The organism is Halomonas sp. OfavH-34-E, assembly GCF_024124525.1.
GTDB lineage: Bacteria > Pseudomonadota > Gammaproteobacteria > Pseudomonadales > Halomonadaceae > Halomonas > Halomonas litopenaei.
In genome coordinates, this window is the sequence record NZ_JAMXRY010000011.1 from 1 (window position 1) to 57,671 (window position 57,671).

The 57,671-nt window shown below is 63.7% G+C and carries 46 protein-coding genes (1 of these 46 running past the window's edge); 14 read left to right on the forward strand and 32 right to left on the reverse strand.

Annotated features, from left to right (window positions below; genetic code table 11):
* Together NH448_RS06750 and NH448_RS06755 are read left to right on the forward strand one after the other, a co-directional pair.
* On the forward strand, positions 1 to 3,800 hold a 3,800-nt coding region (locus NH448_RS06750), incomplete at its 5' end, for a type I secretion C-terminal target domain-containing protein (protein ID WP_253028617.1).
* An 885-nt stretch (positions 3,801 to 4,685) separates the two neighbouring features.
* Positions 4,686 to 6,242 (forward strand): hypothetical protein, encoded by a 1,557-nt coding sequence (locus NH448_RS06755; RefSeq protein ID WP_253028618.1) that lies wholly within the window; start codon positions 4,686 to 4,688, stop codon positions 6,240 to 6,242.
* Positions 6,243 to 6,299: 57 nt separating this feature from the next.
* Here NH448_RS06755 and NH448_RS06760 read toward each other — a convergent pair whose 3' ends face one another.
* The 5 genes from NH448_RS06760 to leuC form a co-directional block, all read right to left on the reverse strand.
* Positions 6,300 to 6,941, reverse strand: a complete 642-nt coding sequence (locus NH448_RS06760) for a uracil-DNA glycosylase (protein ID WP_045992647.1) — start codon at positions 6,939 to 6,941, stop codon at positions 6,300 to 6,302.
* A gap of 206 nt (positions 6,942 to 7,147) precedes the next feature.
* Entirely contained in the window at positions 7,148 to 8,260 is a 1,113-nt protein-coding gene (asd, locus tag NH448_RS06765) for an aspartate-semialdehyde dehydrogenase (protein ID WP_253028619.1), read from the reverse strand.
* Positions 8,261 to 8,387: 127 nt separating this feature from the next.
* Positions 8,388 to 9,458, reverse strand: coding sequence for a 3-isopropylmalate dehydrogenase (gene leuB / locus NH448_RS06770; RefSeq protein ID WP_045992649.1), 1,071 nt, complete (start codon positions 9,456 to 9,458; stop codon positions 8,388 to 8,390).
* A 94-nt stretch (positions 9,459 to 9,552) separates the two neighbouring features.
* Entirely contained in the window at positions 9,553 to 10,206 is a 654-nt protein-coding gene (gene leuD, locus NH448_RS06775; RefSeq protein ID WP_253028620.1) for a 3-isopropylmalate dehydratase small subunit, read from the reverse strand.
* A gap of 3 nt (positions 10,207 to 10,209) precedes the next feature.
* On the reverse strand, positions 10,210 to 11,655 hold the full coding sequence (gene leuC, locus NH448_RS06780; RefSeq protein WP_045992651.1) for a 3-isopropylmalate dehydratase large subunit: 1,446 nt from the start codon (positions 11,653 to 11,655) through the stop codon (positions 10,210 to 10,212).
* A 265-nt stretch (positions 11,656 to 11,920) separates the two neighbouring features.
* Here leuC and NH448_RS06785 point away from each other — a divergent pair, with 265 nt between their 5' ends.
* Together NH448_RS06785 and NH448_RS06790 are read left to right on the forward strand one after the other, a co-directional pair.
* The gene (locus tag NH448_RS06785) at positions 11,921 to 12,826 is read left to right on the forward strand and encodes a LysR family transcriptional regulator (RefSeq protein ID WP_253028621.1); all 906 of its coding nucleotides are present in this window, start codon (positions 11,921 to 11,923) and stop codon (positions 12,824 to 12,826) included.
* Positions 12,827 to 12,859: 33 nt separating this feature from the next.
* A complete protein-coding gene (locus tag NH448_RS06790) occupies positions 12,860 to 14,176 on the forward strand; it encodes a hypothetical protein (RefSeq protein ID WP_253028631.1) in 1,317 nt (438 codons plus the stop codon).
* A 56-nt stretch (positions 14,177 to 14,232) separates the two neighbouring features.
* On the opposite strand, the gene NH448_RS06795 is transcribed toward NH448_RS06790, so the two are convergent.
* The gene (locus tag NH448_RS06795) at positions 14,233 to 14,745 is read right to left on the reverse strand and encodes a zinc ribbon-containing protein (protein ID WP_045992653.1); all 513 of its coding nucleotides are present in this window, start codon (positions 14,743 to 14,745) and stop codon (positions 14,233 to 14,235) included.
* A 231-nt stretch (positions 14,746 to 14,976) separates the two neighbouring features.
* On the opposite strand from NH448_RS06795, the gene leuS reads away from it, so the two are divergent.
* From leuS to NH448_RS06830, 7 genes are all read left to right on the forward strand, one after another.
* Complete coding sequence (gene leuS, locus NH448_RS06800; RefSeq protein ID WP_253028622.1) at positions 14,977 to 17,553, forward strand: leucine--tRNA ligase; 2,577 nt, start codon at positions 14,977 to 14,979, stop codon at positions 17,551 to 17,553.
* A gap of 109 nt (positions 17,554 to 17,662) precedes the next feature.
* Positions 17,663 to 18,154: an LPS assembly lipoprotein LptE gene (gene lptE / locus NH448_RS06805; protein ID WP_124803682.1), complete on the forward strand. Its 492-nt coding sequence runs from the start codon at positions 17,663 to 17,665 to the stop codon at positions 18,152 to 18,154.
* 7 nt (positions 18,155 to 18,161) lie between these two features.
* The gene (gene holA, locus NH448_RS06810; protein WP_045992656.1) at positions 18,162 to 19,223 is read left to right on the forward strand and encodes a DNA polymerase III subunit delta; all 1,062 of its coding nucleotides are present in this window, start codon (positions 18,162 to 18,164) and stop codon (positions 19,221 to 19,223) included.
* Between the two features lie 201 nt (positions 19,224 to 19,424).
* Positions 19,425 to 20,501: a GGDEF domain-containing protein gene (locus NH448_RS06815; protein ID WP_052704339.1), complete on the forward strand. Its 1,077-nt coding sequence runs from the start codon at positions 19,425 to 19,427 to the stop codon at positions 20,499 to 20,501.
* 148 nt (positions 20,502 to 20,649) lie between these two features.
* Positions 20,650 to 21,039: a PA2779 family protein gene (locus NH448_RS06820; protein WP_045992681.1), complete on the forward strand. Its 390-nt coding sequence runs from the start codon at positions 20,650 to 20,652 to the stop codon at positions 21,037 to 21,039.
* 13 nt (positions 21,040 to 21,052) lie between these two features.
* Positions 21,053 to 21,997 (forward strand): PA2778 family cysteine peptidase, encoded by a 945-nt coding sequence (locus NH448_RS06825; protein WP_045992657.1) that lies wholly within the window; start codon positions 21,053 to 21,055, stop codon positions 21,995 to 21,997.
* Entirely contained in the window at positions 21,994 to 22,416 is a 423-nt protein-coding gene (locus NH448_RS06830) for a DUF488 family protein (RefSeq protein WP_045992658.1), read from the forward strand. Before NH448_RS06825 ends, NH448_RS06830 begins: the two co-directional genes overlap by 4 nt.
* Before the next feature lie 93 nt (positions 22,417 to 22,509).
* Here the strand turns inward: NH448_RS06830 and sthA are convergent, their stop codons facing one another.
* The 9 genes from sthA to NH448_RS06875 form a co-directional block, all read right to left on the reverse strand.
* On the reverse strand, positions 22,510 to 23,901 hold the full coding sequence (gene sthA, locus NH448_RS06835; protein WP_253028623.1) for a Si-specific NAD(P)(+) transhydrogenase: 1,392 nt from the start codon (positions 23,899 to 23,901) through the stop codon (positions 22,510 to 22,512).
* A 113-nt stretch (positions 23,902 to 24,014) separates the two neighbouring features.
* Positions 24,015 to 24,272 (reverse strand): (Na+)-NQR maturation NqrM, encoded by a 258-nt coding sequence (nqrM, locus tag NH448_RS06840; protein WP_045992660.1) that lies wholly within the window; start codon positions 24,270 to 24,272, stop codon positions 24,015 to 24,017.
* Between the two features lie 341 nt (positions 24,273 to 24,613).
* Positions 24,614 to 25,846: an NADH:ubiquinone reductase (Na(+)-transporting) subunit F gene (nqrF, locus tag NH448_RS06845; protein WP_045992661.1), complete on the reverse strand. Its 1,233-nt coding sequence runs from the start codon at positions 25,844 to 25,846 to the stop codon at positions 24,614 to 24,616.
* Positions 25,847 to 25,909: 63 nt separating this feature from the next.
* Positions 25,910 to 26,527 carry an NADH:ubiquinone reductase (Na(+)-transporting) subunit E gene (gene nqrE, locus NH448_RS06850; RefSeq protein WP_045992662.1) on the reverse strand — a complete coding sequence of 206 codons (618 nt, stop codon included), beginning with the start codon at positions 26,525 to 26,527 and terminating at the stop codon, positions 25,910 to 25,912.
* Position 26,528: 1 nt separating this feature from the next.
* Positions 26,529 to 27,197 carry an NADH:ubiquinone reductase (Na(+)-transporting) subunit D gene (locus tag NH448_RS06855; RefSeq protein ID WP_045992663.1) on the reverse strand — a complete coding sequence of 223 codons (669 nt, stop codon included), beginning with the start codon at positions 27,195 to 27,197 and terminating at the stop codon, positions 26,529 to 26,531.
* Between the two features lie 2 nt (positions 27,198 to 27,199).
* Positions 27,200 to 28,018, reverse strand: coding sequence for a Na(+)-translocating NADH-quinone reductase subunit C (locus NH448_RS06860; RefSeq protein ID WP_045992664.1), 819 nt, complete (start codon positions 28,016 to 28,018; stop codon positions 27,200 to 27,202).
* Positions 28,018 to 29,244, reverse strand: a complete 1,227-nt coding sequence (locus NH448_RS06865) for an NADH:ubiquinone reductase (Na(+)-transporting) subunit B (RefSeq protein ID WP_045992665.1) — start codon at positions 29,242 to 29,244, stop codon at positions 28,018 to 28,020. The genes NH448_RS06860 and NH448_RS06865 overlap by 1 nt, the downstream gene beginning before the upstream one ends.
* Positions 29,244 to 30,593: a Na(+)-translocating NADH-quinone reductase subunit A gene (locus tag NH448_RS06870; RefSeq protein ID WP_108132831.1), complete on the reverse strand. Its 1,350-nt coding sequence runs from the start codon at positions 30,591 to 30,593 to the stop codon at positions 29,244 to 29,246. The genes NH448_RS06865 and NH448_RS06870 overlap by 1 nt, the downstream gene beginning before the upstream one ends.
* Before the next feature lie 294 nt (positions 30,594 to 30,887).
* The gene (locus NH448_RS06875; RefSeq protein ID WP_045992667.1) at positions 30,888 to 32,345 is read right to left on the reverse strand and encodes a glyceraldehyde-3-phosphate dehydrogenase; all 1,458 of its coding nucleotides are present in this window, start codon (positions 32,343 to 32,345) and stop codon (positions 30,888 to 30,890) included.
* Positions 32,346 to 32,528: 183 nt separating this feature from the next.
* Between NH448_RS06875 and mfd the strand changes: the two genes are divergently transcribed.
* Both mfd and NH448_RS06885 read left to right on the forward strand, forming a co-directional pair.
* Positions 32,529 to 35,978 carry a transcription-repair coupling factor gene (mfd, locus tag NH448_RS06880; protein ID WP_253028624.1) on the forward strand — a complete coding sequence of 1,150 codons (3,450 nt, stop codon included), beginning with the start codon at positions 32,529 to 32,531 and terminating at the stop codon, positions 35,976 to 35,978.
* Between the two features lie 117 nt (positions 35,979 to 36,095).
* Positions 36,096 to 37,151: a L,D-transpeptidase family protein gene (locus NH448_RS06885; RefSeq protein WP_108132833.1), complete on the forward strand. Its 1,056-nt coding sequence runs from the start codon at positions 36,096 to 36,098 to the stop codon at positions 37,149 to 37,151.
* A gap of 475 nt (positions 37,152 to 37,626) precedes the next feature.
* Here NH448_RS06885 and NH448_RS06890 read toward each other — a convergent pair whose 3' ends face one another.
* The 17 genes from NH448_RS06890 to NH448_RS06970 all read right to left on the reverse strand — a co-directional run bounded on the left by NH448_RS06890 (position 37,627) and on the right by NH448_RS06970 (position 57,072).
* Positions 37,627 to 37,890: an Lpp/OprI family alanine-zipper lipoprotein gene (locus NH448_RS06890; protein WP_045992670.1), complete on the reverse strand. Its 264-nt coding sequence runs from the start codon at positions 37,888 to 37,890 to the stop codon at positions 37,627 to 37,629.
* Between the two features lie 198 nt (positions 37,891 to 38,088).
* Complete coding sequence (locus NH448_RS06895; RefSeq protein WP_253028625.1) at positions 38,089 to 38,655, reverse strand: L,D-transpeptidase; 567 nt, start codon at positions 38,653 to 38,655, stop codon at positions 38,089 to 38,091.
* A gap of 216 nt (positions 38,656 to 38,871) precedes the next feature.
* The gene (locus tag NH448_RS06900) at positions 38,872 to 39,339 is read right to left on the reverse strand and encodes a DUF6586 family protein (protein ID WP_045992672.1); all 468 of its coding nucleotides are present in this window, start codon (positions 39,337 to 39,339) and stop codon (positions 38,872 to 38,874) included.
* Positions 39,336 to 41,969 carry a type I DNA topoisomerase gene (topA, locus tag NH448_RS06905; RefSeq protein ID WP_253028626.1) on the reverse strand — a complete coding sequence of 878 codons (2,634 nt, stop codon included), beginning with the start codon at positions 41,967 to 41,969 and terminating at the stop codon, positions 39,336 to 39,338. The genes NH448_RS06900 and topA overlap by 4 nt, the downstream gene beginning before the upstream one ends.
* A 332-nt stretch (positions 41,970 to 42,301) precedes the next feature.
* Positions 42,302 to 45,007, reverse strand: a complete 2,706-nt coding sequence (locus NH448_RS06910) for a DUF3141 domain-containing protein (RefSeq protein ID WP_253028632.1) — start codon at positions 45,005 to 45,007, stop codon at positions 42,302 to 42,304.
* Between the two features lie 224 nt (positions 45,008 to 45,231).
* The gene (lipA, locus tag NH448_RS06915; RefSeq protein WP_045992674.1) at positions 45,232 to 46,233 is read right to left on the reverse strand and encodes a lipoyl synthase; all 1,002 of its coding nucleotides are present in this window, start codon (positions 46,231 to 46,233) and stop codon (positions 45,232 to 45,234) included.
* A 67-nt stretch (positions 46,234 to 46,300) separates the two neighbouring features.
* Positions 46,301 to 46,972, reverse strand: a complete 672-nt coding sequence (gene lipB / locus NH448_RS06920; protein WP_045992675.1) for a lipoyl(octanoyl) transferase LipB — start codon at positions 46,970 to 46,972, stop codon at positions 46,301 to 46,303.
* On the reverse strand, positions 46,972 to 47,280 hold the full coding sequence (locus tag NH448_RS06925; protein ID WP_045992676.1) for a DUF493 domain-containing protein: 309 nt from the start codon (positions 47,278 to 47,280) through the stop codon (positions 46,972 to 46,974). The genes lipB and NH448_RS06925 overlap by 1 nt, the downstream gene beginning before the upstream one ends.
* A gap of 143 nt (positions 47,281 to 47,423) precedes the next feature.
* On the reverse strand, positions 47,424 to 48,644 hold the full coding sequence (locus NH448_RS06930) for a D-alanyl-D-alanine carboxypeptidase family protein (RefSeq protein ID WP_083970391.1): 1,221 nt from the start codon (positions 48,642 to 48,644) through the stop codon (positions 47,424 to 47,426).
* Positions 48,645 to 48,784: 140 nt separating this feature from the next.
* A complete protein-coding gene (locus NH448_RS06935; protein WP_213227286.1) occupies positions 48,785 to 49,813 on the reverse strand; it encodes a septal ring lytic transglycosylase RlpA family protein in 1,029 nt (342 codons plus the stop codon).
* Entirely contained in the window at positions 49,810 to 50,862 is a 1,053-nt protein-coding gene (mltB, locus tag NH448_RS06940; RefSeq protein ID WP_045992678.1) for a lytic murein transglycosylase B, read from the reverse strand. Before mltB ends, NH448_RS06935 begins: the two co-directional genes overlap by 4 nt.
* A gap of 273 nt (positions 50,863 to 51,135) precedes the next feature.
* Positions 51,136 to 52,293 carry a rod shape-determining protein RodA gene (rodA, locus tag NH448_RS06945; protein WP_213227184.1) on the reverse strand — a complete coding sequence of 386 codons (1,158 nt, stop codon included), beginning with the start codon at positions 52,291 to 52,293 and terminating at the stop codon, positions 51,136 to 51,138.
* Positions 52,293 to 54,179, reverse strand: a complete 1,887-nt coding sequence (gene mrdA, locus NH448_RS06950; protein ID WP_108448861.1) for a penicillin-binding protein 2 — start codon at positions 54,177 to 54,179, stop codon at positions 52,293 to 52,295. The genes rodA and mrdA overlap by 1 nt, the downstream gene beginning before the upstream one ends.
* A gap of 33 nt (positions 54,180 to 54,212) precedes the next feature.
* Positions 54,213 to 54,680 (reverse strand): 23S rRNA (pseudouridine(1915)-N(3))-methyltransferase RlmH, encoded by a 468-nt coding sequence (rlmH, locus tag NH448_RS06955; protein ID WP_108132839.1) that lies wholly within the window; start codon positions 54,678 to 54,680, stop codon positions 54,213 to 54,215.
* Positions 54,677 to 55,039, reverse strand: a complete 363-nt coding sequence (gene rsfS, locus NH448_RS06960) for a ribosome silencing factor (protein WP_108132840.1) — start codon at positions 55,037 to 55,039, stop codon at positions 54,677 to 54,679. The genes rlmH and rsfS overlap by 4 nt, the downstream gene beginning before the upstream one ends.
* A gap of 117 nt (positions 55,040 to 55,156) precedes the next feature.
* The gene (nadD, locus tag NH448_RS06965) at positions 55,157 to 55,786 is read right to left on the reverse strand and encodes a nicotinate-nucleotide adenylyltransferase (RefSeq protein WP_045994184.1); all 630 of its coding nucleotides are present in this window, start codon (positions 55,784 to 55,786) and stop codon (positions 55,157 to 55,159) included.
* Positions 55,787 to 55,833: 47 nt separating this feature from the next.
* A complete protein-coding gene (locus NH448_RS06970; protein WP_083970559.1) occupies positions 55,834 to 57,072 on the reverse strand; it encodes a glutamate-5-semialdehyde dehydrogenase in 1,239 nt (412 codons plus the stop codon).
* Between the two features lie 175 nt (positions 57,073 to 57,247).
* Here NH448_RS06970 and NH448_RS06975 point away from each other — a divergent pair, with 175 nt between their 5' ends.
* Positions 57,248 to 57,671, forward strand: partial view of a hypothetical protein gene (locus NH448_RS06975; protein WP_045994178.1) — the 5' portion only. The gene runs 440 nt beyond the window's last position; the window shows 424 of its 864 coding nt (coding positions 1-424); its start codon is at positions 57,248 to 57,250; its stop codon lies beyond the right edge, outside the window.

Here is a 57,671-nt window from a genome sequence, read left to right on the forward strand (position 1 = left end):
ATGTGCTCGGTAACGACCAGTTCGGCGCCGATGGTCAAGGCGCGCTAACCGGTGCCACCGTTCAGGGTGGCGCGACCGTCGGTACCGTCGCAGTCAACCCGGACGGCAGCCTGACCTTCACGCCCAATCCCGGCTTCGTCGGCAACGCTACCATCGACTATACCGCCACCGACGGCGACGGCAGCACGGTCGGCGGTAGCCTCGATGTCGCAGTCGCCGATGGCGGCACTGGTCCCACCACCCCCGATAGCGATGGTGACCCAACCACCACCAACCCCACTGCTGTCGTTGACGAAGATGGCCTGCCTGGCGGCATCGCCGGTGGCGTCGGTGACGTGGCAGGAGAGAACACCGTCGCCAGTGGCACCTTAGGATACAGCTTTGGCACCGATGGTCCTGCAGCCAACGGTGCCTTCACCTGGCGCCTTGCCGGCCTGCCATCCGATCTCGAGACCGCGGATGGTCGTGCGGTAACGTTCACGCTTGGCAACGCTGGCAGCACCATTGTCGGTTTGGCCAGCGATGGTAGTGGCGGCACCGAGCAGGTAATCACCATCACCCTGACCGACCAGGCCTCGGGCACCTATCAGGTGACACTGCACCAGCCGCTCGAGCACTCCCCGGGCAATGGCGAGAACGATCTCGGTTTCTTCGCTGGTTACACCATTACCGATGCCGATGGCAGCCAGGCAAATGGCTTCCTTTCGGTGGTGGTCGATGACGATACGCCCCATGCATCCGATGCCCAGGATGGGCTGCTGGCCTCAGGCACAGTCAACTTTGGCGATATTGCGGGAGCCGATGGCATCAAGTCCGTGCAATTTGGTGCCGGACTGAACGGGGCGGAGGTCAAGAGTGCCAGTGGCGGGATGCTGCTCACGTCTAATGGCGAGAGCCTGACCTACCAATTGAGCGGTGATGGCAAGACGCTGCAGGCCAAGACCGCTGGAGGTGACGTGGCGTTCGAGGTGAGTTTGGCGGCGGATGGTTCTACCTACGAGGTAGAGGTCCTCGATGATGAAATCCGAGCATTTGACGGTACCAGCACGCAAATCAGTGACGGCAGCAAACACATTGTGTTTGAGTTCGGAGACAATGGTTCCGGATCCGGGCATCGCTTCGTCGGCTTTGAGGGAACCGAGGGAGCAGCCGATGTTGTGGCATCCGCCTGGACTTACAATGGGCCTCATGCGTCCTGGCTGCGAACTGACGGGGATACACAGCTGGCTGCGGGCCACGATGACCTGACGGGCTTCAACGAGTCGGTTCGACTCGATTTCGTTGACAACCTCCGTTTTACCAACACCGAAGCAAGCTGGGATAACCATCGCGGAATTACCTATATCCGCCAGTTTATCAATACAGAAGCAACTTTTGCCGATATCGAGATCAGGGCCATTTCTTCAGCTTCTGATGGCACCGACACGAGCGGACATCCGGTTGCCGTCAGCGGTCAGGTGCTGGACCTTTCAAGGAGCGATGTTCGCTTCCTGGATAGTGCCGGCAATGACATCACCTCGTCGGTGACGATTGAGGAAAATGCCGATGGCACCCTCAACGTGAGAAGCATTCCCGTCGGTGCTCAGCTGGTGCTTACGACCAGCGAGGCTTTTGAAGCGATCGAGTATCGCGGTTTGGATGGCACCCGGCCATTTTCTGTAGGGGACTTTGTCTACGCCGAAGCGGAGAATGCACCGACACTGGCATTGCCACTGGCCGTAACGGATAACGACGGCGATACAGCCGACGGTACTCTGGCGCTGGCTTTGCCGGATGGTGACCAGCTACTCGTCGGCGGCAGCGGCGATGACAGCACCACCGGTGGCAATGGTGACGACGTCATTCTCGGTGATGCCGGCGGCACCCATACCGTGCTCGAACCTGCGCAGAACCACAATGTGTCCTTTATTCTGGACGTGTCACCAAGCATGGGGCAGTTTCTGGAAAACGGACAATCACGCTTCAAGGTGGCCATCGAAGCGCTACGAGCCCAGCTTACCGAACTGGCTTCTTTCGAAGGATCGATCAATGCCCAGATCGTGACGTTCGCTGGTAAGGTGGCTAACTCGATCGAGTTCAATGATCTGTCAGTAGCGGATCTGGACGACATCAATGCCTACCTGGATAGCAGAGGGGTTATTTCTGGAACCAACTATGAGCAAGCCTTTGTTGTCGCCAACGATTGGATGACGTCTGTCAGTCAGGAGGGCTTCAACAACGTTGCCTACTTCATGTCCGATGGAGACCCCGTATCTCATAACGCGAACGGAAACATTGGCGTCACTGATACAGGGGAAGGAAACGTCACCACCCTAGGTGATATTGTCAACTCTCTCGAAGGATACGATCCGCTGGCCGCTATCAGTCGGGTAGAGGCGATCGGGGTAGGCGACGACGCCAACCTTGAGGTATTGAAGGTTCTTGACAACACCTCAAGTGGTGGGTTGAAGATGGTGCCCACTCCCCTGGATGCCGGTACATCGGTAGGCGATGCGGAATTTCTTGCCACCTTTAATACGGGAGACACGGGAAGACTCGCATCCATCGATAGTTGGGCGCTGCAGACGGCTGATGGTGGAGTGACCATCGACAGTAGCTCGATCGGCACCTATCTACGCATTCGGGACAATGGCACGGGTGATGGCAGCACGATCGTCACCAGTGACGCTTTCGTCGTGAATGAACCTGCCGGTGTCAACCAGTTCTATAGCGTGTCATTTAACTTCGTGACCGACACCGCAAACGACCTGGAACAGGAAGGAAATATAAACGACAACTTCTCCTGGGAGCTGCAGACGCAAAATGATGAGGGAGGCTGGGATGCCGTTGCCACGGGGTTAAGATTTCGCTCGGGCAATATCAACAATAGTACTACTCAGATTGTGGCCAACGGGCTGGAAGGAGGAACCTATAGGCTACAGTTCGAGGTGGAGAACGCTAGAGGGGAGTTCTTCACGTTGTACGTTCAGGATATCTCGCTCGATCTTCAAAGCTACACAGACGACCAGCTTGTGCCAGCCGGTGAGGTGTCCATGATTGGCACCCCCGAGGAGTTTGCAACGGCGCTGGACGGTGGCTCGTCCTTCGATCAGCCGGCGGATCTCGGCGATGACGTTCTGGCCGGCGGTGCCGGCGACGACGTAATTTTTGGCGACGAGATCAACCCAGCGGGTGTCGGAGGAGAGAGCGGAAGTGGCTTTGCCGGACTGGTCGACTACCTGACCACGCAGAATGGCACCGAGCCCACCAGGGATGAGACGGCCGTCTTTATCCGGGACAATGTCGATGCCTTGGCCAGCGGATCGCGCAGCGATGGTGGTGACGATCAGCTATCCGGTGGGGCGGGCGACGACATTCTGATCGGCGGCGGCGGAAACGATCTACTACTCGGTGGTAGTGATAGCGATCTGCTGATCGGTGGTGGCGATAACGATCAGTTGACCGGTGGTTCCGGAGCCGATGTCTTTGCCTGGGGGCTGGATGATGCCGGTAGCTCGGCCACGCCGGCACGGGATACCGTGACCGACTTCACCGTCGGCGAGTTTGGCGTCGATGCCGATGCCGATCGGCTCGATCTTGCCGACCTTCTCCAGGGTGCCGACGAGAACAACCTCGCAGACTACCTGCAGGCCAACCAGGACGGAGACGACACCGTGCTGTCCATCAGCAGCGAGGGTAACCTCGCCGCCGGAGGCGGCAACGCTGACCAGGTGGTCGTTCTGATCGGCGTTCAGATGGGAGCAGATGGGGACACCTTCCTGCAGAACCTGCTCGACGATGGCCAGTTGAAGGTCGACTAGGCGCTGTCCGAAAAGTCGACGAGCGAAGGTTAGACAAGGCAAAAATCGGTGAGAAAGCGCAGTTTACGGGGTGTAAATGAGCATTTTGATCCGATTTTTAACGCCGTATTACCGAGCGCAGGCACTTTTCAGACAAGCCCTAGGGCAACGGAGGGAAAACGGGATGGGCGGCCCGCCGCCCACCCATTGACAACAACCTGATGACAAGCATTAGAAAGAACTGAAAATAGCGTCGACAAGTATGACCAGACCCACAATGGCTGGCCATCTCGTTCAGCCGGCGCTCAAAGCCTGAGTCCTGTTGTGTACAGGGTTCAGGCTTTTCGTTTCCGCATGAGGCGTTCGTGGTTGTCGCCATGGGTACACTGGAGGCAAGCCTGCTGCGACGGTTCCATCGTGGCGAACGGATTCAGGTGAATAACCTCGGTCTTCAGGATTCAGACGTAGCTCTCCAATTCGCACCCCCAGAGCAGAAGCAACCTCCGCTTCTTCGACACGGCCGCAATCGATTTCTCCTCGGGTCTGGGCATGACCGCGTTGAATGTAGCCAGCAGCCTCCTCCTTTCGATCTTCAAGACAAGGCGCGATGTACGAGATCGATGCTTTTTCCTCTAGTACATTGTCACACCCGTCACTATCGATCCCTCTTATGACAATGACATAAAAACCTCTCATTCTTGACATTTTTGCTTCTGACGTCTGCCTATACCACTGATTGTATTACTACCAAAGCATCCCTCCCCTAACCAATAGCCACCCCTTCCCATTAGGATAGATGCAGACGACTGGGTGCGGGGATTCTTACTTCAGCATACTCTTCCTATTCGCCAGAGCGTCGGATTCCCTGCAAACACCCTTCATCACTTACCGGCAAGGATTTTTACCATGAAGTCTGGCTTGGATAGTTTCGTTGCCGCGACCATCCTGTCGCCCCCGTTAGAGGAAGGCGACGATATCAGCACGGTCGCCAGTGTGGATGAGGATGGGCTTCCCGGCGGCAATCTCGAAGGCCCGAGCGACCTTGGCGGGTCTGCGACGGTGGTCACCGGCACCATCCCCTACAGCTTTGGCAGCCTGGGAGCGGCAGATTTCGCGCCCTTCTCGTGGTCGTCCAGCGGCCTGCCGAGCCTGTCGTCCCAGGGCGAAGCGCTACACTATGTTGTTTCACCCAGCGGCAAGACCCTGGCAGCCAGGACCCTGGACGGCCAGACCGTCTTGCACCTGACCGTTACCGATATCGATATCGATACCGGGGCCTATCGCCTTGCCCTGCGCGCACCACTGGATCATCCCATCACAGGTAACGAGGATGACCTGGCCTTTTCGGTCAAGTACACCATTCGCGATAGCCAGAACAATCAGGCATCTGCCAGGGTAGGCATCGTGGTTGACGATGACTCCCCGACAAATACCATCGATTCACCCGTCGCCGTGGACGCTGGCGACAACGTGACCGGCTTCTGGCGCCAGCGCGGCGGCGCCGATGGCGTCGATTCCACCAAGGTGACCCTGGCCGGTAGCACCACCGAGTTCGACCTGGATCAACGCATCTTTACTCCACAGGGAAGCCTGACGGTCAACTCGGACGGCAGTTTCACCCTGAACGCCAGCCCCAACATCACCTCAGACACAGAGCTGGTCTTTCAGATTGTCACCACCGATGGTGATGGCGATAGCGTGGCAAGCGAGGGTCGCATCAGCGTCAATGCAGCACTACTGTCTGACGATCGCCCAACGACGCCCTTGAGTGATGGTGACCTTGCAACCTCATCGCCACTTGCCTTGCTCGATGAGGATGGCCTGCCGGGGGGCGAGCCCGGTGGAATCGGCGACATACCCGGCGAAGCAACCGTCGCCATGGGCAACCTCGGCTACGACTTTGGAGACGACGGCGCCGGCGACGTTGTCTGGGAAACCCACAACCTTCCTGATATCCGGTCCGGTGGCACAAGGATCGACTGGCAGCCAGGCGCTGAGGGCAAGCAGCTGACCGGACTCGACGCCGATGGCAGGACAGCACTTCACGTCGAGCTGCTGGACGTGGAGGACGGTACCTACCGCGTCACCCTGGCTCGCCCGCTGGACCATGGTGGGGTCAATATCGAGGACAATCTGGATCTAAGCTTTGGCTACCGGATCACCGACAGCGACGGCGACAGTGCCCTGGGTGAGCTGCTCGTGCGCATCAACGACGACTCGCCGGTGAAGGGACGATCAAACCAGGACACTCCCGCAGCCGAGCCACTCGATATCGCCGAGCTTCTCGATGACGGCGAGAGCGCTGGCAAACTCACTGACCCCGCCATCACTCCCATCTTGGCCGATGATCCGAGTCCCTCGCCGATAACGGCGCAGACCTCTCTCGATAGCGAAATGGCGCCAACGATCAAAGACGATCTGCGCACTCTGCTGGAGGATACGACGATCCCTGCCGATATCTAAGGCGTGCACCAGAAGTGCCTTGGCTCATCGACCTTTCGAATTGTGCCTGACACACAGTCAGACCGTGCCCTGCAAGCAGGTCAATCGAGCGGTCCGCTTCGGGAGCGCTTTCTGGCGAGCAGGGTCGGCAGTATCCAGCCGGCTCATCAGCAGCCTGAGGCCTCGCTCGAATTCGGCCTTGCCGCCGTAGGAAGGGTGACGCAGGGCGACGACCTCGCGCTCGGGAAAGGCAGCCTGAGCGGCCAGGGTGCCCTTTCGCCCTACCCCAGCCACCATCGTCGGCGTCGAGTGGGCAGCGACCAGCTGATCCAGCCGCCTGAGCCAGTCGATGCCTTCGCGCAACTCTGCTGCGCGTGGCGCGCGGTTGCTGCGCGGTCGCGCTATTTGATGGGGGTGGAAGGGAAAGGCGTTCCACACCAGCGGCGTCAGCCCAAGACGTGCGAAGCACTCCCAGGCGATGGTGGCGGTGGCTTCGCTGCCGCCCTCCGGTACCAGGGCGAGGTGCGGTCTCAGCGTCTCGATAAAGGGATGCTTACAAGAACGCAGTAGTGCCGGGCTCGACAACGGGATTCCGGTCTCGCCACCGCCCTTGAAACCCAGTGCTTCGGCCACCAGCAGCAACCTGGGCCGTCCAGCCGCGGTCGTTTCCCTGGCGTGTTCCTGGATCAGCTCGAGATAGGCCGTCAGGTTGTCGGCCAATGGTTTATCGCGCCAGGGATTGGCAACGTCTGGCCCATCTGGCCGCCTGCGCAATCGCCTGACGAATGAACGAACGGTGGTCCTGCCCAAGCGCCCTGCTCCGCTGCTGATCGATCATGTAAATGACGCGATGGGCCCGCACATCAAGGCCCTGAACGACGTCGGGGCGCCCAAAAGGCGCCCCGACGATCCGATAGTGCTTTGCCTTAGCGCTCGCGCAGTACCTTGAGCATACGCTTGAGCGGCTCGGCGGCGCCCCACAAGAGCTGGTCACCGACGCTGAAGGCGCTGAGGTACTCACCACCCATGTTCAGCTTGCGCAGACGACCCACCGGGATGCTCAGGGTGCCGGTGGCGGCAGTCGGCGTCAGCCCATCGATGGTGGCGTCCTTGTCATTGGGGATGACCTTGACCCACTCGTTGTGGCTGGCGATACGCTCTTCGATCTCGTCGAGCGGCACATCCTGCTTGAGCTTGATGGTGAACGCCTGACTGTGAGAGCGCATGGCGCCGATACGCACGCACAGACCGTCGATGGGGACCGGGCTGTCCTGGCGACCGAGAATCTTGTTGGTCTCGACGTAGCCCTTCCATTCCTCGCGGCTCTGACCGTTATCCAGCTTGGAATCGATCCATGGCAGCAGGCTGCCGGCGAGCGGCGCACCGAAGTTGTCGGTGGGGATGGCGCCAGTACGCATCGCCTCGGTGACCTTGCGGTCGATGTCGAGGATGGCGCTGGCCGGATCCTTGAGCTCGCTTGCCACGCTGTCACGCAGGCCGCCCATCTGGTTGAGCAGCTCGCGCATGTGCTTGGCGCCGGAGCCGGATGCGGCCTGATACGTCATGGAGGTCATCCACTCGATCATGTCCGCCTCGAACAACCCGCCGAGGCCCATCAGCATCAGGCTGACGGTGCAGTTGCCGCCGACGAAGGTGCGCGCACCGGCGTCGAGCTGGGCGTCGATCACCTTGCGGTTGACCGGGTCGAGCACGATGGTGGCGTCATCGCTCATGCGCAGGGTGCTGGCAGCGTCGATCCAGTAGCCCTTCCAGCCGGCACCGCGCAGGTCTTCATAGACCTTCTTGGTGTAGTCGCCGCCCTGGCAGGTGATGATCACGTCCAGCGCCGTGAGCGCCTCGATGTCGAAGGCGTCCTTCAGCGGAGGCACGTCCACACCCACGTCGGGGCCGGCCTGACCGACCTGGGAGGTGGTGAAGAAGACCGGCTCGATGCCGTTGAAATCTCCATCTTCCACCATCCGCTGCATGAGCACGGAACCCACCATGCCACGCCAACCGACGAAACCGACTTTCAACATGTGAAGTCCTCCAGAAATCGAGTGAGGCAATCATTATACAGAAACCGGCAGCACCTTTCAGATGCCACCGGCACAGTCAGGATGGGCGACGCCCGATTGCCGGGCGCCAGCACCACTAACAAAGGCGTTAAAGCGCCGCCAGCACCGCATCCCCCATCTCACTGGTGGACACCTGGCGGGTGCCCGGATAGGCGATGTCGGCGGTGCGCAGGCCCTGATCCAGCACCTTGCCCACCGCAGCCTCGATGCGCTCGGCCATGGCAGGCTCGTTGAGCGAATAGCGCAGCATCATCGCCACCGAGAGGATGGTGGCCAGCGGATTGGCGACACCCTGGCCAGCGATATCCGGGGCGCTGCCGTGGCAAGGCTCGTACATGCCCTGGCCGCTTTCGTTGAGCGAGGCCGACGGCAGCATACCGATGGAGCCAGTCAACATGGCGGCGGCGTCGGACAGGATGTCGCCGAACATGTTGCCGGTCACCACCACGTCGAACTGCTTGGGCGCGCGCACCAGCTGCATGGCGGCGTTGTCCACGTACATGTGCGACAGTTCCACGTCCGGGTACTCGGCGGACAGCCGCTCCATCACCTCGCGCCACAGGATGGTGACCTCCAGCACGTTGGCCTTGTCGACGCTGCAAAGCTTCTTGTCACGCTTGCGCGCCATCTCGAAGGCCACCCGGCCGATGCGCTCGATCTCGCTCTCGCTGTAGACGTAGGTGTTGAAGCCGACGCGCTCACCGTCACGCTCCTCGACGCCGCGCGGCTGGCCGAAGTAGATACCCCCGGTCAGCTCGCGCACGATCATGATATCGAGCCCGGACACCACCTCGGGCTTGAGGGTCGAGGCCTCGGCCAGCTGCGGATAGAGGATGGCCGGGCGCAGGTTGCCGAACAGCCCCAGCTCCTTGCGCAGCCCCAGAAGCCCCTTCTCCGGTCGCTTGGAAAGGTCCTCGATGGTGTCCCACTGGGGGCCGCCTACGGCCCCCAGCAGGATGGCGTCCGCCGCACGCGCCTTGGCCAGGGTCTCCTCGGGCAAGGGCACGCCGTGGACGTCATAGGCGCCGCCGCCTACCAGCGCTTCCTCCACGTCCACGTCGAGCCCCTTGGCCTTGAGCGCCTCGAGCACGCGGCTGGCCTGGGCGGTGATCTCGGGGCCGATGCCGTCACCGGGAAGGACAAGAATCTTGCGGGTCATGAGCTGGGGTTCCTGAAAGCTGGCAGAAAGATGAAGATCGAGAGAATCGTAAGCCCCGCCATCGGGCGGGGCCAGCTGTCGATGAGAGACAGGTCTACGCCTTGGCCGGCTCGCGGAACAGCCAAGGGCGAGCGGTGCGATGACGCGCCTCGAAATCGGCGATGGCGGCCTCGTCCTTGAGGGTGATGCCGATATCGTCGAGGCCTTCGAGCAGGCAGTGCTTGCGGAAGGCGTCCACCTCGAACTCGAGGATCTCTCCGCCAGGGGTCACCACACGCTGGTGCTCGAGGTCGATATCGAGACGGTAGCCCTCGTTGGCCTCGACCTCGGCGAACAGCCGGTCGACCTGCTCTTCGGGGAGAGTAATCAGCAGGATGCCGTTCTTGAAGGCGTTGTTGTAGAAGATATCGGCGAAACTCGGCGCGATGACCGCGCGGAAGCCAAAGTCCTCCAGCGCCCAGGGCGCGTGCTCACGGGAACTGCCGCAGCCGAAGTTGCGCCGTGCCAGCAGCACCTGGGCACCCTGATAACGCGGCAGATTGAGTACGAAATCCGGGTTCAACGGGCGCTGGCTGACGTCCTGACCGGGCTGGCCTTCGTCGAGGTAGCGCAGTTCATCGAACAGGTTGACGCCGAAGCCGGTACGCTTGATCGACTTCAGAAACTGCTTGGGAATGATCAGGTCGGTGTCGACGTTGGCCCGATCCATCGGCGCGACCAGACCCTCAAGGCGTTCGAACTTTTGCATGGCTCAGGCCTCCTGGCGAGCGGTGGTGGAATCAAACTGGCGCACATCGACGAAGTGGCCGGCGATGGCGGCAGCGGCGGCCATGGCAGGGCTGACCAGGTGGGTGCGACCACCGTAACCCTGACGCCCCTCGAAGTTGCGGTTGGAGGTGGAGGCGCAGTGCTCGCCGGCACCGAGCTTGTCGGCGTTCATCGCCAGACACATGGAGCAGCCGGGCTCACGCCACTCGAAGCCGGCCTCGATGAACACCTTGTGGAGCCCTTCCTCCTCGGCCTGACGCTTCACCAGACCGGAGCCCGGGACGACCATCGCCAGCTGGATGCTGTCGGCGACCTTGCGACCACGGGCCACCTTGGCCGCCTCACGCAGATCTTCGATGCGTGAGTTGGTGCAGGACCCGATGAACACCTTGTCGAGGCGGATATCGGTGATCTTCTGGCGCGGTGACAGCCCCATGTACTCAAGCGCCCGGGTGATGCCGGTGCGCGCGGTGTCGTCATCGGCCTCGGCGGGATCCGGGACCTCACCGCTGACACCGGTGACCATCTCGGGGCTGGTGCCCCAGCTGACCTGAGGCTCGATGGACGCAGCGTCCAGCGTCACCACCTTGTCGAACACGGCGTCGGCATCGGAGACCAGCTCGCGCCAGTCGGCCACGGCGGCGTCCCACTGCTCGCCGCTGGGAGCAAAGGGGCGCTCGGCCAGATACTCGATGGTGGTGTCGTCCACCGCGATCAGGCCGACCCGGGCTCCGGCCTCGATGGCCATGTTGCACACTGTCATGCGACCTTCCATCGACAGGCTCTCGATGGCGCTGCCGGCAAACTCGATGGCGTAGCCGGTGCCACCGGCGGTACCGATCTCGCCGATGATCGCCAATACAACGTCCTTGGCGGTGACGCCCTCGCCCAGCTCGCCTTCGACGCGAACCTGCATGTTCTTCATCTTCTGCGCCAGCAGACACTGAGTAGCCAGCACGTGCTCGACCTCGGAGGTGCCGATGCCATGGGCCAAGGCGGCAAAGGCGCCGTGGGTAGCGGTATGGGAGTCGCCACACACCACGGTCATGCCCGGCAGCGTCGCACCCTGCTCGGGGCCGACCACGTGGACGATGCCCTGGCGCGGGTCATTGATGCGAAACTCCTCGATGCCGAAGGCCTCGCAGTTGTCATCAAGCGTCTGCACCTGGATCAGTGATACCGGATCCTTGATCCCGCTGTTGCCCTCGGAACGCTCCTTCACGGTGGTCGGCACGTTGTGGTCCGGGGTCGCCAGGTTGGCGTCCAGCCGCCACGGCTTGCGCCCGGCCAGACGCAGACCTTCAAAGGCCTGGGGCGAGGTCACCTCGTGCAGCAGTTGACGATCGATATAGATCAGCGCGGTGCCATCGTCGCGCTCCTTGACCAGGTGCTGCCGCCACAACTTGTCGTAGAGTGTCTGGCCTGCCATGCGGTGTCTCCTCCGGGGGCTTGGCTCCAGGCGCCACGCTGGCGGTGGGCCTGTCGGTCGTTCTGAAGCCGCCCCTCTCGATTGATCGAAAACGGTCGTTTGCCGGTCCCGCGGGCCTTGCCCGGGGATGGGATAGGTCGAGTGTCGCGCCACTCGCCAATAAAATCAATTCATGTTATTTATTCAAACGATTCCCAAGTGGAATACATCATTACCCGGCAAATCGTCGCCACTTTCCCTCGTCATCCGCCCCGGGAGCACTGCCATGGATACCCAGAGCCTGCAGGCCTTTCTCGCCGTGGCCGACAGCGGCAGCTTCTCCCGCGCGGCGGAGCAGCTGCACCTCACCCAGCCGGCCGTCAGCAAGCGTATCGCCAGCCTGGAGGCACTGACGCGCGCCCGACTGTTCGACCGTATCGGCCGCCGCGTCAGTCTGACCGAAGCCGGGCGGCTGCTGCTGCCGCGGGCACGCCAGATTCTGGTCATGGTCGACGACAGCCGCCGGGCCCTGAGCAACCTGAGCGACGAGGTCAGCGGCGAATTGACCCTGGCCACCAGCCATCATATCGGCCTGCACCGGCTGCCGCCGGTGCTGGGCAGCTACGTCAAGCGCTACCCGGAGGTGCGCCTCGACCTGCGCTTTCTCGACTCCGAGCAGGCCTACCAGGGCGTGCTGGACGGCGATATCGAGGTGGCCCTGGTGACCCTGTCGGCCCACCCCGACCCTCAGCTTCGCGCCACCAGAGTGTGGGTCGACGACATGACCTTCGTTGCCGCCCCGGAGCATCCGCTCGCGCGGGAGAGCCGCGTAACCCTGGCGACCCTGTGCGAGCATGACGCCCTGTTGCCGGGCCCACTGACCTTCACCCGCCAGCTGATCCTCGAGCGCCTGGCCAGGCACGGTCTGACGCCGCGGGTGGGACAGTCGACCAACTATCTGGAAACCCTCAAGATGATGGCCACGGCCGGGCTTGGCTGGAGTCTGTTGCCCGACCCCATGGTCGAGCGGGACATCGCCAGCGAAAGACTGGTCCGGCTGGCCCTCGAGGAGCCTGCGATACAGCGCCCGCTCGGCTACCTGGTGCACCGCGACCGCACCCTGTCCAACGCCGCCCGCTCGCTGCTCGAATGCCTCGACCAGGAAGCCGTGGCAGACCCCGCCTCGCCTTGAGCGCACCACCACAGGGACGTCTGAATGACTCGCATGCCTCTCCCTCCACCGCGACACCGCCTGGCCGGCGCACTGACGTTGGCGGGCCTGCTGACGCAGATCGCGGGCCTGGGCCTCGACGGGCTGCCGAGCTGGAGCGTCAGCCTGCCCTTGTGGGCCGCCAGCCTGCTGATGTGGCCGGACATTCCCCGGCGCAATCAGTGGCAGGCCGGCGTGCTGGCGGTGCTGGGGCTTGCCTTTCTGGCGTTGGCGGTGGTGGGCTTCGACGCCACCCCCGACATCACCACCTTGCTCGATGGAAACGCCTTCGTGGTGGCCATGCTGGTAGGGGTGAGCTTTATCGCCTTGATCGGGCGCCCCTCGGAGGGGCCACCGAACAGCGAACCGGTGACCGGGCGCCGAGGTCTGGCCGGGACCTGGCTGGGGGTGCAGCTGCTCGGGGCCATCCTCAACCTGTCCGCGGTCTTCATGGTCGGCGATCGCCTGGAGCGCCGCGGTCGTCTGCTCGACGTTCAACTACTGGGGCTCAACCGAGGGCTTTCCAGCGCCGCCATGTGGTCGCCGTTCTTCGCCGCCATGGGCGTGGCGGTCTCCCTGGCTCCATCGCTTGAATACACCACGGTGCTGGCCGCCGGACTGCCGCTGGCCTTTGCCGGCGGCCTCTACAGCGTGTTCGAACTGTCACGCCGCTTCGACGTCAGCGAGGTCCCTGGCTTTTCACTGTCCCCCCGCAGTCTGCTGATGCCGGCCAGCGTGGCCGGACTGGTGATGGTGTTTCACTACGTCATCACACCGTCTCTGACCATCGTCAGCATCATCACCTTCCTGATGCCGACACTGGCGCTGGCCGCCAACCTGGCCAGGGGCGCTGCAGCGACCCGAGAACGCCTGGTACGTCACCTTCACTACCGACTGCCGGGCATGCGCGGCGAAATCACCCTGTTTCTGTGTGCGGGACTTCTGACCAAGGGACTCTCGATCCTGGTCGCCGCCGCCACCAACGGTGACTGGACGCTGTTTGCCGACTTTGGTGTGGGGCCCGCCATGCTGAGTTATGTGGCCATCGTTGCCAGCGCCATTGCCGGGTTGCACCCGATCATCGGCATCTCGGTGCTGGCCTCGATGCTGGATCTGGATGGCCCCCACCAGACCCTGTTCGGTTTCGTCGCCCTGGCGTCCTGGGGCGTGGGCACCGCCGTCGGCCCGCTGTCGGGCATCAACCTGTCACTGCAGGGGCGCTACGGGATCAGTGGCTATCGCATGATGAAGCACAATCTACACTACGCTCTGGTCATGTCGGCGCTGGTGCTGGTGGCGATCGCCTGCCTGGCCCAGGCCGTCTCGGCCTGAGCCGCACGCCAGACGATTGCCACCTGATATTGCGCCGACGGCGCGGTCGGCGGACGTCAGCCGACACGTCCAAAGTAGCGATGGCCGCATTGATGGCAGGGCTCGATGCGCTTGACCCCGTGCAATTCGACCACGGCGTCGCAGTGCACGCAGGACATGCGTCCCGGCGCCGCCAGTTCGCCGGCGGTGTAGTCGGCACGGGAGGCCTCAAGGTCGTCCTCGAGCTGCTCGCGCTCGATCACGCTGCGATCGGCGATCGACAAGAGCGAATCGACCACCTTGCGCGACAGGATGGTCAGGTCGATGCCGAGCCAGCTGGCCACGCCCTCGCCGCCGGCAGCCAGGTAGCGGCGCATGTCCTTGAGATCACGCTCGACCCAGGCCCTCAGCAGCGCCAGTTCGTCCTTGGTGTACTCCTCGAGCTCCGCCTCGAACTCCACGGCGTCGTCGAGATCCTTCTGCAGATTGTCCCAGGTGAGGTCCTCGGCCCCTTCCTTGAGCCGGGCCAGTACCCGCTCATAGCCGTCGCGCAGACGATGTTCGCCGGACGAAGAATGTTGATCACTCATGACGGTGTCCTCCTTGATGCAGACAAGGACCGCTCGGGGTAACCCGAACGGAACACTGGCGGCCCACCATAGCCGGACCCCGGGCTGCTGGGGTATCCTTGCGGGCATCATTGCCGCGCCGGTGACAGGGCCGCATCAACCTTGATTCTGCACAACCCTGCCGCCGGACGATACCCATACCCTGCGCGCCGCCTTGGGCGCGCCTTGATTGCAAGGTACTCGAAGACCGCGATGGACGCCCAGTACAAGCCCCACGAAATCGAACACGACGCCCAGCAGTTCTGGAATGAAAACCAGTGTTTCAAGGCGATCGAGGATCAGGATCGCGAGAAATTCTACTGCCTGTCGATGTTCCCCTACCCCAGCGGCAAGCTGCACATGGGGCATGTACGCAACTACACCATCGGCGACGTGGTCAGCCGCTTCCAGCGCATGCAGGGCAAGAACGTGATGCAGCCGATGGGCTGGGACGCCTTCGGCATGCCGGCCGAGAACGCCGCGATCAAGAACCAGGTACCGCCGGCCAAGTGGACCTACGAGAACATCGACTACATGCGTGCCCAGCTCAAGGCGCTGGGCTTCGCCTATGACTGGGATCGTGAGTTCGCCACCTGCGACAGCGACTATTACCGCTGGGAACAGTGGTTCTTCACCAAGCTGGTGGAAAAAGGCCTGGTCTACAAGAAGATGTCCACCGTCAACTGGGACCCGGTGGATCAGACCGTGCTGGCCAACGAGCAGGTCATCGACGGCTGTGGCTGGCGCTCCGGTGCGCCGGTGGAGCGCAAGGAAATCCCGTTGTGGTTCTTGAAGATCACCGACTACGCCGATGAGCTGCTGGCGGATCTGGACAAGGTCGAGTGGCCCGAGCAGGTCAAGACCATGCAGCGCAACTGGATCGGCAAGTCCAAGGGGGTCGAGCTGGCCTTCGACGTCGATGGCGACGAGCCGCTCAGGGTCTACACCACCCGTCCCGACACCCTGATGGGGGTGACCTACGTGGCGGTGGCCGCCGGCCACCCGCTGGCGATCAAGGCCGCCGAGGACAAGCCCGAACTCGCCGCCTTCCTCGAGGAGTGCTCCCACGGCGGCACCTCGGAAGCCGAGCTTGCGACCATGGAAAAACGCGGCATGGCCACCGGCTTCGAGGCCATCCACCCGCTGACCGGCGACCGTGTGCCGGTATATGTCGCCAACTTCGTGCTGATGGAATACGGCACCGGTGCGGTGATGGCGGTGCCCGGCCACGACCAGCGTGACTGGGAGTTCGCCACCAAGTATGACCTTCCGATCCGCGCGGTGATCGCCGACGCCGATGGCCAGGCCCCGGACCTGTCCCAGGGCGCCTGGGTCGAGCACGGCAGCCTGATCAACTCCGGCGAGTTTGACGGCCTCGACTTCCAGGCGGCCTTCGACGCCATCGCCAGCCGCCTCGAGCGCGACGGCCACGGCGAGGTCAAGACCAACTACCGCCTGCGCGACTGGGGCGTGGCCCGCCAGCGCTACTGGGGCGCGCCGATTCCGGTCAAGTACGGCCCCGAGGGCCAGACCGTGCCGCTCACCGACGACGAGCTGCCGGTGGCGCTGCCGCTGGAGGTCACCGTGGACGCTTCCGGCTCGCCGCTCAAGAAGATGCCGGCGTTCAGCGATCTGGGCGATGGCTGGACCCGCGAGACCGACACCTTCGACACCTTCATGGAGTCCTCCTGGTACTACGCGCGCTTCTGCTGCGCCGACAACCCGGAGGCCATGCTGGACGAGCGCGCCAACTACTGGCTGCCGGTGGATCTGTACATCGGTGGCATCGAGCACGCCATCCTCCACCTGCTCTACGCCCGCTTCTTCCACAAGCTGATGCGCGACTTCGGTCTGGTCGACTCCGACGAGCCGTTCCAGCGCCTGCTGACCCAGGGCATGGTGATCGCCGAGACCTTCTACCGCCCCGAGGCCAACGGCGGCAAGGAGTGGTTCAACCCCGCCGACGTCGAGGTCAAGCGTGACGACAAGGGACGCCCGCTCAGCGCCACCCTGATCAGCGATGGCCAGCCGGTGGAGATGGGCGGCATCGAGAAGATGTCGAAGTCCAAGAACAACGGCGTCGACCCCCAGGCCATGATCGATCGCTTCGGTGCCGACACCGTGCGCCTGTTCATGATGTTCGCCGCCCCCCCGGAGCAGTCACTGGAGTGGTCCGACTCCGGCGTCGAGGGCGCCCACCGCTTCCTCAAGCGGCTGTGGCGTCTGGTCGCCGAGCATCTGGAGGCCGGTACGCCGGCAGCGCTGGATGCCGCCGCCATCGCCTCGCTCGACGACGCCCAGCGCGAACTGCGCCGCAAGACCCACGAGACGATCAAGAAGGCCGGCGACGACATCGGCCGCCGCACCACCTTCAATACCGCCATCGCCGCGGTGATGGAGCTGACCAACGCCATCGCCAAGTTCGGCGATACCAGCCCTCAGGGCCTGGCAGTCAGCCGCGAGGCGATCGAGGCCTGCGTGCTGCTGCTGGCACCGATCACGCCCCACGCCTGCCACGCACTGTGGCGCTCACTGGGCCATGACGGCGCGGTCATCGATGCCACCTGGCCGGCGTTCGACGAAAGCGCCCTGGCGCGCGACAGCATCGAGCTGGTGGTGCAGGTCAACGGCAAGCTGCGCGCGCGCCTCGAGGTGCCCGCCGACGCCGACAAGGCCGCCGTCGAAGCGCTGGCATTGGCCAACGACAACGTCCAGCGCCATACCGACGGCAAGACCCTGCGCAAGGTGATCGTTGTGCCGGGCAAGCTGGTCAACATCGTCGCCAACTGACAGCTCGCGGCGGGCGTCTCGCCCGCCGCGTCAGACTGTCGGTGATACCAGGACATGATGCCGAAGGCTGTGCCTTCGGTTTTTCCCTCACGCTGGACAAGGAGTTCCCATGCAGCGTCGTCACTTCCTTGGTCTGACCCTGGCCTCCGGCGCCGCCCTGCTGCTCGCGGGCTGCGGCTTCCACCTGCGCGGCGTCGGCGGCGAGGTGCTGTCCCTGGACAGCCTGGCGCTCGACGGTGCCGACACCCCCTTCGCCGAGCAGTTGACCAAGCGTCTGGAAAGCCTCGGCACCCGCGTCGACGAGACCGCGTCGCTGCGTCTCAACCTGGGTGGCGAAGACGTCAGCATCCGTCAGGTCGGCGTGCTCGACACCGGCTCTCAGGACCAGCAACTGGTGCTGCGGATTCCCTACTCGATCCAGCGCGCAAGCGATGGCGCCTACCTGGCCGATCGCCAGGCGGTGGAGGTGCTCGAAGAGTTCTCGATCACCGACGACAACCTGCTGTCCCAGGATGAGCTACGCGCCGATGCCCTGGAAAACGCCCGCCGCGAGGCCGTACGCCAGATGATCGACCGACTGCGCGCCATCGAGGAAGTCTGATTCACCCATGAAGGTCTTTGCCGACAAGCTGCCGGACGCGCTTTCGAAGTCCGTGCCCCCTGTCATCATCGTCGCCGGTGATGAGCCTCTGCAGCACATGGAGGCCTGCGACCAGGTCCGGGCACGTGCGCGCGAGTCGGGCGTCGAGGAACGTGAGGTGCTCCACGTCGAGGCCAACTTCGCCTGGGGCCGCCTCACCGAGTCCGCGGCGAGCCTGTCGCTGTTCGCCTCGCGCAAGTTGATCGAGCTGCGTCTGGGCAGCGCCAAGCCGGGGCAGGAAGGCGGCAAGGCACTCAAGGAGTACGCCGAACAGGCACAGGGCAGCGACAACATCCTGCTGGTCAGCTGCGCCAAGCTCGACGCCCGCGAGCAGAAGAGCGCCTGGTTCAAGGCGCTCGACAAGCTGGGGCTGTTCGTTCCGGTGTGGCCGGTCGACCCTTCCCGCCTGGGTTTCTGGCTGAGGGACCGCGCCCAGCGCCACGGTCTGTCGATGTCGCTGGACGCCGCCCGGCTGCTGGGTGAACGCACCGAGGGCAACCTTCTGGCCGCCGACCAGGAACTGCAGAAGCTGGCCTTGATGCTTCCTCCCGGCGCTCAGGTATCCCCCCGTGACGTCGCCGGAGGGGTCGAGAACAGTGCCCGCTACGACGTCTTCACTCTGGTCGATGCCTGCCTGAAAGCCGAGCGCGAGCGCGTCCTCCGTATCCTCGCGGGACTGGCCGCCGAGGGTACCGAGCCACCGATCATCCTGTGGGCCCTGACCCGCGAGATTCGCACCCTGCTGTCGCTGCATCAGCACCTGGACCAGGGCCAGAGCTTCGAGCACGCCTGCAAGGCCCAGAAGCCTCCGATCTTCGACCGTCGGCGCCCCGCCTACCAGGAAGCCATCCGTCGCCTGCCACTCAAGCGTCTGCACAAGCTTCTGATGTTCGCCCAACGCCTGGACCTGTCGATCAAGGGCGCAGCGGACCTGCCGCTGGAACAGGGCATTCAGGACCTGGCGCTGACCCTCGCTGGCGGTCGTGGACTGCTGGCAGAAATGGCCTGGTCCTATCGCGTGGCGCCGTAGCCGACGATTCGTCTTCCTTGCTCTCGCATGATGTGGCCTGGCGTCCCCCCTGTGACGCCAGGATGGGATAGGTCAGCCCGGCCAATGGGGGTATGACCCCGCACTGCGGGTACTCTGCGCATAGAATAGGGCAAGCACCTGCATCATTACCCCTTGGGCGCCCAGCGCGTCTGGTCGCCAGCGACCGCGAGTGCCCCCATCATGACCCGTGTCTTCCCGCTGGTTCTGGCCGCCGGCGTCACCTTGCTTTCGACCGCCAGCGCCCTGCTGTTGCTCGGCTACCTGAGCCAGGTGCGCCAGCCCATGGGCGTTGTCCGCGATGCCCTCATCATCGAAACGGCACGGTCTCAGGAAAATGTGGCGAGCATCGCTTCACTCAAGCAGTTTGCCGGCATCGACAACTCGCCCCGGGCTCACGAGCTCACGCAAGTGGCCGATACCCTCCAACACCGTCTGCGGACGCTGGCGGGCACCGCCACGCGACTGCCCACCTCCCAGCGGGACAGCGTGGTCGGCTACCTGCAACGTGCAGAGCACTCGATCGACCTGATCGCTCCTTCGCCTCTCTCTGGCACCACCGCAGACATCACCGACACCTTGCCGGGGCTCGCTTCGACCATCGATGAGCTGGCCATCTATCTGATGGAGACCGAGTCGCACCAGCGAAAGCTCGATCGACGCCTGGCATTGGTGGCCACCGTACTGACGGGACTGGTACTGATGGTCGGCACGGTGCTGTTTGTCGCCCTGCTGCGCCTGGAACGCCACAGCAACGCGCTGCGCTATCTGGCGATGACCGACGACCTCACCCAGCTCTACAATCGTCGCCAGTGGCTCGACCAGGCCCCCCACCTGCTGGCCCTTCGGCGCCCGGCGGATAGTCCAGTGGCGCTGATGCTGCTGGATCTGGACAACTTCAAACGCATCAATGACGGCTACGGCCACCCCACCGGCGACAAGGTATTGAAGTCCTTCGGCGAGATGCTCAAGCGCGTGGCCAGGCGCAGCGATCTGGCGGCGCGTCTGGGGGGCGACGAGTTCGCCCTGCTGATGCCCCAGGCGGACGCCCGCAACGCCGAAACCGTCGGCGAGCGAATTCGCCACGAAACCGAGCACTTCGACCTGACCCAACCGGCGGCCGGCGCCAACCTTACGGTCAGTATCGGCATCGCCGTCTCAAGCCACGCCGATGACGACTTCTCCACCCTGTACCGGCGGGCCGACCAGGCGCTCTACCAGGCCAAGCATCAAGGACGCAATTGCATCCGCCTGGGCTAGAGAAACCAACAACCTGCATGAAATTCCTGTACCACCTTCGTTATACTCCTGTTGTCGCCAACGCATCCGGCGGGCAGGATGCCACTGGATGCATGTCGCCATCACCAAGGATCGAACAATTCCCGACACCATCAACAAGGAAGCCCCCATGACTTCACGACTGCGCCGCTTGCTGTGTACTGTTCTGATGCTGTGCCTGACCCTGGGTGCCGCCAGCGCCGGGGCCGCCACCTCGGTCCCGCTGGCCTCGACCAACGACGTGCTGGCCTCCCAGCAGAGCCAGGACGCCCGAGAACGCATCCATCAGGTACTGGCCCGCGATGACGTACGCCAGCAACTCGAACTCCAGGGCGTCGATCCCGGTGAGGTAGAGGACCGCGTAGCCGCCCTGTCCGACGCCGAAGCTCAGCAGATGGCCGACCAGCTCGACCAGATGCCCGCCGGCGCCAGCGTCATTGGCGTGCTGTTCGCGGTCTTCGTCATCCTGCTGGTCACCGACATCCTGGGTCTGACCGACGTCTACCCGTTCACCCGCTAAGGACATGCGCGTGATGCGCTCATTCGTCTCGAGCGCCCGCCTGGCGGGCGCTCTTTCGTTGGTGATGTGGCTCACGGCCTGTGCCAGCGCCCCCGAACTGGACCACAGCGTCACCGCTACGCTGCCCCAACGCCAGCTCCTCGAAGACGTCCCCTTTCACCCCCAGCGTGACTACCAGTGCGGCCCGGCCACACTGGCCATGGTGCTCAACCATGCAGGGGTCGACGTCGGCGTCGATCAACTGATCCCCGAAATCTACGTGCCCAGTCGCAAGGGCAGCTTCCAGCCCGAGATGCTGGCCGCCAGTCGCCGGCACGGGCGAATCCCGTTCACTCTGGCGCCACGCTTCGCCTCGCTGCTCGAAGAGGTCGATGCCGGCCGCGCGGTGGTGGTACTGCAGAACCTGTCGCTGCCGGCCTTCCCGCTGTGGCACTTCGCAGTGGTCAACGGGTACGATCTCGAGAGCGAAGAGGTATTGCTGCGCACCGGCGTTACCCGTCAGGATGCCACCGATTTCGGGCGTTTCGACGCCACCTGGCAACGTTCCGAGCGCTGGGCCTTCGTGGCACTGACGCCAGGAGAGCTGCCGGTGACGATTGCACCTGAGGCGGCCATCCAGGCCACCTCGGACTTCGAACGGGTCCAGGGACCAGAGCAAAGCCTGCCGGCCTGGCAAGCCCTGGTCGATCGCTTTCCCGAGGAGGCCATGGGGCACTTCGCGCTGGCCAACGCCTACCATGCGGCGGGCCAGCCTGACGCGGCCATCGACGCCTGGCGCAGCGCTGTCGCAAACGATCCGTCGCTGGCGCCGGCCTGGTTGAACCTGGGGCTCACCCTGGCGTCCCAAGGCGATGACGAAGGGGCTCGAGAAGCGCTCAGGCGTGCGGCTTCGCTTGACGGGCCCTGGCAGCAAGGCGCCAGGGAGGCGCTGAACGAACAGCAAGGAGGAGCTCGATGAGCTACGACATCGTGTTCAAGGGCGTCTACCAGGCGCCCGAGCCCGACGACGGCGCCCGAGTACTGGTCGACCGCCTGTGGCCCAGGGGACGCAGCCGCGAGTCCCTGGCGCTTACCGAGTGGTACCGGGAGGCCTCACCCAGCAATGCCCTGCGACGCCAGTATCAGCTCGAGGAGATCAGTTCCAGGGTCTTCGAGATTCGCTATCGCGGCGAGCTACGCGACCACCCCGACCGGCTGTATCCGCTGATGCGCCTGGCCCGGCGTGGCCGCTTGACGCTGGTGACCGCGGCGCGCGATGTCGACAGCACCCATCTGCCCGAGCTGCGCCAGCGCCTGCTCGAGGCACTGTACCAGGAAGATCAGGAAGACGCCCTGCCATCCTCGCCGCCTTGCTTTGCCCACGAGAGCGGCCACTAGAGCTCAGGCACCGGATCCAGCAGGCGCCAATAGTCCGACCCCAGACAAGAAAGGTGCCCAAGGGCACCTTTCTTGTCGGTCGTGCTGGCCGGCTCAGAACACCCGGTTGAGACCATTCTGGGCGGCCACCCGGTAGGCCTCGGCCATGGTCGGATAGTTGAAGGTGGTGTTGACGAAGTACTTCAGCGTATTCGCCTCCCCTTCCTGCTGCATGATCGCCTGGCCGATATGGACGATCTCCGAGGCCTGGTCGCCGAAGCAGTGGATGCCGTAGATCTCCAGGGTATCCTGATCGAACAGGATCTTGAGCATACCGACGGTATCGCCGGTGATCTGGGCGCGGGCGGTGTCCTTGAAGAAGGCATGGCCGACCTCGTAAGGCACCTTGGCCTCGGTCAACTCGCGCTCGGTGCGACCGAAGGAGCTGATCTCGGGAATGGTGTAGATCCCGGTGGGCACCTCGGTGACGTAGCGGAACTCCCGGTCCAGCAGCTCGTCGCAGGCGTTCAGCCCCTGATCGTAGGCGGCGCTGGCGAGACTCGGCCAGCCGACCACGTCTCCGGCGGCGTAAATGTGGGGCAGCGCCGTACGATAGTGCTCGTCGACCTGCAGCTGACCGCGGCCGTTGGCGGTGAGACCGATATTCTCGAGGCCCAGCTGGTCGGTATTGCCGGTGCGGCCGTTGGCCCACAGGAAGGCGTCGGCGCGCAGCCGCTTGCCCGACTTCAGATGCACCGTGACGCCGTTTTCGTCACCCTCGACGCGCTCGTACTCCTCGTTGTGGCGGATCAATACACCATGCTTGCGCAGATGGTAGGACAGCGCATCGCTGATCTCGTCATCGAGGAAGGACAAGAGGCTGCCGCGGTTGTTGATCAGATCCACCTTGAGTCCGAGCCCGGAGAAGATCGAGGCGTACTCACAGCCGATGACGCCGGCGCCGAAGATGATCAGGGTACGCGGGGTGTGCTGCAAACCAAGAATGGTATCGGAGCAGTAGATACGAGGGTGGCGAAAATCGATGTCCGCCGGACGATAGGGCCGTGACCCGGTGGCGATGATCACCTTGTCCGCTACCAGCTCTTCCTGGTTTTCACCACTGCCCCTTACCATCAGGGTGTGTTCGTCCTTGAAGCGTGCGATCCCGTGATACAGGTCGATGCGATTGCGCGCGTAGAAGTTGGTGCGCATGGACACCTGCTGATCGATGGTCACCCGGGAGCGTTCACGCACCTTGGGGAACGAGAACCAGCGCGGCTCGCCGATATCCCGGAACATGCTGTTGGTGTTGAACGACATGATCTGGCGGACCTGATGACGCAGCGCCTTGGAAGGGATGGTGCCCCAGTGGGTGCAATTGCCGCCGACCCGCGCCTGCTTTTCGACCACCGCGACCCGCTTGCCATGCTTGGCCGCATTGATCGCTGCGCTCTCGCCGGCGGGCCCGGTGCCGATCACCACCACGTCATAGTTGTGGACTGCCATCGTGTCTTCCTTCTCCTGGAAACCGACCCGGATGTGAGATGCCGGGCACTGCTTATCATGAGGACGGCGCCTCGAGAGGCGCCGTCATGGTCAGGGGGCGTCGATGCTGCCGCTCAGCGACGAGTCGCGTCGTAGCCCAGGTCCAGTCCGCGATTCTCGTCGGATTGGCGACGCTGACTGGTGGCGCGCTTCTTCGATTCTTCCTCGCACACCTCATCCTTGCCGCCGCAGATCTCGCAGCCGTCCTTCAGGCCAAGCTGGTTGAGCCCGCCGCAGGAGCCGGCGATGGGCTTGCGGCCAAGAATGACACCGATCGCCATGGCGCCGATGATCAGCAGCATGGCACCGAAAACGATAAGGTAGATGGTCATGATGGACTCCTCGCTGGATGGGGCAGGATAGCTCTGGTCACTTTCTCGCGAACACTTTGTCGCGAACACCATCGCCTGCCTTTCTCCCATTGGACAGCGGTTGGACAAGAGATATCCCTGGGCGGAACAACGAATGGCCGTCGCCATACGCCCGAGGCGTTGAAGGTACCGACTCGACAAGGTCCCGTGTCCTCCCAGGAGAGTCCGCGGGGCATTCTCGAGTCGGCGCGACAATTATGCCAGAACTCCTCTCGCGGCAAAATCACAAGGCGCACAAACCAACGAGCCCCGCACGGGGCGGGGCTCGCAAGGTGCCCTTGGGCACACGGACAGGCGCGTGATCAGCCGCCGAAGTCATCCAGCATGATGTTCTCGGGCTCGACGCCGAGATCCAGCAGCATCTTGATGACGGAGGCGTTCATCATGGGCGGCCCGCACATGTAGTACTCGCAGTCCTCGGGAGCCGGATGGTCTTTGAGGTACATGTCGTAGAGCACGTTGTGGATGAACCCGGTCGGCCCTTCCCAGTTGTCTTCCGGCTGGGGGTCGGACAGTGCCAGGTGCCAGTCGAAGTTCTCATGCTCTTCGGCCAGCTTGTCGTACTCTTCGTTGTAGAAGGTCTCGCGCCAGGAGCGTGCGCCGTACCAGAAGGTCATCTTGCGCTCGCTGTTCAGACGCTTCAGCTGGTCGAAGATGTGGCTGCGCATCGGCGCCATGCCGGCACCACCACCGATGAAGACCATCTCGGCGTCGGTGTCCTTGGCGAAGAACTCACCGAAGGGCCCCATCACCGTGACCTTGTCACCCGGCTTCAGGCTGAAGACGTAGGTGGACATCAGGCCAGGCGGGTGGCTGGAGTTGGGCGGAGGCGTCGCGATCCGGATGTTGAACTTGAGAATACCCTTCTCTTCCGGATAGTTGGCCATGGAGTAGGCACGAATGACCTCTTCGGTGTTCTTGTGCGAGACGTCGAACAGACCGAATTTCTCCCAGTCGCCGCGGTACTCTTCCTCGATATCGAAGTCGGAGAACTTGATGTCGTAGGCCGGTGCCACCAGCTGCACATAGCCGCCGGCACGGAAGGCCACTTCCTCGCCTTCCGGCAGCTTCAGGTTCAGCTCCTTGATGAAGGTGGCGACGTTGGGGTTCTCGATGACCTCGCATTCCCACTTCTTGACGCCGAACACTTCCTCGGGGACCTGGATCTTCATGTCCTGCTTGACCGGTACCTGACAGGACAGACGCCAGCCGACCTTCTTCTCGCGCAGGGTGAAGTGGCTTTCCTCGGTGGGCAGGATCGAGCCGCCGCCCTCCTCGACCCGGCACTTGCACTGGGCGCAGGAGCCGCCGCCGCCACAGGCGGAGGACAGGAAGATGCCATTGGCCGCCAGGGTGTTGAGCAGCTTGCCGCCGGCCTGGGTGGTCAGGGTGTTCTCGGGATCGTCATTGATCTCGATGGTCACATCGCCCGAGCTCACGAGCTTGGAGCGGGCCGCCAGGATCACCGCCGTCAGACTGATGACGATGATGGTGAACATGACGACGCCGAGCACGATGACTGTTGTATCAACCATGTCGGTTTCCTATTGCTAGGGTTAGGGCCTGCACCGAGGGCCAGAGCCCCCGGTGCAGGGCACTCAGAGCTGGATGCCGGAGAAGGACATGAAGCCCAGGGACATCAGACCCACGGTGATGAAGGTGATGCCCAGTCCCTGCAGGGAAGCGGGCACATCGCTGTACTTCAGTTTCTCGCGGATACCGGCCAGGGCGGTGATCGCCAGCGCCCAGCCGACACCGGCGCCCAGGCCATAGACCACGGACTCACCGAAGTTGTAGCTGCGCTCGACCATGAACAGGGTGCCACCGAGGATGGCGCAGTTCACGGTGATCAGCGGCAGGAACACGCCGAGGGCGTTGTAGAGCGCCGGCACGAACTTGTCGAGGAACATCTCGAGGATCTGCACCAGTGCGGCGATGACGCCGATGTAGGACAGCAGACCCAGGAACGACAGGTCGATGTTCTCGGCGCCGGCGATGCCGGTCCAGGACAGCGCGCCTTCCGCCAGCAGATACTCGAGGATCAGGTTGTTCACCGGCACGGTGATGGTCAGTACCGCTACCACGGCGATGCCCAGACCGATGGCCGAGGATACCTTCTTGGACACGGCCATGAAGGTACACATGCCCAGGAAGAACGCCAGTGCCATGTTCTCCACGAACACCGAGGCAACGAAAAGGCTCAGATAGTGTTCCATGTTACACGGCCTCCTTCGGCTGGGTGTTTTCCTTCATCACGAACTCGTTGTCCTCGACCTGCTCCGGGTTGAGGCTGCGCAGCACCCAGATGATCAGACCGATGATGAAGAAGGCGGACGGCGGCAGCAGCAGCAGGCCGTTGGGCACGTACCAGCCACCGTTCTGCACGGTTTCCAGGATGGTCACGCCGAACAGGCTGCCGGAGCCGAACAGCTCGCGGAAGAAGCCGACGGTCATCAGGATGAAGCCGTAGCCCAGACCGTTGCCGACACCGTCGAGGAACGACAGCGTCGGGGTGTTGGTCATGGCAAAGCCTTCGGCGCGGCCCATCACGATGCAGTTGGTGATGATCAGACCGACGAATACCGACAGCTGCTTGGACATCTCATAGGCAAAGGCCTTGAGGATCTGGTCCACCACGATCACCAACGAGGCGATGATGGTCATCTGCACGATGATACGGATGGAGGACGGAATGTGATTGCGGATCAGCGAGACGAACATGCTCGAGAACGCCGTCACGAAGATCACGGCCAGACTCATGACCAGCGAGACGCTGAGGCTCGAGGTCACCGCCAGCGCCGAACAGATACCGAGGATCTGCAGGGCGATGGGGTTGTTCTTGAAGATCGGCGTCAGGATGACGCCCTTGGGAGTCGGTGCAGACATCGTCAGGCTCCTTCGCTGTCGTCAGAGGGGCTGGCGTCGGCGCTGGCCTGGCTGTCCACGCCATCGCGGAAGCGCGCCAGGTAGTGACCGAAGCCTTCCTCGCTCAGCCAGAATTGCACCAGCTTGGTCACGCCGCGGCTGGTCAGAGACGCGCCGGACAGGGCGTCGACCTCGGTGGACTCGCTGGCACCACCCTTCACCAGCTGGATGGCCGGCTCCATGGTGTCGCTCGAGGCGTAGATTTCCTTGCCTTCCCACTGCGCCTTCCAGCGCGGGTTGTCGACCTCGCCACCCAGGCCAGGTGTCTCGGCGTGGGAATAGAAGGTGATCCCGCCGATGGTGTTGCCGTCACCCTGTACAGACAGGTAGCCGCGCATCAGGCCCCACAGGCCCTGGCCACGAATCGGCAGCACGATCTGCTCGGGGTTGTTCTCGTCACCGACCAGATAGATGGTGGAGTACTGCTCCTGACGGCCGAGACCGGCGATGTCCTTCTCCCCGGACAGGGTGCGCGACTGGGCCGGATCCTTGGCGGCCTGGAAGCCGTCATAGGTCTCGGGATCGACCTCATCGGTGTACTCCCCGGTGTCGAGATCGACGACCTTGGCGGTCACCGCCTGGGAGAACTCCTTGCCGACGTCCATGCCCGGTTCGTACAGGTCGGCCACGGCCAGGATGTTGGACTTGCGATCCAGCTCCTGGTTGCGCTCCTGGCGCGCCTTGAGTCCCACCGCCGCCGTCGACACGATGATCGAGCAGACGATACACAGGGAGAAGGCGACCGTCAGGATCTTCTTGATGGAGTTGTTACCTTGTGCCATCAGGCGGTCTCCTCGGCCACGACAGCGGTGCGCTTGGCGCGACGCTTGATGTTGGCCTGAACAAAGAAGTGATCGATGAGCGGCGCGAACAGGTTGGCGAACAGGATCGCCAGCATGATGCCCTCGGGGAAGGCCGGGTTGACCACACGGATCAGTACCGTCATCACACCGATCAGGGCGCCGAAGATGAAGCGACCCGGGTTGGTCATGGACGCCGACACGGGATCGGTGGCCATGAACACCATGCCGAAGGCGAAGCCACCCACCACCAGATGCCAGTACCAGGGCATGGCGAACATGGCGTTGGTGTCGGAACCGATCAGGTTGAGAATGGAGCTCATCGCTACCATGCCGAGGAACACGCCGGCAACGATCCGCCACGAGGCGATCTTCATGCCGATCAGCACCACCGCCCCGATCAGGATGGCAAGCGTCGAGGTCTCACCCACGGAGCCGGGAATGAAGCCAAGGAAGGCGTCCCACCAGCTGTACTGGTCCTGCAGTGCGGCCATACCGCTCTGATAGGCGGTAGACAGCGGCGTAGCACCGGTGAAGCCGTCAGCGGCGACCCACACGGCATCACCGGAGATCTGCGCCGGATAGGCGAAGTACAGGAAGGCACGACCGGTCAGCGCCGGGTTGAGGAAGTTCTTGCCGGTACCACCGAAGATTTCCTTGCCGATCACCACACCGAAGGTGATGCCGAGCGCCACCTGCCACAGCGGGATGGTAGCCGGCAGGATCAGGGCGTAGAGCACGGAGGTGACGAAGAAGCCTTCGTTGACCTCGTGGCCGCGCTTGATCGCGAACAGCACTTCCCAGAAGCCACCGATGACGAAGGTCACCAGGTAGATCGGGAGGAAGTAGGTAGCGCCCAGCACGAAGTTGGACCACAGGCTGCCGGCATCGTGGCCACCGGCGAAGGTCAGCAGGATCATCTCGCGCCAGCCGCCCATGGAGTCGTAACCCGCGGCAATGGCCTCGTTGGCCTGCCAGCCAGCGTTCCACATGCCGAAGAACATGGCCGGGAAGGTGCAGAACCACACCGTGATCATCATGCGCTTGAGGTCGATGCCGTCACGCACGTGAGCCGTGGTCTTGGTCACGCTGGGAGGCGCATAGAAGATAGTGTCCACCGCCTCGTACAGCGGATAGAACTTCTCGTACTTGCCACCCTTGTGAAAGTGCGGCTCGAGATTGTCGAGTGTCTGTCGAATACCCATCATCAGGCCTCTTTCTCGATCATGGTGAGGTTGTCACGCAGGATGGGACCGTACTCATACTTGCCCGGGCACACATAGGTGCACAGCGCCAGGTCTTCTTCATCCAGCTCGAGGCAGCCGAGCTCCATCGCCGACTCGATGTCGCCGACGATCAGCGAACGCAAGAGCTGCGTGGGCATGATGTCCAGCGGCATCACCTTTTCATACGCACCCACCGGCACCATGGCGCGCTCGGAGCCATTGGTCGAGGTGGTCGGCGCATAGTTGCGCAGGCCCTTCAGGCTCGACAGGTAGATACCCAGTACCGAGTGACGATTGGCACCCGGCGACAACCAGCCCATGAAGGCACGCTTGTTGCCCTCTTCCAGCAGGGTGATCTGGTTGTGGAAGCGGCCCAGGTAGCGCAGGCTGCCTTCGGCGGTGAAGCCGGAGAACACGCCTCCGCTGATGACGCGGGTGTCATCGGCGGACTTGATCTCGTGATCCAGCAGCTCGTCAGTGCTGGCACCCACACGGGTACGCACCAGACGCGGACGCTCGGCACGCGGGCCGCCTACGGCGACCACTCGGCTCAGATCCAGCTTGCCTTCACTGAACAGCTTGCCGAAGGCGATCACGTCCTGATAGCCGATGTGCCAGACGCGACGCTGCAGCGACACCGGGGAAAGGAAGTGAATGTGGGTACCGACCAGGCCCGCAGGATGGGGACCGGCGAAGCTCTCGTGGTGGACGCCCTTGACCTTGGTGCCCGGAATCTGGGCATCGGTGGCGGTGCACAGGAACACCTTGCCCTCGGTCAGTCGTCCCAGCACCTTGAGGCCGTCCTCGAACGCCTCGGCCTGCTCGTTGATGACCAGCGACGGATCGGCGGCCAGCGGCTGGGTGTCGATGGCGGTGACGAAGATGTCGGTGGGTACGGCGTCGGGCGCCGGGGTACGCGAGAACGGGCGAGTGCGCAGCGCGGTCCACAGACCGGACTCCACCAGTTGGTCGACCACGGTCTGACGCTCGAGGGACTCGAGCGCATCGCGGCCATGGGCCGTGAAGGACTCGGCCTCGGCGCTGTCGTCGACCTCGATCACCACCGACAGAAGCCTGCGCTTTTCCCCGCGATTGATCGCCACTACTTCACCCGAGGCCGGCGAGGTAAAGCGCACGCCCTCGATCTTCTTGTCGGTGAACAGTAATTGGCCCAGCTTGACCTTGTCCCCCTCCTTGACCTCCATGGTCGGCTTCATGCCGATATAGTCGGTCCCCAGGAGCGCCACGTGGCGCACCGGTCGCGCATCCTCGATACGCTGCTCCGGCGCTCCCGTGATGGGGAGATCCAGGCCTTTCTTGACTTCGATCATAGACTCGCCCAGTTGATGGATCGTAGATAATGGACGGAGGTTCGGTGGAAATGAGAGGAATTCTTGTTATAAGCCACGCATCACCAGTCACGCCGAGGCGACATCGAACCACCCCGAAAAATCCCCAGCATTATAAAGACAAGCCAGTGGATTGACCACATGATCGAACGTCGCAGAACTGCGTGATTCTGCAAAACCGCTTCCATCCCAAACAGAAAAACCCCTTGCCAAACAAGGTTGGCAAGGGGTATTCGAGCTACCTCAACGCGAGACTCTCGCCCCGCTCGGCACGGACTAGGCGTGACGCGGCAGCTTACAGAAGGCCACGTTGGAGATCTGCTGCAGGATACGAATCACCTGGCAGCTGTAGCCGAACTCGTTGTCGTACCACACATAGACCACCGCGTGGCGGCCCTGGGCGATGGTCGCCTTGGCGTCGACGATGCCGGCGTGACGGTTGCCGACGAAGTCGGTGGAGACCACCTCCGGCGAGTCGACGAAGTCGATCTGCTTCTGGAAGGCCGAGTCGATGGACATGCGGCGCAGGTAGTCGTTGAGCGACTCGGCGTCGGTCTCGCGCTCGAGCGACAGGTTGAGGATCGCCATCGACACATTGGGCGTGGGCACGCGGATGGCGTTGCCGGTCAGCTTGCCACCCAGCTCCGGCAGTGCCTTGGAAACCGCCTTGGCAGCACCGGTCTCGGTCAGCACCATGTTCAGCGGTGCGCTGCGTCCGCGACGGTCACCCTTGTGGTAGTTGTCGATCAGGTTCTGATCGTTGGTGTAGGAGTGAACGGTCTCGACGTGGCCATGCTCGATGCCGTATTCGTCGTTCATCACCTTCAATACCGGCACGATGGCGTTGGTGGTGCAGGACGCCGCAGAGATGATGCGATCATCCTGGGTGATGTCGCCATGATTGATGCCATAGACGATGTTTTTCAGGTCGCCCTTACCCGGAGCGGTCAGCAGCGCCTTGGACACGCCCTTGCACTCCAGGTGCTGACCGAGGCCAGCCTCGTCGCGCCAGATACCGGTGTTGTCGACCACCACGGCGTTGTTGATGCCGTAGGCGGTGTAGTCCACATCGCTCGGCGAATCGGCGTAGATGACCTGGATCACGTTGCCGTTGGCGGTCAGGGTGCGGGTCTCCGGGCACACGCTGATGGTGCCGTCGAAGGGACCGTGAACGCTGTCACGACGCAGCAGGCTGGCGCGCTTTTCCAGATCCTTGGCGATATCGCCACGACCGCGCACCACGATGGCCTTGAGGCGCAGCAGGTTGCCGCCACCGGCCTTCTCGATCAGCACGCGGGCCAGGATCCGGCCGATCCGGCCGAAGCCGTAGAGCACAACGTCCTTGGGCTCGCCATTGCCGGCGTCAGGATCGTGACAGTCGACGATCTCGGCCAGCTGCTCGCGCATGAACGCCAGCGCATCGCCACCGCCCTGCTTCTTGAATGCCACACCCAGCTTGCCCACATCGACGTGAGCCGGCCCCAGATTCAGCTGGGTCATCGCCTGCACCAGCGGGAAGGTATCCTGCACCGACAACTCGGTACCTTCGATCTTCCTGACGAAACGATGGTCCTTGAGGATGCGGATGACGCTGCGGTTGAACAGCGAACGTCCGAACATGGTGGTGACCACGTTATTGCGACGATACAGGCTGCCGATCAGCGGGATCATCTGCTCGGCCACGGCCTGGTTGTCGTGCCATTGCTGGAAGACGATATCGGGTTGCTGGCTCACGAGAGACCTCTAAGTCTGATGGGGAAACGAGCGTATTATCAGCCCCCCCCTTGAAAGGGGCAATGACTGTATGGTCGCACCTCCTGTAGGCCCGTTACACAAATCGCGGTTTGACTACATGAGCGAGATCGGGCTGGTATGATGCCTGCTCGACCTCTGAACGCCAGCGAAACGACATCCTCTATGCCTACCTTTTCGCCGCTCGATCCGCCGCATCCCCAGGGCGCCCGTGACACCCTGTACCTCACCACGCCCGCCGGCAGCGCCAGCGCCCTGGCGCTTTCGCGCCTGGCTGCCGACGCGCCACTGCTGGTGATTACCCAGGATACCGCCGAGGCACTGAGGCTCGAGAACGAACTGGCCTTCTATGCCGACGTGCCGGTACTGCCCTTCCCCGACTGGGAGACGCTGCCCTACGACAGCTTTTCGCCCCATCAGGACATCGTCTCGTCGCGGCTGCGCACCCTCCGGCATCTGCAGGATGGTGTGCACGGCATCGTGCTGGTACCGATCAATACCCTGATGCAGCGTCTGCCGCCCGTGGACTATATCGCCGGACGGGTGCTGACCCTGGAGGTCGGCGCCACCCTGCAACGGGAGACCTTCCGCGAACAGCTGTCACGGGCGGGCTACCGGGCGGTGGAGACCGTCTTCGAGCCGGGTGAATACGCCCTGCGTGGCGCCCTGATCGATCTCTTTCCCATGGGCAGCGACCATCCGCTGCGCATCGACCTGTTCGACGACGAGATCGACACCCTCAGGAGCTTCGACCCCGACACCCAGCGCAGCCTCGACAAGGTCGAGCGGATCGACCTGCTGCCGGCGCACGAGTATTCGCTGTCACGCTCGGCCATCGCCTGCTTTCGTGAAGGCTTCGAGACCCTGTTCGACGTCGACCCACGCCAGTGCCCGCTTTATGTCGATGCGCTGAAGGGCATCCCCTCACCCGGACTCGAGCAGTATCTGCCGTTGTTCTTCGAGGCCACCGCTTCACTGTTCGACCATCTTCCCGCGGATACCCGCGTCGCCCTGATGTCCGGCTGCCGCGAAGCCGCCGAGCACCACTGGCAGGCGATCACCAGCCGCTACGAAAATCTCGGCGTCGATCCGACCCGCCCCCTGCTGCCGCCCCACCGTGCCTTCATCCCGGAAGCGGAACTGTTCGGGCTGATCAAGACCCACCCCAGGGTCGAGCTGACGGCAGACAGCGAGCATCCCCACGCCCATCCCTCGGATGCCAGCGACGCCCCCCAGGTGGCGATCAATGCCAGGGCAAAGGATCCGCTGGCGGCGCTCAGAGGCTTTCTGAACGAGCACGCAGAGCGCCGGGTGCTGTTCGTGGCCGAGTCCCGTGGGCGTCGGGAAGCGCTGGAGGAGACCCTGGCCCCCGCTACCGGTGCACTGGACGCCGCGGACGGATTTTCCGACTTCCTCGCCGGCAGCTCTCGCCTGGCCATCGCCGAGGGGCAGCTCTCCAGCGGCCTGTCGCTCGGCTCCCCCGCGGTCAGTGTGATCACCGAGACGGAACTGTTCGGCGAGATCGTGCGCCAGACCCGCCGCCAGGCCAAGGCCACCGACGACAACGAACTCGCCGTACGCCATCTTTCCGAACTCAAGGTCGGCGCCCCGGTGGTCCACCAGTCCCATGGCGTCGGCCGCTACCGCGGGCTGGAAACGCTGGAAGCCGGCGGCCAGGCGGCCGAATTCGTCAGCCTCGAGTACGCCGACGGCGCCAAGCTCTACGTGCCGGTGGACAGCCTGCACCTTATTTCCCGCTACGCCGGTGCCGACGATGAACTGGCACCGCTGCATCGACTGGGCTCGGAACAGTGGGAAAAGGCCAAGCGCAAGGCCGCCGAGAAGATCCGCGATACCGCCGCCGAGCTGCTCGACATCTATGCCCGCCGCGAGGCCCGGGAAGGCTTCGCCTGTGCCGCCCCGGATGAAGAGTACGCTCGCTTCGTCGCCAACTTCCCGTTCGAGGAGACGCCGGATCAGCGGGTCACCATCCAGGCGGTGATCCAGGACATGACCGCACCGCGCCCGATGGACCGTGTCGTCTGCGGCGACGTCGGCTTCGGCAAGACCGAGGTCGCCATGCGTGCCGCCTTTCTTGCGGTACAGTCCGGGCGCCAGGTGGTGGTGCTGGTGCCGACCACCCTGCTCGCCCGCCAGCATTTCGAGAACTTCCGCGACCGCTTCGCCGATACCGCGGTGGATATCGAGCTGTTGTCCCGCTTCACCAGCAGCGGCAGTCAGACGGACACCCTCAAGCGCGTTCGCGAAGGCAAGGTCGATATCGTCATCGGCACCCACAAGCTGTTGTCTCGGAAGCTCGACTTCCCGGAGCTGGGGCTGGTCATCATCGATGAAGAACATCGCTTCGGCGTGTCCCAGAAGGAAAGGCTCAAGACCCTGCGTGCCGAGGTCGACGTACTGACCATGACCGCAACGCCGATCCCGCGAACCCTCAACATGGCCATGAGCGGCATCCGCGACCTGTCGATCATCGCCACCCCACCGGCCAGACGCCTGTCGGTGAAGACCTTCGTCCAGCAGCGGGAAGAAGCCGTGATCAAGGAGGCGATCCTGCGCGAGATACTGCGCGGTGGCCAGGTCTATTACCTGCACAACGAGGTCAAGACCATCGAGACAGCCGCCGAGAAGGTCCGCGAACTGGTGCCCGACGCCCGCGTCGCGGTGGCCCATGGGCAGCTGCCCGAGCGCTCGCTGGAGCGGGTGATGTCCGACTTCTATCACAAGCGCTTCAACGTGCTGGTGTGCTCGACCATCATCGAGACCGGCATCGACGTGCCCAGCGCCAACACCATCATCATCGAGCGTGCCGACAAGTTCGGACTGGCCCAGCTCCACCAGCTGCGCGGCCGGGTAGGCCGCAGCCACCACCAGGCCTACGCCTACCTGCTGGCGCCGCCGCCTCGCTCGATCACCCGAGATGCGGTCAAGCGCCTCGAGGCGATCGGCCAGGCCGAGGACCTGGGCGCTGGCTTCACCCTGGCCAGCCACGACATGGAAATCCGCGGCGCCGGCGAACTGCTGGGCGACGAACAGAGCGGCCAGATGGAGGCAGTGGGCTACAGCCTCTATATGGAGATGCTCGACCGGGCGGTGAAAGCCATCCGTGAGGGCCGCACCCCGAATATCGAGGCACCGCTGCAGGAAGGCGTCGAGATCAGCCTAAATCTGCCGGCGCTGATTCCCGACGACTATCTCCCCGATGTCCAGCAGCGTCTGGTGATGTACAAGCGCATCGCCAACGCCGACAACGAGGCCGAGCTCAAGGAACTGCGCGTGGAGATGATCGATCGCTTCGGGCTGCTGCCCGCCCCGGTCAAGACGCTGCTGCGCCAGACCCGCCTCAGGCAGCGCGCCGAAAGGCTCGGTATCGTGCGCCTGGAGGCAGGCGCCGAACGCGGGCGCGTGCTGTTCGGCGGCCAGACCGCGGTGGATCCGCTGACGCTGGTGGGGCTGATCCAGGGGGCGCCGGAACGCTATCGACTGGAGGGCGCCGACACCCTGCGCTTCCAGGCCGATATGGCCGTCGAGGAGACCCGCTTCGAGGCCGTCGAGGCGCTGCTGGACCAACTCAATCGAAAGACTCAGGCGGCCTGAGCCATCCCTTGCAAGGGACTGGCGCAACGCCGCATTAGCGGGCAATCTATGTACATAGGACACCGCAAATTCCGGCCGGGTAATCCCCGGCTTTCACCCATTATCGAGACTGCTGCAATGACTTCGACTTCACTTCGCCGGCCACTCGTCCGCCTCGCCACCCTGTGTGGCGTTGTGGGCGCGCTGGCGGCACCTCTGGCGGCGGCCGACGACCTGCCCCGGGGCCACTACCTGCTGCCCGAAGAAGGCGACCTGATCGGTGAGGTCTACACCGTCGAAGCCGACGAGGAAGACACCCTCATCGATATCGGACACGAGCACGGCATCGGCTTCAACGCCATCACCCGCGCCAACCCCGACATCAGCATCTGGTATCCCGGCGAGGGTACCGAAGTGACCATCCCGGCCCAGTTCATCCTGCCCGATGCACCGCGCAACGGTATCGTGGTCAACGTGGCCGAGATGCGCCTCTACTACTACCCCCCGGCCAAGGAAGGCGAGCCGCGTACGGTGCAGACCTACCCGATCGCCGTGGGCCGCATGGACTGGAAGACGCCGCTGGGCTCCACCACCATCACCCAGATGGTCAAGAATCCGTCCTGGTATCCTCCTGCCTCCATTCGCCGCGAACACGCCGAGGCCGGCGACCCCTTGCCCGGCGTGGTGCCGCCCGGACCCGACAACCCCATGGGCACGCGCAAGATGCGCCTGGGCATCCCCGGCTACCTGATCCACGGCACCAACAAGCCCGAGGGCGTCGGCATGCGCGTCACTCACGGCTGCATCCGCATGCTGCCCGACGATGTCGAGAATCTGTTCGATCAAGTCGCGGTGGGCACCCGTGTCCGACTGGTCAACGAACCGCTGAAGCTCGGCTGGTCCGACGAGCACCTCTATGTCCAGGCCTACCCCTACCTCGACGAAGAAGAAGGCGCGCCGATCGAGGACATGACCGCCGCTATCGAGGAGGTCGAGGCCGCCGTCAAGGACAAGGACTACGATGTCGACTTTGCGCGCCTGCGTAGCGCCATGGAGACGCCCAGCGGCCTTCCGGTCGCCATGCAGACCACCACCCCGGCAGAACCCAAGCCGCTGCCTGGCAGCCTCTATGACCATATCGAGTTGATCGCCGACGAGCCTGCCCTGCTGGGACAGGTCAGCCACGAAGGCTGAACCGGCGACCACAGGCACCACATCAAGCACGTGACGTGCACGGCGCCCCGACAGGGGCGCCTTTTTTTGGCGCCAACATTTCCAGCGGGGGCCTCGCCGGCATGGTGGCGACACCATGATCCAGCTCAAGCGACGCATCCGCAGCAGTCAGCCGTCAGGCAGAGGAGAGGCAGCCGTCAGGCGACAAGCGACAGGACAGGCAGCCGTCAGGCAGAGGAGAGTCAGCCGTCAGGAGACAAGCGACAGGACAGGCAGCCAGACCGGCAGCCGTCAGATGAAGGAACAGGCAGCGGTCAGACGATTGGCTGGCAGCTCCCGCCCACCATCAATCGTCATGCAATGATCACACGCCACAAACGACTGAGGCCCCACCTTTCGGTGGGGCCTCAGCCTATCGTTTCATGACCTGGACGACCTGATTTCGATGAAACCCTGACGTCCTGTCGGTCAATCCCGCGAACGGGATGCGAAACGATTACTTGCGCATGGAGCGCTCGAACATGCGGTTCATCTCTTCGCGGTTCTGCTGAGACAGCTGCAGGGCCGCTTGAGCGTCACGCTGTGCCTGGTTGGCAGTGTTCTGAGCCTGAGTGGCGATGCTGCGAGCTTCTGCAGCGTCGGCCTGAGCGGACTCAGCGGTCATGCGGACTTCTTCCAGAGCGCTGGAAGAAGCACAGCCAGCCAGAACGGCCAGAGAAGCGGCGGCGGCGGTCAGCTTCAGGGTAGTCTTCAGAGTCATGGTGTTCTCCTTGAGTCTTCCTTGGTACTGCGTTGGTGACAGTAACATACCCGATCAGGGTATGTATCCATCAGGCTTCCTGCAAAGGCAGGCCTTTCTTGCAGCGACTTGTGCTGCTAAGCACAGGAGTCAAACGCTGTTTTATAATACACAACGGCGCTTGTCCATAGTCTTGAACGTCCCTTGCGCCCCTAAAGACTAGCGGATGACGACGCGAGTGCCAACATCAATCAAGCCGGAAAGTTCCCGAATTTCATGATTGGTCACGGCGACACATCCGTTGGTCCAGTCAAAGTTGCGATGGATGTCCATGTCCCCATCGCCGACTCCGTGTATGCCGATATAACCGCCCAGGATCGTCTGCTGGGGCGGGCTACGATGCCGGCGATAGTAGTCGAAATAGTCGTCGTAATCCTGCTGACTGTACAGCCCCGTCTCCAGCGCCATCCTGGCGTGGGTGGGCGTCGGATAGTCCAGGCCGATGAAGATGTCGAACTTGCTGTCGAAGTTGAAGCGATTGACGTGGAACTCGCCTCTTGGCGTGGTCTTGTCGCCCATGACCCGCTGGGACTTGGCGCCCCCTCTACCGACCGAAATCGGTGAGTATCGAGCCAGCTCCACCCCCCCGCGATACACCGTCAGGCGAGAGTCCTGGTTATCGATCAGGACCCAGATCTCGCTGGAGGAGTCCGGGACAATGGCACGGCGAAGCTGGTCCTCTACCATGTCCATGCTGGCACTGACACCCAGAGGGAGTAGCAGCATGGCACCAAGTATCATTTGGATGAAACGGCGACGTTGACTCTGGGCGAACATGGATAAACTCACTGTGAATAAACGAAAACATCTGTGACGCAGTGTAATCCCGATTCTGCGGAACTTCACGCGGAACCTGGCCGATTTCACGGCAGGCAAACGAGCTCTGTCGCAGCTATCAAACGACGGCGCACAGAAGCGTCGCCGGCCGACGACACTCTGCCTTTACCATTCCTCACTGGTCTGGCGTAAGGCGGCGATCTCGACCTTGGCCGCCTCGAGGCAATGCTGCAACTCCTGCCCCAGATCCGCCTGCCGGTCCACGGCAATTACCCCGGACAATGCCGGCGAGCGAGGTCGACTCGCACCTTCATCGCCATGCAGCGCCTCGAGATGACCGATGACACGGTATAGCCAACTGCTGCCGTCGCGGGCCAGCTCACGTAGCCGATGAACCTCGGCCACGGCGGGTGGGTCATCACCCAGCAACAGGCTTCGCCAGTCATGTTCCGCCAGATGAGCGTGCTCGCAGACGTCGCGCAGCAGGGCGTCGATCGCCAGCTCGAACAACGCCAGGGCGCCCTCCTCGCTGGCCCTCTTTCTGGCGCCCTGGTGCTCGTCATCACCCGGCGCCACGTCCAGCAGCAACTGCGCCTGATACAACAACTGATTGGTGCGGGCCCGCGGTGTCACTTGCGCTTGTCCTCCACCACCCACTTGTTACCGTCCCAGCTCGCCTTCCAGCCACTGGCCTTGCCATTGTCGCCGTCGGTCATCACGAACTGCTCCTTGAGCTTGCGCGAGAAACGAATTTGAGCCGGGCGCCCATCCGGGTCCTGGTCCGGCGCATCGAGCAGGTGGTGGTACTTCTCCGGCAGCTCGGCGGCGTGGGGCTTCAGTTCCTTGACCAGAGGCGGACGGGTCTCCCGGTTCTTGGGAAACTTGCTGGCGGCCAGGAACAGCCCGCTGGCGCCATCGCGCAGCACGTAGTGGTCTTCCACCTTCTGGCAGGCCAGTTCCGGCATCGGAATCGGATCCATCTTGGGCGGAGCTACTTCACCGTTGCGCAACAGCTTGCGGGTATTCTTGCAGCTGTCACTGGTGCAGCCGAAGTACTTGCCGAAGCGCCCGGACTTGAGCTGCATCTCGGAGCCGCACTTGTCACACTCGATGACCGGGCCGTCGTAGCCCTTGATGCGGAACTTGCCCTGTTCGATCTTGTAGCCGTCACAGTCGGGGCTGTTACCGCAGATATGCAGCTTGCGCCCTTCATCGATCAGGTAGCTGTCCATGGCGGTGGAACACACCGGACAGCGTTCCTTGGCACGCAGGGCATCGGTCTCGGCTTCTTCGCCGGCATCGGCGGCGACAGCTTCTTCACCCGGCAGCAGGTCGATGGTGGTCTTGCAGCGCTCCTTGGGCGGCAGGTTGTAGCCGCTGCAGCCGAGGAAGACACCGGTCGAGGCGGTACGAATCTGCATCTTGCGCCCGCAGGTGGGGCAGTCGATATCGGTGGGTACCGGCTGATTTGGCCGCATCCCCTCGTCGCTCTCGGCCTTGGCCAGCTCCCCGCGAAACTCCTGATAGAAAGCGTCGAGCAGCTCACGCCAGCTACGCTCGCCCTCGGCGATCTCGTCGAGGCTATCCTCCATGCGCGCGGTGAAGGAGTAGTCCATCAGGTCGGGGAACGACTCCTTGAGTCGCTCGGTGACGATGTCGCCCAGCTTCTCGGCGTAGAACCGTCGGTTCTCGAGCTTGACGTAACCACGATCCTGGATGGTGGAGATGATGGCGGCGTAGGTCGAGGGGCGACCGATGCCGCGCTTCTCCAGCTCCTTGACCAGGCTGGCTTCGGTGTAACGGGCCGGCGGCTTGGTGAAGTGCTGCCTGGGGTCCAGCGCGTCGAGGTGCATCGGGGTGCCCTCGCCCAGATCCGGCAGCGCCTGATCCTCTTCCTTGCGCCCCATGGGGGTCATCACTCGGGTGTAGCCATCGAACTTGAGCACCCGGCCCTTGGCCTTGAGCTCGTAGCCGTCCACCACCACGCTCAGGGTCGACGACAGGTATTCCGCCGGGGTCATCTGGCAGGCGACAAACTGCCGCCAGATCAGTTCGTACAAGCGCTCGGCATCCCGCTCCATGCCCGCCAGGTCGGTCGAGCGACGGGACACCTCGGACGGCCGGATGGCTTCGTGAGCCTCCTGGGCGCCTTCCTTGCTGGAATAGCGGTTAGGGGCTTCGGGCAGGTAGCGATCGCCGAACTCCTCACCGATATAGTCACGCACGCTCTCCACTGCCTCGCGGGACAGGTTGGTCGAGTCGGTACGCATATAGGTGATGTAGCCCGCCTCGTAGAGCCGCTGGGCCAGGGTCATGGTCTTCTTCACCGAGAACCCCAGCCGGCCACTGGCGGCCTGCTGCAGCGTCGAGGTGATGAAGGGGGCGTTGGGCTTGGACCGGGTCGGCTTGTCTTCCCGCGAGGTGATCGCAAGACTGGCCTTGCGCAGCGCAGCGATGCGCTCGAGGGTCTCGCTCTCGCTGGTGGGCCTGAACGTCTTGCCATCCTGACGTACCAGCTCGAAGCGGATGGCCTCGCCGTCCGGCGTCACCAGGTCGGCATGAACGTCCCAGAATTCCTCGGGCACGAAGGCGCGAATCTCGCTTTCGCGCTCGCTGATCAGGCGCATGGCCACCGACTGGACACGACCGGCCGAGAGCCCGCGGGCTACCTTGGCCCACAGCAGCGGCGACAGCATGAAGCCCACCACACGATCGAGGAAGCGGCGAGCCTGCTGGGCCTCGACCCTGGGCATGTTCAGCTGACCGGGGTCGGTGAAGGCTTCCTGGATGGCATTCTTGGTGATCTCGTTGAACACCACCCGGCGATAGCGTTGCTCGTCCCCACCGATGGTCTCGCGAAGGTGCCAGGCGATGGCTTCCCCTTCGCGGTCCAGATCGGTCGCGAGATAGACGGTGTCGGCTTTCTCCGCCAGCTTCTTGAGCTCGGCCACGACCTTTTCCTTGCCCGGCAGGATCTCGTAGTTGGCCTGCCAGCCATGGTCAGGGTCGATACCCATGCGTCGTATCAGCTGGCTATGCGCCTTCTGCTGCTTGTAGACCGCCTTTTCCTCAGCCGACATCTTGCGCGTCGCGGCCGCCTGGCGAGCCCGCTCCTTGGGATCGGAAGCCGCCTTGCCAGAGCCGCTGGTCGGAAGATCACGGATGTGACCCACGCTCGACTTCACGATGAACTCGTTGCCGAGGTACTTGTTGATCGTCTTCGCCTTGGCGGGCGACTCGACGATGACCAGAGACTTGCCCATAGTACTCCACAGTAGTCAGGGCGCCGCGCTCCTTGGCGAACGCCAGTATGTGCCACTCCCGCCGATGGTGGACGGGAAAAATGCGCTTACCCTAACCCAGCGCCGAACGTCGCGCCAGTCACATCGGTTCGAGCCCCAGGCAGGCTAGACGCATGCCCAGCCGTTTCCCCACGACTGACGCCCTGGCGTCCACCTGACATCGCCAAGAGACTAGCCCTTACCTCGACGGCCGACAAGCCGCCCCTCAGAACCGACTTGCCCCTGCACGAAGCAGGGGCAAGCGGAATGGTCGATGTCTCACACTCGATCATCGAAGGCGGTCAGGCGCTTGACTAGCGCTTGCGCCGCTGCCCTCGGGGCGATCCAGTGCTGCGCCGACGGGTCGCTGCAGGCGCCTTCTCGGCGTCATTGCCTCCCTCGCGAGAGGCTGGCGTGGCGGCCTGGGCAGCCTTGGGCTCGGCCTCAGCCACAGGCTTGGTCTCGACCTCAGGCTTGGCCTCAGGTTTGGCCTCAGTTTTAGCGTCAGCCGCCGGTTTGGCCTCGGACTTGGCCTCGGACTTGGCCTCGGACTTGGCCTCGGACTTGGTCTCGGGCTTGGCCTCAGGTTTAGTTTCAGGCTTCGCTTCGGCAGCCGGCTTCGCCTCGGTCCTCGCCTGGGCCTTTGCCGCAGGCGCATCAGCAGGCTCGGCGTCGGCCTTGGGCGCGGCCTGGGCCTGCCCTTCGACGCGGGAAGCTTCGCTTGCAGATTGACGAGTGCCGCGCTTGGCTGACGTGCCGCTAGCCGGCGACGTCTTGGCGCTGCTGTTACCACTGGCCCCACCACTGCGGCGGGCCGTACGACGCGTTGCCGGACGGGCCTTGCCAAACAGCGCCTTGATACGCTCGAAACGAGCGGCGGCGTGCTCGCTGAGCTCACCGCTGGCCGCCAGTACATGCTCGATATGCTCGATATGGCCGTCGATCGTCTTGGCATCGAGCCCCTTGAGCAGCTCGGGAATGGCCTCCAGCGCAGCCTCACGATCCTGCTTCAGGATAAAAAACTGATCGCGCATCAGATGCTTGAAGTCTTCCAGCCGCAGCTCCGGCTCAAGCTCGCTGCGTGACGCCTGCAGGCGGCGGAAATTGCGGCCATCGGTAGCAGGAGCACCACCCAGCACGAAGATCACCGAGCGCATCACGGCCTCGTGGGCGCCGCCTTGCGCCACCTGCTCGCGCACCTCCTGCTGGCGACGCTGGATAAAGCGACGACGCTCCGGCTCGGAGCCAGGCACCTGACGCTCACCCTCCACGGCGCCTTTCAGCCCCACCAGCGACTGCAACAGCGGCTGACCGTAGAGGTCAAGGAAGGCCTTCTCGAGGGCGCGATCGCGCAGTACCCGCCAGGCATCCAGACTCCGCGAGATCAGGCTCGACCCGATGTCCTCATACACTCGGAAGATGTTGTCATCACCGAGTTCATGACGATGCTTGCGCACCGACTCCGCCATCACCGGCAACGACGACATCATCGGATTACGATCGGACAGCAGGCGATAGCCCATGCGATTGGGGTGCATCTTGCGCATCCAGCGAGCCGACTCGGGTGTCGACACGGCACGAATCCAGGGTTGCAGGAACTGACGATAGAGCCCCAGATTGATCTCCGAGACCCTGGCCACCGTGGCGAAACGCAGCTCGTCCTCGGGGCTATGCTTGACCACCTGATTCAGGTCGTCGAGGTCCCGGGTAGAGAACTCCAGCAGGTAGTCCCGCTCGATCAATTCGGCGTCGGGCCGCTCGCTGGCCTTGGACACGGTGGTCTCGTAGAGCCCCGGCGGCAGCACGTCGATGTAGTCCATGTTGGCGGTGAACTCGGCGTGTTCCTTGCGCGAGACGCTGCCGGAAACGAAGATGCCGAGGTGGCCGGTCTTGTCATGGACGCAGTAGACGATGGTCTGCTCGTTGGCGATGATGTCGTCGACGCCGTCGTAGAGATCACGCACCCAGCCAAGCGCCTGAGGCGGCGGCGTGATGTCATCACCTTGTGAGCAGAACACCACCACCGGGGAGCGCACGTTGCGAAGATCGATACGGCGCCCGTCGGACGTCACAAGCTGGGCCGTGGACAGGCGATTGCCGACAAACAGGTTGTCGACGATGTACTGGATCTCTTCTCCACCCAGCACCACATGGCCGCCCCACCAGCGCTCGAACTGAAGATAGCGATCGGCTTCGGTATCGACATGGGCGTACAGGTTGTACTGCTTGTCCCACCAGGTGTTGGCCGGATTGAGGCGTTCGAAGTTCTGCACCAGCCAGGCCCCGTCGAACAGGCCATCGCCCATGTCCGAGAGCATATGGGTGGCCCAGCTGCCGCCGGTCATGCCGCCGGTATAGCGCATCGGCGCCTTGCCGCGCTCCCCGGCCCAGTAGGACAGCGGTGCACCGGCGATCAGGATCGGTCCGAACAGCTCGGGCTCGAGCGCTGCCGCCATCATGATCTGCCAGCCCGCCTGACAGTTGCCCACGACCATCGGTTTTTCGCTATCGGGATGCAGCTCCGCGACGTGGCGCAGGAAGGTGACCTCGGCTTCAACCACGTCCTCGACCCGCTGCCCCGGGACGGGATAGGGCATGAAGGCGATGAAGTAGCAGGGATGGCCGGCGCGCAGTGCGATACCGATCTCGCTGTCGGGCTTGAAGCCACCGATACCCGGGCCATGCCCGGCGCGCGGGTCGACCACCACGAAGGGGCGTGCCAGTTCATCGGTCTCTACACCCTCGGGCGGGTGCACGCGCAAAAGCTCATAGTTGACGGGGCGAGGCAGGGTCTCGCCTTCCATCACGATGTCGGTATCGAAGCCAAGTACGGTGGGGCGGGTCTTCTCGATATGTTCGAGGTATTCGTTGCCGCGCTGGCGCATGACATCCCAGTAGAGGATGCTGCGCTCGACGCTGTCACGCCAGTAGTCGGCCGCGGCACGGCCGAAGCCGAAGGGGTCGAACAGTGGAGCAAAGGGTTCCGCCAGCGCGAACAGGGGCGCGGTGGCGCTTGGCATCAACGCATTCATATAGGCTCCCAGGGTTGCGTGATGCGCAGCAGGCGATCCTTGCGTCTGCGCACTTGTTGCAGTGCAATATAGCGCAATAATGCAGGTACTGCGAAGCCCCCTCCTTTCGGAGCTGCACATCGTGTAGGAGATTCACTGTAGAGCGGGTACGCTCAAAAACACAACGCCCGGCAATGCCGGGCGTTGTGGGTAGCTAAAATACCGCTTTCGCTCTACTTCACTTCGATACCGTGTGCCTGCTGATCGGCATGGTAGGACGAGCGCACCAACGGGCCGGAAGCCACGTGGGTGAAGCCCATGGCGCGCCCCTGCTCGGCGAACCAGTCGAACGTGGACGGCGGCACCCAGCGATCCACCGGCAGGTGATTGCGAGACGGCTGCATGTACTGCCCCAGGGTCAGCATGTCCACGTCGTGGGCACGCAGGTCGCGCATCACCTCGATGACCTGCTCGTCGGTCTCGCCGACACCCAGCATCAAGCCAGACTTGGTCATCACTTCGGGACGGCGCGCCTTGTAGCCCTTGAGCAGGTCCAGCGACCACTGATAGTCGGCCCCCGGCCGCACCTTGCGATACAGACTCGGCACCGTCTCCAGGTTGTGGTTGAAGACGTCGGGCGGCGTGGTCTCGAGGATGTCCAGCGCCACCTCCATGCGACCACGAAAGTCCGGCACCAGTACCTCGATCTCGATGCTCGGGCTATCACGACGAATCTCGCGGATGCAGTCGACGAAGTGCTGGGCACCGCCGTCACGCAGATCGTCACGGTCGACGGAGGTCACCACCACATAGTTCAGGCGCATCTCGGCGATGGCCTCGGCCAGTTCGCGCGGCTCGCGCTCGTTCAGGGCGTTGGGACGCCCGTGAGCCACATCACAGAACGGGCAGCGGCGGGTACAGATATCGCCCATGATCATGAAGGTGGCGGTACCGCCGTTGAAGCACTCGCCCAGGTTGGGGCATGAGGCTTCCTCGCAGACGGTGTGCAGGCCATGACGTCGCAGGGTCTCCTTGATACGGGTGACTTCCTTGGACACCGGCATGCGTACCCTGAGCCAGTCCGGCTTGCGCGGAATCTCCTCCGTAGGGATCACCTTGACCGGGATCCGCGCCACCTTGTCGGCGCCGCGAAGCTTCACTCCCCTTTCGCTGCGGGCGTTCTTCTTGGCCTTGGCGGCGGCGGCCGCCGCCTGGATGGCGGAACTGTCTGTCATTTCACTGTCCTGTGAGGATCGCTCGGGAGACACGTTGCTGTGACGGCCTTCGGCGTGCCCTGTGCGATCAGTCAAAATTGTGGGCGTCGAGCACTCCCGGCAAGCCGGGGCGCTCGATCAGTTCGCGTTGTCCCAGTCGCGTCGCCAGCGTGCGCAATAGCCGACGCGCTTCGGCTTCCATGTCCAGCCTCGAAGAGACCAGATCGGCCAGCCGGGTCATCTCGAGTCCAGCGTAGCCACATGGGTTGATAAACGAAAATGGCGTGAGATCGACCTCGAGATTGACCGCGATGCCATGAAAACTGGCACCCCGTCGAATCCTCAACCCCAACGAGGCAATCTTGCGTTCACCGACGTACACGCCAGGCGCGTCAGGCCGGGCGCTTGCCTCGATACCATGCTCGCCCAGGGCATCGACCACGCTGTCTTCCAGCGCACTGACGAGGTCTCGGACCCCCAGTCTGGCACGCTTGACATCGATCAGTGGGTACAGCACAAGCTGACCCGGGCCGTGGTAGGTCACCTGCCCGCCGCGATCGGTCTCCACCACCGGGATCTCGCCCGGCATCAACAGATGCTCGGGCTTGCCTGCCTGGCCCTGGGTGAACACCGGCGGGTGCTGGACCACCCAGATCTGGTCAGGCGTATCGCCATCTCGGGTGTCGGTCAGTTCGCGCATCGCCTGCCACACTGGCCGATAGGGCTTGAGCCCCAGATGATAGACGTCGATCGCCTCCATCACACCACCATGTGCACGCGGCCTGTGGCCTTGAGTTCGTCGAACAACGCCTTGAGCTGGGCTTCACCGGTGGCGCGCATGGTCAACCGCACCGACTGGAAACGCCCATTGCGACTGTCGACCACCTCGAGACTGCTGCCCTCGAAGGTCGGATCATGGCGATGCACGATCTGGCTGACGGTGGCGGCGAAGTCCTCGGCAGCATCTCCGACCACCTTGATCGGATAGTCGCAGGGAAAGGTGATGGTGACATCCGCCGGATCCGGCCCTGCCTGGGTGCGCAGATCGCGAAAGGTCCTGTCGTTCATCCGATGCCCCTTACAATGGATACCCGAGTATTCTACTCAACCTTGGCATCACGACCAAGGACGCCAGCCGAGGCGGCTCACCACGGCCGGCGTCAGGCGACCACAGGGCGCGCATTGACGCCAGGGCCGCACCACAGGGACGATCAGTCGAACCAGCCGCCGACCAGGTCGCTGAAGAAGCGCTGGACCTTGTCGATCATGCGCTTGAACAGCCCACCCTGCTCTACCGCTTCCAGCGCCACCAGGTCACGCTCGCCGACCACCTCGTCCCCGAGGCGCACCTCCATGGTGCCGACCCGCTGGCCGGCGGCGATGGGCGCGGTCAAGCCACTGTCGATGTCCAGGCGCGCGGTGAGCTCGTCATTTCGGTTGCGCGGCACGGTCATGTAGACGCCATTGTCGACGCCCACCTTGAGCTCGTTGGTGCTGCCTTCCCACACCCGCGGCGTGTTGAGTACGGCGCCACGGTCATAAAGCTTCAGTGTCTCGTAGTAGCGGAAGCCATAGCTCAGAAGCTTCTGGGTTTCCTGGGCACGGGCTTCTTCGGAGCTGGTCCCCATCACCACCGAGATCAAGCGCATGTCATCACGCTGGCCCGAGGACACCAGGCAGTAGCCGGCCTCTTCGGTCCAGCCGGTCTTGAGGCCGTCGACGCTGGGGTCGCGCCACAACAGACGGTTGCGGTTGGCCTGTTCGATGCCGTTGTAGGTGAAGTGCTTCTGGCTGTAGATGGCGTAGTGTTCCGGGTAGTCCAGAATGATGTGCCTGGCCAGACGCATCAGGTCCCGTGCCGAGGAGTAGTGATTCTCCGACGGCAGCCCGGTGGCGTTCTCGTAGTGGGTGTTCTCCATGCCCAGCTGGGTGGCGTGCTGGTTCATCAGGTCGGCAAAGGGGTCCTCGCCGCCGGCCAGATACTCGGACATGGCGACGCTGGCGTCGTTGCCGGAGACAATGACGATACCGTGGAGCAGTTCCTCGACGGAGACACGAGTACCGACCTCGACAAACATCTTCGAGCCACCGGTACGCCAGGCCTTCTCGCTGATCGGCACCATGTCGTCGGGCTGGATGTTGCCCCGATCAAGCTCACGTTCGACCAGGTACGCCGTCATCAGCTTGGTCAGGCTGGCCGGCGGCAGGCGCTGGTCAGAATTGTGCTCGGCCAGGACTCGTCCGCTGTTGGCGTCGATCAGGATCCAGGACTTGGCCGCCAGCTGAGGCGGTGCCGGGATCATGACCTGGGGCTCTGGCACGTCCGGTGTCGGCGAGTCGGGCTGCTGAGCACTCGTCAGGGGTGCCACCAGGGCCGCACATACAAAGGCCACGGGCAACCAGCGGCGAGTAAAGGATGACTTAGCGATCATGGTGAAATGTCTCGTTACAACAATCAGGGAAAGCGGTGATCAGGGCCACCGCACAATGCTTCCAACAGCCGGCCTCACTGGAACCGCCGGCATCGACCGGCCGGACGATCAGCGAGGCGTCGGCTGCACTTCGTCGACACCTAGCGAGCATCGACGACAAAGGTCTGCGCGAATCCCGCCTGGCGCAAGCGTTCGCGGACCGGCTCCGCCTGCCCACGACTCGCCAGCGGCCCGACCTGCACCTTGTGCAGACCGGCGGCGCTGGCCACACGCACCTGCTGATTCAACCGCGTCTCCAGATCCGCCTTGAGGTCTCGGGCGCTGTCCGCCGACCCCAGGGCTGCCACTTGAATATAGATGCCGGGAGTCCCGGCCGCGGGCGCCTGCGGGGCGCTCTGGCCTGCTGCCGGCGACGCGGCGGACGGCGCGCTGGGCGCCGCATTGGGTGCAGCACGGGCTGTAGTACTGGCTGTGGTACTGGCCGTAGTTCTGGTCCCAGTACTGGCTGGCGCAGCGCGCACACCCCCGCTGGCCGAGTCGCTCGACGCACCCGCGCCGCGACTGGCCTGCCATTGATCGGGATCGATCACGCTGACCCGCACCCGGCCCGTGCCATGGTCGAGAATATCGAGCCGCGCGGCCGCTGCGTAGGACAGATCGATCTCGCGGTCGTCGTGGAAGGGGCCGCGATCGTTGACTCGCACGATCACCGACCGCCCGTTGTCCAGGTTGGTCACCCGGGCGAAGGTCGGTAACGGCAGCGACTTGTGCGCCGCCGTCATCTTGTACATGTCATAGATCTCGCCGTTGGAGGTCGCGTAGCCGTGGAACTTCTGACCGTACCAGGAAGCGGTACCCTCGCGCTGATAGCCACTCGGGTCATCCAGCACATGGTAGGTCTTGCCCCACACCTCATAGGTCGAGCGGTTGCCGGCGCGTGAGCGTGGCTCGTCGCGCGGCACCGCGTCCGGGACCTGACTGACGTCCGGCGGCGTCTCGGGATAGGCGTCGCCGCTCATGGCATAGCGCCCACCCGCCGTCGCCCGCGAATCCTGAGGCGTCGCGGCCGCCTGCTGAGTGGTCTCCGGGGCGGTCCCGCCACCGCCGGCACAACCGGTCAGGGCCACCAGCAGCGACAGGGTCGGCAACAAGGGCGCGCGCAGGGTCATGAACTCACCTCCGTGTCCAGGGCATGCCACCACTGGGGCTTTCCCAGCGAGCGCACCTCGGCGATGGCCTCCGACAGTTCCGTGACCGCCATGGCGTAGAGGTGGCTGTGGTTATAGCGGGTGATCACGTAGAAGTTGGCCCCACCCAGGCGGTAGTGGGTGCTGCCGTCTTCCATGTCCAAAGCCAGCGGCACCACCTTGGCATCCCCCGGCAGCGGCTCCACCGGCTGGATGCCCTGGGCTTCCAGTTCGGCAACACGGGCGTAGGGCGGATCGGTGCGGTTGAAGCGAATCGAGGACGGCACCGAGCTGGGGCCTTCGGCCTCCCAGTACAGGGTGCCACCCGCCTGCCAGCGGTGCTCGGCGAAATAGTTGGCCACACTGCCGATGGCATCCACCGGATCGGTCCACAGGTTGCGCTGGCCGTCGTCGTTGAAGTCGACCGCGTAGGCCTGGTAGCTGGTGGGAATGAACTGGGGATAGCCCATGGCACCGGCGTAGGAGCCCTTCAAGGCTCCGGGATCGACGTTCTGCTGGTAGGCAATGTCGAGAAAGGCCTCGAGCTCCCCCTCGAAGAACTCACCGCGCCGGGGATGATGAAAGGCCAGCGTGGACAGCGAATCGAGCACCCGATGATCACCGGTGATACGCCCGTAGCGGGTCTCGACGCCGATAATCGCAGCGATCACCTCCGGCGGCACACCATAACGCGCTTCAGCGCGATCGAAGGCGTCACGATGGGCCTCGATAAAGGCCGCGCCCTCGTTGATGCGCTCTTCACCGAGGAAGATGCCACGATAGCGCTCCCAGGTCAGGTGATGCTCGGCGGCACCGCTCATGGCCTCGAGCACCGACGGCTGGAACTCTGCCCTGGCCATGGCGCGCTCCAGCCACTGGCGCGAGACGCCCTGGCGCTCGAGCCGATCCATCATCGCGTCGACCTCCGGCGAGGCGAAATCCTGCGCCTGGGCCGCCAGCGACAGCGAGGCCAGAAGCCCACACAACGCCGCGCCGAGGCCTTTCCTTCCCTGGACCAGGGGTACTGTCATCGATCTTCTCCCTTGGGGAACCCGCAGGCGCCGCCGCCCCTGCAAAGCCGGCAAGCGCTTCGCTCGCCGGCCCCACCGTGGCCACTGTCGCCGCCTCTCTCCGGGCTCCCGTTAGCCTGGTCGCCAGCCCCTAGGGCTTGTCTGAAAAGTGCCTGCGCTCGGTAATACGGCGTTAAAAATCGGATCAAAATGCTCATTTACGCCCCGTAAACTGCGCTTTCTCACCGATTTTTGCCTTGTCTAACCTTCGCTCGTCGACTTTTCGGACAGCGCCTAGCGTGGCAGCAACCGGCGATGTGCATTGACCGCCATGAGAATACCGAAACCGGCCATCAAGGTCACGCTGGACGTCCCCCCGTAGCTCACCAGGGGCAGCGGTACGCCGACCACCGGCAGAATGCCGCTGACCATGCCGATATTGACGAAGACGTAGATAAAGAAGGTCAGCATGATGCCGCCTCCCAGCAATCTGCCGAAGGTATCCTGGGCGGCGCCCGCCAGCCACAGTCCACGTGCGACGATCAGCAGGTAAAGCAGCAGGAAGGCCAGCATGCCGACCAGCCCGAATTCCTCGCCCAGCACGGCCACGATAAAGTCGGTGTGCCGCTCCGGCAGGAACTCGAGCTGCGACTGGGTGCCTTCGAGCCAGCCCTTGCCCCAGACGCCCCCGCTGCCGATGGCGGTGGTCGACTGGATAATGTTCCAGCCGGCGCCCAGCGGGTCGCTTTCGGGGTCGAGAAAGGTCAGCACGCGCTGACGCTGATAGTTGTGCATATTCATCCACAACAGCGGCAGCGCTGCCCCCGCCAGCGCCACCATGACACCGATAAAGCGCCAGGACAGCCCCGCCAGCAGGATCACGAAGACCGCCGCTGCCGCCACCAGCAGCGAGGTGCCAAGGTCCGGCTGGCGCGCGATCAGGCCCACCGGCAGAGCGATCAGCAGCGCGCAACCGGCCAGCGCACGCCAGTTGGGTGGCAGCTCGTGGCGACTGAGCCAGGCCGCCACCATCATCGGCATGGCGATCTTCATCATCTCGGAAGGCTGAAAGCGCACCACGCCGGGAATCACCAGCCAGCGCTGAGCGCCCATGCCGACGTCACCGAGGATCTCCACCGCCACCAGCATCACCAGGCCGGCCAGGTAGGCCGGCAACGCCCAGCGCATCAGCGTCGCCGGTGAAAACTGCGCCAGCACCAGCATGACCGCCCAGGCCACGCCGAAGCGAATCGCCTGGGCGGTGACCACGTGAACGTTCTCGCCACTGGCGCTGTAGAGCACCGCCAGGCCACTGCCCATCAGCACCAGCAGCATGCCGAGCAACCAGGGATCGACGTGCATCCGTTGCCAGAACGAGGTGCGTCGGGCGATACCGCTGGCCGGGGGACGCACCGGGTGACCGCGCAACGAGCGCACAAAATCGATGGCCATCAGTCTTCCTCCTCGGCGGCAGTCTCGTCGGTGCGCGGACGACCGGCGTTGTGGTCGAGAATCCAGGCATCGGCCATGGCCCGAGCCAGCCCCGCGGCGTGGGTCGACCCGCCACCGGCGTTCTCGACGATGACCGAAATGGCGATTTGAGGGTCCTCCACCGGCGCAAAGGCCATGAACAGCGCATGGTCGCGCAGACGCTCGCGCAGTTCGGCGGCGTTGTACTTCTGGTTCTGCCCCAGCGAGAACACCTGGGCGGTACCCGACTTGCCGGCCATGCGATACTGAAGGCCTGCCCCGGTGCGCCGTGCCGTGCCCTCGCGCCCGGACAACACCTTTTCCATGCCGTTGAAGACCCGGGTCCAGTAGTTCTCGGGGGCCTCGATATCCGGCGGCGTGTCGGGCAGATCCACCGGCACCGGCTGGTCGCCGATACGTTTGGCCAGCCGCGGGCGCACCCAGTGGCCGCGATTGGCGAGCACGGCGGTCGCGGCCGCCAACTGCAGCGGAGTGATCTGCAGATACCCCTGGCCGATACCCACCGACAGCGTCTCGCCGGGATACCAGGGCTGATTGAAGCGTGCCTTCTTCCAGTCTCTGGATGGCAGCAGACCATCCCCCTGCCCGGCCACGTCGGCAGCGACCCGGGTGCCGAAGCCAAAGGCCCCCAGGTTCTCGTCGATACGATCGATGCCGAGCTCGTGGGCCAATGAATAGAAATAGGTGTTGTTGGACACCGCCAGGGCGCGCTCGAGATTCACCCGCCCATGACCCCAGCGCAGCCAGTTGCGGTAGCGCCGGTCGTCATTGGGCAGCTGATAGTAGCCCGGGTCGTAGATGACCTCGTCCGGGGTAACGGCCCCTTCGATCAACCCGGCCATGGCCATGAACGGCTTGATCGTCGACCCCGCCGGATAGCTGCCCCGGGTCGCCCGATCGAACAGCGGCAGATCGATATCGCTCTGCAGCCCGCGGTAGGACTTGACGTCGATGCCGGTGACAAACTGGTTGGTGTCGAATCCAGGCACCGAGGCCATCGCCAGAATTTCGCCGGTCTGGGGCGCAATGGCGACGATGGCGCCACGCCGACCATCGAGCAGATCCACAGCGAGCTGCTGCATGTCCATGTCCAGGGTCAGGGTCAGGTCCTGACCCGGCTCGGGGTCGGTGTGCCCCAGCTCACGCAGCACCCGCCCACGGGCGTTGGTCTCGACCTTTCTCAGTCCCGCACGACCGTGCAACTGATCCTCGTAGAAGCGCTCCACCCCGGTCTTGCCGATAAAGTGGGTACCGGCGTAGTTGCCCGGATCCAGGCTCTCGAGCTCTTCGGCGTTGATCCTGCCCACGTAGCCAAGCGCATGGGACATGATCTCGGCGTCGGGATAGAAGCGCAGCAGCTGGGCCTGCACCTCCACTCCCGGCAAGCGGTGGCGATTGACCGCGAGCCTGGCGATCTGCGACTCGGTCAGATCACTCATCAACAGCGCCGGCTGGTAGGGACGCTGACGCTGGCGTGAACGCACCTTGAAGGCGTCCACCTCTTCGTCCGGCAGATCCAGCAGCTCGACCAGCAGCTCCAGGGTGGCATCGAGATCATCGACCCGCTCACGCACCAGGGTCAGGTTGTAGGTGGGACGATTTTCGGCCAGCAATTGGCCGTTGCGGTCGTAGATCAGCCCGCGGGTCGGGGGCAGCGGCTCCACCCTCACCCGATTCTTCTCGGATCGGGTGCTGTAGACCTCGTGCTGGACGATCTGCAGATAGCACAACCGTCCCACCAGCAGGCCGGACAGCAGTACCACGACCACCCCGGCAAGCGTCGCACGCACACGAAAGATGCGCAGCGCGTTCTCGGGGTTCTTGAGGGTTTCGCGACGCTTACGCATGCGAGAGGCAATCCTTGTCTGACGCAGGAGCCATCATCGGTGGTAGGGGTGTCCCACCATCAGGGTCCAGGCACGGTAGAGCTGCTCGGCCAGCACCAGCCGCACCAGTGGATGGGGAAGGGTCAAGGGTGACAGCGACCAGCGCTGGTGGGCGCGGGCCGACAGCGTCGGGGCCAGGCCATCCGGGCCACCCACCAGCAGCACCACATCACGCCCGGCATGACGCCACTGATCGGCCTCATCGGCCAGCCGCTCGGTGGTCCAGGGCTTGCCGAGCACCTCCAGCGCCACCAGATGCTCATCACCCTTGAGGCGTGCCTCGATGCGCTCGGCTTCCTGGGCCACGGCACGCGCGGTATCCGCGTTCTTGCCGCGATGGCCCGGGGCGATCTCTTCGACCTCCAGGCGAAAATCCCGCGGCAGACGCTTGCGGTACTCTTCGACACCGTCGGTCACCCAGCCTGGCATGCGTGTTCCCACCGCCAACAGGCGGACCTTCATGCCTTGGCCTCTTCCTCTGATGCCGGTGCATCGCTGGGAAGGTCCGACCACAGTCGCTCCAGGTCGTACAGCGCACGGGTGTCCGGCATCATCACGTGGACCACCACGCCGCCGAGATCGACCAGCACCCAGTCCGACCCGTTTTCACCCTCGACGCCCAACGGCTGAACGCCATTGTCCTTGGCGTTGGTAATGACGCTGTTGGCCAGCGCCGACACATGTCGTGTCGAGGTCCCGCTCGCCACCACCATCCAATCGGTCACGCTGGTCAGCCGAGACACGTCGAGCACCTCGACGTCCTTGGCCTTGATATCGTCAAGCGACTCGATCACGAGCGCCTTCAATGCTTCAATCTGCATAGCCCCTCATCACTGGGTAGTCATCGACCTCCCATTGTACCTGTTGGGAAGCCGAGTGGCAGCGCCAATCCAGCGCCTGATCGAATTTCTCGGACCGTGTTGCCTTGGCTGCCGCGCTCAGACCGCGCGGTACAGGCGTTGCGCCTGGATGCGCTCTTCCACCGCCGGCGGCAGCAGGTAGCGCACGCTCTTTCCCTGCATCAGGCTATGCCTGACGAAGGTGGCCGAGATCGCCATCCGCGACGGCAGCGACAGGCGCAGCAGTCGGCCCTGGGGCTTGGCCATCAGGGCATCGCCATGCTCGACCTCGCGCCCCTCGATCAGCGCCTGAAGCGCTTCGGGCAAGGGCGCTTCGTGATCGGGGCGTTCGACCACCACCAGATGGGCAAGCGCGAAGATCCTTTCCGGGTTGTGCCAGTTCGCCAGCTTGAGAAAGGCGTCGTGACCAAGCGCCATGACGATGCGCGCCTCGTGGCCGTAGCGCTCACGCAGGGACTCGAGCGTCTGCACGCTGAACGACGGGCCCTCCCGTTCCAGCTCGCAGGGGTCCGCCGCCAGCCCCGGGGTATTGCCGATCCCCAGGCGCAACAGCTCGAGCCGTTTTTCGGCGGTGACCTGGGGCTGATCGCGCAACGGAGGCTGAGCCGCGGGGATCATGTGCACGCCATCGAGCGACAGCGCAGCGCGAAGCTCAAGCGCGGTGCGCAGGTGGCCTAGATGGACGGGATCGAAGGTGCCGCCAAGCATGCCGATGTGCGCAGGACGGCCCTCGACGTCAAAGCGAACGGCGCCACTCACTGTCGAATCTGGCCATCGCCGAAGACCACATACTTGCGCGTGGTCAGCCCTTCGAGCCCCACCGGCCCCCGGGCATGCAGTCGGTCGGTGGAGATGCCGATCTCCGCACCGAGCCCGTATTCGAAGCCATCGGCAAACCGGGTCGAGGCGTTGACCATGACCGAACTCGAGTCGACCTCTGCCAGAAAGCGGCGTGCCAGGCTGTAGTTCTCGGTGACGATGGACTCAGTGTGACGCGAGCTGTAGCGCTCGATATGCGCCATGGCCTCGTCGATGTCATCGACTACCCTGACCGACAGCACCGGCGCAAGGTACTCGGTGGCCCAGTCCTCGTCACTCGCCGTGAGCCAGTGATCGACGATCGCCCGGGCGCGGGCACACCCCCTCACCTCGACGCCCTTTTCCGCGTAGTCAGCGGCCAGGGTCGGCAGCAGTGCCTGCGCTACCTGTGCATTCACCAACAGCGTTTCCATGGCGTTGCACACGCCGTAGCGATGGGTCTTGGCGTTGACCGCGATGGCACGGGCCTTGTCCAGATCGGCGGCGGCGTCCACATAGACGTGACAGATGCCGTCCAGATGCTTGATCACCGGCACCCTGGCCTCACGCGAAATACGCTCGATCAACGATTTGCCACCACGGGGAATGATCACATCGACAAATTCGTCCATGCTGATCAAGCGACCCACGGCGGCACGGTCGGTGGTCGCCACCAGTTGCACGGCGCCCTGGGGCAGTCCGGCTTCGGCCAGCCCAGAGGCAATGCAGCGGGCCAGCGCCTGGTTGGACGCGCTGGCCTCGGAGCCCCCGCGCAGAATGCAGGCATTGCCCGATTTCAGGCACAGGCTGGCGGCTTCCATGGTGACGTTGGGGCGAGATTCGTAGATGATACCGATGACACCCAGGGGCACGCGCATCATGCCGACCTGGATGCCGCTGGGCCGAGTGCTCAGGCCATCGATCTCACCGACAGGGTCGGGCAAGGCAGCGACCTGGGTCAGGCCCTCGATCATGGCGTCGATGCGGCCGTCATCCAGGGCTAGGCGATCAAGCAGAGCCTCGTCGAGCCCCTTGTCGCGACCGCGCGCCAGATCCTGCCGATTGGCCGACAGGATCTCTTGACGAGACGCGTCCAGCGCCTGAGCCATCGCCTTGAGCGCCTGGTTCTTGCGCGCGGGTGGCAGGCGACGCATATCGGTGGCAGCAACACGGGCCGCCTGGCCCATGGCGGTCATGTAGGCGTCGATATCGGCGACGCACTCGGCGGTGGCATTGGCGGATGAGTCGGACACGGTGAAACGAGTCTCCTGGTAGAACGAGGTCCCCGGTCAAAGAAAGAAGCTTGCACCGGGATGACAACGCGGACGTGATGCGGATCGTGAACCACAGAAAGGATCATATTAAGACAGCATGCGGAACAAGTACAAAGTCGGCCTGTTCAAGCTGAACCTGTTCGCCGCGGCCGCACTGCTGGCCCTTTGCGCGGCGACCTCGGCGCGGGCGCTGGACACCACGCTGCTTGGTCTGGCCGCGCTATGGCTCGGGATCACCGGCATCGTCATCGAGTTCAGCCACCGCCGCCATGCCTACCGCGCCTGGCTGGTGGTGGCCAGCGTGCTGCTTGCCGCCCTGGTGATACTCTCGCCCGACGCCAACGGTGCCTGGCTGTGGGCCTGGCCTTTCCTGTTGATCCTGCCCCAACCCCAGTGGATGCTGATACTCAACGCCAGCCTTGCCGGGATAAGCTGGTGGAGCCTGATCACCCAGATGAGCCTTCACCATTGGGGCCTGGCTGGCGCGCTCTTGCTGTGTCTGTGCTTTCTTGCGATCGGAC

Excerpts from the sequence above, each read along its gene's own strand:
- NH448_RS06755 (WP_253028618.1), top strand. The coding sequence starts at position 4,686 with ATGAAGTCTGGCTTGGATAGTTTCGTTGCCGCGACCATCCTGTCGCCC.
- asd (WP_253028619.1), bottom strand. The coding sequence starts at position 8,260 with ATGTTGAAAGTCGGTTTCGTCGGTTGGCGTGGCATGGTGGGTTCCGTG.
- leuB (WP_045992649.1), bottom strand. The coding sequence starts at position 9,458 with ATGACCCGCAAGATTCTTGTCCTTCCCGGTGACGGCATCGGCCCCGAG.
- leuD (WP_253028620.1), bottom strand. The coding sequence starts at position 10,206 with ATGCAAAAGTTCGAACGCCTTGAGGGTCTGGTCGCGCCGATGGATCGG.
- leuC (WP_045992651.1), bottom strand. The coding sequence starts at position 11,655 with ATGGCAGGCCAGACACTCTACGACAAGTTGTGGCGGCAGCACCTGGTC.
- NH448_RS06785 (WP_253028621.1), top strand. The coding sequence starts at position 11,921 with ATGGATACCCAGAGCCTGCAGGCCTTTCTCGCCGTGGCCGACAGCGGC.
- NH448_RS06790 (WP_253028631.1), top strand. The coding sequence starts at position 12,860 with ATGCCTCTCCCTCCACCGCGACACCGCCTGGCCGGCGCACTGACGTTG.
- NH448_RS06795 (WP_045992653.1), bottom strand. The coding sequence starts at position 14,745 with ATGAGTGATCAACATTCTTCGTCCGGCGAACATCGTCTGCGCGACGGC.
- leuS (WP_253028622.1), top strand. The coding sequence starts at position 14,977 with ATGGACGCCCAGTACAAGCCCCACGAAATCGAACACGACGCCCAGCAG.
- lptE (WP_124803682.1), top strand. The coding sequence starts at position 17,663 with ATGCAGCGTCGTCACTTCCTTGGTCTGACCCTGGCCTCCGGCGCCGCC.
- holA (WP_045992656.1), top strand. The coding sequence starts at position 18,162 with ATGAAGGTCTTTGCCGACAAGCTGCCGGACGCGCTTTCGAAGTCCGTG.
- NH448_RS06815 (WP_052704339.1), top strand. The coding sequence starts at position 19,425 with ATGACCCGTGTCTTCCCGCTGGTTCTGGCCGCCGGCGTCACCTTGCTT.
- NH448_RS06820 (WP_045992681.1), top strand. The coding sequence starts at position 20,650 with ATGACTTCACGACTGCGCCGCTTGCTGTGTACTGTTCTGATGCTGTGC.
- NH448_RS06825 (WP_045992657.1), top strand. The coding sequence starts at position 21,053 with ATGCGCTCATTCGTCTCGAGCGCCCGCCTGGCGGGCGCTCTTTCGTTG.
- NH448_RS06830 (WP_045992658.1), top strand. The coding sequence starts at position 21,994 with ATGAGCTACGACATCGTGTTCAAGGGCGTCTACCAGGCGCCCGAGCCC.
- sthA (WP_253028623.1), bottom strand. The coding sequence starts at position 23,901 with ATGGCAGTCCACAACTATGACGTGGTGGTGATCGGCACCGGGCCCGCC.
- nqrM (WP_045992660.1), bottom strand. The coding sequence starts at position 24,272 with ATGACCATCTACCTTATCGTTTTCGGTGCCATGCTGCTGATCATCGGC.
- nqrF (WP_045992661.1), bottom strand. The coding sequence starts at position 25,846 with ATGGTTGATACAACAGTCATCGTGCTCGGCGTCGTCATGTTCACCATC.
- nqrE (WP_045992662.1), bottom strand. The coding sequence starts at position 26,527 with ATGGAACACTATCTGAGCCTTTTCGTTGCCTCGGTGTTCGTGGAGAAC.
- NH448_RS06855 (WP_045992663.1), bottom strand. The coding sequence starts at position 27,197 with ATGTCTGCACCGACTCCCAAGGGCGTCATCCTGACGCCGATCTTCAAG.
- NH448_RS06860 (WP_045992664.1), bottom strand. The coding sequence starts at position 28,018 with ATGGCACAAGGTAACAACTCCATCAAGAAGATCCTGACGGTCGCCTTC.
- NH448_RS06865 (WP_045992665.1), bottom strand. The coding sequence starts at position 29,244 with ATGATGGGTATTCGACAGACACTCGACAATCTCGAGCCGCACTTTCAC.
- NH448_RS06870 (WP_108132831.1), bottom strand. The coding sequence starts at position 30,593 with ATGATCGAAGTCAAGAAAGGCCTGGATCTCCCCATCACGGGAGCGCCG.
- mfd (WP_253028624.1), top strand. The coding sequence starts at position 32,529 with ATGCCTACCTTTTCGCCGCTCGATCCGCCGCATCCCCAGGGCGCCCGT.
- NH448_RS06885 (WP_108132833.1), top strand. The coding sequence starts at position 36,096 with ATGACTTCGACTTCACTTCGCCGGCCACTCGTCCGCCTCGCCACCCTG.
- NH448_RS06890 (WP_045992670.1), bottom strand. The coding sequence starts at position 37,890 with ATGACTCTGAAGACTACCCTGAAGCTGACCGCCGCCGCCGCTTCTCTG.
- NH448_RS06895 (WP_253028625.1), bottom strand. The coding sequence starts at position 38,655 with ATGCTGCTACTCCCTCTGGGTGTCAGTGCCAGCATGGACATGGTAGAG.
- topA (WP_253028626.1), bottom strand. The coding sequence starts at position 41,969 with ATGGGCAAGTCTCTGGTCATCGTCGAGTCGCCCGCCAAGGCGAAGACG.
- NH448_RS06910 (WP_253028632.1), bottom strand. The coding sequence starts at position 45,007 with ATGCCAAGCGCCACCGCGCCCCTGTTCGCGCTGGCGGAACCCTTTGCT.
- lipA (WP_045992674.1), bottom strand. The coding sequence starts at position 46,233 with ATGACAGACAGTTCCGCCATCCAGGCGGCGGCCGCCGCCGCCAAGGCC.
- lipB (WP_045992675.1), bottom strand. The coding sequence starts at position 46,972 with ATGGAGGCGATCGACGTCTATCATCTGGGGCTCAAGCCCTATCGGCCA.
- NH448_RS06925 (WP_045992676.1), bottom strand. The coding sequence starts at position 47,280 with ATGAACGACAGGACCTTTCGCGATCTGCGCACCCAGGCAGGGCCGGAT.
- NH448_RS06930 (WP_083970391.1), bottom strand. The coding sequence starts at position 48,644 with ATGATCGCTAAGTCATCCTTTACTCGCCGCTGGTTGCCCGTGGCCTTT.
- NH448_RS06935 (WP_213227286.1), bottom strand. The coding sequence starts at position 49,813 with ATGACCCTGCGCGCGCCCTTGTTGCCGACCCTGTCGCTGCTGGTGGCC.
- mltB (WP_045992678.1), bottom strand. The coding sequence starts at position 50,862 with ATGACAGTACCCCTGGTCCAGGGAAGGAAAGGCCTCGGCGCGGCGTTG.
- rodA (WP_213227184.1), bottom strand. The coding sequence starts at position 52,293 with ATGGCCATCGATTTTGTGCGCTCGTTGCGCGGTCACCCGGTGCGTCCC.
- mrdA (WP_108448861.1), bottom strand. The coding sequence starts at position 54,179 with ATGCGTAAGCGTCGCGAAACCCTCAAGAACCCCGAGAACGCGCTGCGC.
- rlmH (WP_108132839.1), bottom strand. The coding sequence starts at position 54,680 with ATGAAGGTCCGCCTGTTGGCGGTGGGAACACGCATGCCAGGCTGGGTG.
- rsfS (WP_108132840.1), bottom strand. The coding sequence starts at position 55,039 with ATGCAGATTGAAGCATTGAAGGCGCTCGTGATCGAGTCGCTTGACGAT.
- nadD (WP_045994184.1), bottom strand. The coding sequence starts at position 55,786 with ATGCTTGGCGGCACCTTCGATCCCGTCCATCTAGGCCACCTGCGCACC.
- NH448_RS06970 (WP_083970559.1), bottom strand. The coding sequence starts at position 57,072 with ATGACCGCCATGGGCCAGGCGGCCCGTGTTGCTGCCACCGATATGCGT.